Origin of the sequence: Rathayibacter sp. AY1C5 (genome assembly GCF_002931705.1) — a bacterium.
In the GTDB taxonomy this organism is placed as follows: domain Bacteria; phylum Actinomycetota; class Actinomycetes; order Actinomycetales; family Microbacteriaceae; genus Rathayibacter.
The window spans coordinates 1-56,422 of the sequence record NZ_PSWD01000004.1 but is presented as its reverse complement, the minus strand read 5'-3'; the positions used below and the strand labels follow the sequence as shown (position 1 = coordinate 56,422).

The window sequence follows — 56,422 nt, the reverse complement described above, 5'->3', positions numbered from 1 at the left end:
GCCTCGCCTCGGGCGAGCTGCTGCAGCTGCCCGGCGCGTTCACTCCGCTCTCCGCGCGCCTCATCGAGGCGAAGGGCTTCGACGGGATCTACGTCTCGGGCGCCGTGCTCTCGGCCGAGCTGGGGCTGCCGGACATCGGGCTCACCACGCTCAGCGAGGTGGCCGGCCGCTCGCAGCAGATCGCGCGCCTGACCGACCTGCCGGTCCTCGTCGACGCGGACACCGGCTTCGGCGAGCCGCTGAACGTCGCGCGCACGGTGCAGATGCTCGAGGACGCCGGAGTCGCGGGGCTGCACATCGAGGACCAGGTGAACCCCAAGCGCTGCGGGCACCTCGACGGCAAGGCGGTCGTCGACGAGGCGACCTCGGTGCGGAGGATCGCGGCGGCCGTCGACGCGCGCCGCGACTCCGATCTGGTGATCATGGCCCGCACCGACATCCGCGCCCTCGACGGCCTGCCGGCCGCGATCAACCGCGCCAAGCGCCTCGTCGACGCCGGAGCCGACGCGGTGTTCCCCGAGGCGATGCGCGACCTGTCCGAGTTCGAGGCCGTGCGCGCCGCGATCGACGTGCCGATCCTCGCCAACATGACCGAGTTCGGCAAGAGCGAGCTGTTCACCGCGCAGCAGCTCGCCGACGTCGGCGTGAACGTCGTGATCCACCCGGTCTCGCTGCTCCGGATCGCGATGGGCGCCGCGATGCGGGCTCTCGACGCGCTCAAGGCGGAGGGCTCGCTCCGCTCGGAGGTCCCGGGCATGCAGACGCGCGCCGAGCTCTACGAGCTCCTCGACTACGCCTCGTACAGCCGCTTCGACGAGGGCGTCTTCGACTTCTCGCTCGCCGACCACTACGGCGCCTGAGCGCGCCGACCCGCATGAACCGGCGGCGCTCCCCGGCGCCGCCGCCCGCCTCTCGCGAAGGAGCGAAGGATGAGCACGACCGATCAGGACATCCGCAAGGGACTCGTGGGGGTCGTCGTCGACACGACGGCCGTCTCGAAGGTCGACCCGGCGTCGAACTCGCTGCTCTACCGCGGCTACCCCGTGCAGGAGCTCGCGGCGGGGACCTCGTTCGAGGACGTGGCCTGGCTGCTCTGGCACGGCGAGCTCCCCACTGCGGAGGAGACGGCCGGGCTGGCCGCCGTGGAGCGGGCCCACCGCGCCCTGGCCCCCGAGGTGCGCACCGTGATCGACCTGCTGCCGCTGTCGGCGCACCCGATGGACGTCGTGCGGACGGCGGTGAGCGTCCTGGGCGCGCTCGAGGAGGATCCGGACGCCGACGCTCCCGAGGCCGTGCTGGAGCGCTCCGTGCGGCTCTGGGCGGCACTGCCGGCGATCGTCGCCTACGCTCAGCGCCGCCTGCGCGGCCTCGAGCCGATCGAGCCGCGCGACGACCTCGACTACTCCGAGAACTTCCTCTGGACGACCTTCGGCGAGGTGCCGGAGCCGGTCGTCGTCGACGCGTTCCGCGTCTCGCTGGTGCTCTACGCCGAGCACTCCTTCAACGCCTCGACCTTCACGGCCCGCGTCGTGACGTCGACGCTGTCGGACGTCCACTCCGCCGTGACCGCCGCCGTGGGAGCGCTCAAGGGACCGCTCCACGGCGGGGCGAACGAGGCCGTGCTGCACGTGCTCGACGAGGTCGGCACCGGACCGGAGGCGGACCGGCGGTCCCGCGAGTGGCTCGCCGAGGCTCTCGGACAGCGCCGGAAGGTCATGGGGTTCGGCCACCGGGTCTACAAGTCGGGCGACTCGCGGGTGCCGACCATGGACGCCGCTCTCCGGCGGCTCGCCGAGCACGAGGGGGCCGGCGAGATGATGGAGCTGTACGACGCCCTGGCCGCGGCGATGGCCGAGCGGACGGGCATCCTGCCGAACCTCGACTACCCGTCCGGCCCCGCCTACCGGCTGATGGGCTTCGACACCGGGATCTTCACTCCGCTGTTCGTCGCCGCGCGGGTGGTGGGCTGGACGGCCCACGTGATCGAGCAGCGGGGCTCGAACGCGCTCATCCGGCCGCTGTCCGCCTATGACGGGCCGGAGCGCCGCTCGGTCCCGCAGCGCTAGGCGCCGGGAACGGGGAGAGCCGCCCGGTCCCGCAGCGCCGAGCGCCGGGGGACCGGGCGGCTCACTGTCAGCCCCGGGTGTCGCGCTCCTGGGCGCGGAGCGCACGCTCCACGCCGGCCAGGTTCTCGATCACGAGTCGGCGCAGCGCCGGGACCTCCGGGTTCGCGTCGAGCCAGGCGCGGGTGGCGTCGACGATCTCCTGCGAGGGCGTGGCGGCCGGGTAGAAGCCGACGACCAGATACTCGGCGATCTTGTAGCTCTTCGACTCCCAGAGGGTGCGGAGGGCGTCGAAGTAGACCGGGACCATCGCGTCGAGCAGGCGCGGGTCGGCGGCGCGCTGGAAGCCCAGGCCCGTCGAGCGGACGATCGTGTTCGGTGCCGAGTCGTCGGCCGTGACGGAGTCCCACGCCGCGCGCTTCGCCTCCGCGGTCGGCAGTGCGGCACGAGCGTGCGCGGCCGACTGCTGGCCGGTCGCCGTGTTGTCCGAGGCGAGCGCCGCGTCGATGTCGTCCGCACCGGCCCGCCCGCCGGCGACGAGAGCGATCAGCAGCTCCCAGCCGAGGTCGGTGTCGATGTCGAGGCCGCCGAGGGCGGTGGAGCCGTCGAGCAGCGCCTGCACGGCCTCGAGGTGCGCCGGGGTGGACGCGATCGCGGCGAAGAACTTCACGAACTGGAACTGCGCGTCGCTGCCCGGCTCGGCGCTCTGCGCGAGCGTCCACAGCTGATCGCCCGCCTCCTCGACGACCTCGGCCCGGTACTCCGGAGCGACGTACTGGGTGGCGGTGGCGACGAGCTGGTTGAGCACCGTCCGCAGGGTCGTGGACTCGGTCTCGGTCGCGACGTTGCCCAGGACGAGGCGGACGAAGTCGCGCGGCGCCGACTCGGCGTCGCGGGTCGAGTCCCAGACCGAGCCCCAGACCAGCGAGCGGGCCAGGGGGCTGTCGATGCTCGCGAGGTGCTCGACGGCCACGGCGAGCGAAGCGTCGTCGAGGCGGACCTTCGCGTAGGCGAGGTCGTCGTCGTTGAGCAGCACGAGCGCCGGACGGGTGCGGCCGATCAGCTCGGGCACCTCGGTGCGCTCCCCGTCGACGTCCAGCTCGAGGCGCTCGACGCGGACGAGGCGCTCGCCCTCGAAGTCGTACAGGCCGATCGCCAGGCGGTGCGGGCGGATCGTCGGGTACTCCTCGACCGCGGTCTGCAGGATCGCGAAGGACGCGATCGCTCCGCTCTCGTCGACCGCGATCTCGGGGCGGAGCGTGTTCACGCCGGCCGTCTCGAGCCACTGCGCCGACCACTCGGTGAGGTCGCGCCCGCTGGTGGCCTCCAGCTCGACCAGCAGGTCGCGCAGTTCCGTGTTCGAGAAGGCGTGCTTGACGAAGTACTCGTGGACGCCGGCCAGGAACTCCTTCTCGCCGACCCACGCGACGAGCTGCTTGAGCACCGAGGCGCCCTTGGCGTAGGTGATGCCGTCGAAGTTGACCTGGACGTCCTCGAGGTCGTTGATGGTCGCGACGATCGGGTGAGTCGAGGGCAGCTGGTCCTGGCGGTAGGCCCAGCTCTTCTCCATCGCGGCGAAGGTGGTCCACGCCTCGGTCCACTCCGTCGCCTCCGCGGTGGCGAGGGTGGAGGCGTACTCGGCGAACGACTCGTTGAGCCAGAGGTCGTTCCACCACTTCATCGTGACCAGGTCGCCGAACCACATGTGGGCGAGCTCGTGAAGGATCGTGACGACCCGGCGCTCCTTGATCGCGTCCGTCACCTTGGAGCGGAACACGTAGGTCTCGGTGAAGGTCACCGCTCCCGCGTTCTCCATCGCGCCCGCGTTGAACTCGGGGACGAACAGCTGGTCGTACTTCGCGAACGGGTACGGGACGCCGAACTTCTCCTCGTAGAAGGCGAAGCCCTGCTTCGTCTTCTCGAACACGTAGTCGGCGTCGAGGAAGGGCGCGAGCGAGGCCCGGGCGAAGACCCCCAGCGGGATGGTGCGGCCGTCGGAGGAGACGAGCGAGTCGGTCTCGACCACGTAGGGTCCGGCGACGAGGGCCGTGATGTAGGAGGAGATGCGCGGGGTGGGCTCGAAGCTCCAGGTCGCGATCCCCTCGCCCGCCGGGACCGGCTCGGGAGTGGGCTGGTTCGACACGACCTGCCACTGCGCGGGCGCGGTGACGGTGAAGCGGAACTCGGCCTTGAGGTCCGGCTGCTCGAACACCGCGAAGACGCGGCGGGAGTCGGGCACCTCGAACTGCGAGTACAGGTACACCTCGCCGTCGACGGGGTCGACGAAGCGGTGCAGGCCCTCGCCCGTGTTGGTGTAGAGCGCGTCGGCGACGACCGTGAGCTCGTTGTTCGCGGCCAGGACGTCGAGGCGGATCCGGACGCCGTCGGCGACGTCGGCGGGGTCGAGCTCCGCGCCGTTGAGGGTGACGGAGTGGACCGTGCCCGTGACGGCGTCGATGAAGCTCGAGGCGCCCTCGGTGGCGGAGAAGCGCACCGTGGTCGTGCTGAGGAAGGTCTCGGCTCCCCGGGTCAGGTCGAGGGCGATGTCGTAGTCGTGGACCTGGATCAGCGAGGCGCGCTCCTGCGCCTCGCTCCGGGTGAGGTTGTCTCCTGGCACGGGGGTGCTCCATCCGTTCGTCTCGGGCGCTGCCGCGGGCGCCGGGGTGCGGGCGCCGCCGATCCACCCTAGAGCTGCCGGGACCCGCCGTGGAGCCCCGTGGCGCCGATCCTGCGGAGCCGCCGGGGAGCGCGGACGCGGCCCCGGCGAGCGGCGTAGCGTGTCCCCATGACCTCTGTGGACTTCTGGTTCGACCCCTCCTGCCCGTGGGCCTGGATGACCTCGCGATTCGTGGACGAGGTGACCCCCGCGCGCGACCTCGACGTGCAGTGGCACATCATGAGCCTCGCCGTCCTCAACGAGGACAAGGACGTGGACGACTCGTACCGCGCCTTCCTCCCGCGCGCGCTGCGATACACCCGCCTGGTCGCCGCCGTCGCCGAGCGCGAGGGCCGCGAGCACGTCAAGCCGCTCTACGACGCGCTCGGCACCCGGATCCACCCGGGGGGGCGCACCGACGTCGACGCGGTGATCGCCGAGTCGCTCGCCGAGCTCGGCCTGCCTGCGGAGCTCGCCGCCCACGCCGACTCGGACGAGCACGACGAGCCGATGCGCGCCTCCCACTTCGACGGGATCGAGCGGGTCGGCCAGGACGTCGGCACCCCGGTCATCGCGATCGGCGACGTCGCCTTCTTCGGCCCCGTCATCTCGCCGATCCCGAGGGGCGAGCAGGCGCTGACCCTCTGGGACGGCATCGTCGCCGCCGCCTCCTTCGACGGCTTCTTCGAGCTCAAGCGCTCGCGGACCCGCGACCCGCAGTTCGACTGAGCCGACCCGCGGTACTCTGGCTCCCGGCCCGGGCACCGCGGGTCCCAGACGGCTCTTCCGGAGGAGTTCTCTCGTGCGCATCCACATCGCCACGGACCACGCAGGGCTGGACTTCAGCCGTCACCTGATCGAGCACCTCGGCGCCGCCGGTCACGACGTGATCGACCACGGCCCCACGTCCTACGACCCGCTGGACGACTACCCGTCCTTCTGCATCAACGCTGCCGCCGCGGTCGTCCGCGATCAGGAGGCGGGGGTCGAGGCTCTCGGCGTCGTCTTCGGCGGCTCGGGCAACGGCGAGCAGATCGCGGCGAACAAGGTCGCGGGCGTGCGCGCGGCCCTCGTGTGGAACCTGAGCACCGCCGTGCTGGCCCGCCAGCACAACGACGCGAACGTCATCTCGATCGGGGCCCGCCAGCACTCCGTCGAGGAGGCCACCGGCTTCATCGACGCGTTCGTCGCCGAGCCCTTCACCTTCGAGGAGCGGCACGTGCGCCGCATCGCGCAGCTCGCCGAGTACGAGGCCACCGGCGACATCGCCGGCCGGGTCGTCGACTCCGCCGCGAAGGAGCGCTGAGTGCCCGAGGGGCACTCCGTCCACCGGATCGCACTGCAGTTCGAGCGCGACGTCGTCGGGCACCGCGTCGCGACCAGCAGCCCCCAGGGCCGCTTCACCGAGGGAGCCGCGCTCCTCGACGGGCGCGAGGTCCTCGAGTCCACGGCCGTCGGCAAGCACCTGCTGCTGCGCTTCGAGGGCGACCTGACGCTGCACGTCCACCTCGGCCTCTACGGTGCGTGGGACTTCCTCGGGCACGTCTCGCCGCTGTTCCCGGACGGCAAGGCCGGCAGCAGCATCGGCGCTCCCCGGCGCCGCCGCGCCGTGCGCCTCTCCGAGACGGAGCACGAGACCGACTCCGATCTCGACGAGTTCCCGCCGCCGCCCGTGGGCGCGGTGCGCGTACGCATCATGACGGAGGAGACGGTCGCCGACCTGCGCGGCCCCACCGCCTGCGAGGTGATGGACCCCGCCCAGGTGGAGGCCCTCCTCGCCCGCCTCGGTCCGGATCCGGCCGACGACGACTCCGACGAGGCGCGCGACCGCTTCGTGAACCGGCTCCGCAGGACGGCGACGCCGGTCGGGCTGGTGCTGATGGACCAGTCCGTGGTCAGTGGCATCGGCAACATCTACCGCGCGGAGCTGCTCTACCGCGCCGGCCTCGACCCGCACACTCCCGGCAAGCAGGTGCCGCTGGAGCTCGCACAGGAGCTGTGGCGGGACTGGGCGGACCTGCTCGAGGACGGCATCCGGACCGGGATGATGATCACGCGCCGCGGCCTGACGAAGACCGAGCGCTCGAAAGCCGTCCGCAGCCGCGCCGAGCGCAACTACGTCTACAAGCGCGAGGGCCTGCCCTGCCGCGTCTGCGGCACGAACGTGCTGCTCGAGGAGATCGGCGCGCGCAAGCTCTACTGGTGCCCGGTGTGCCAGTCGTGAGCGCGGGTGGAGAGCGGTCGGCCCGGTCGCGCACCCGCCGAGCCGTCCGCCCCGCGCTCCGCGAGGCCGCCCGATGACCGGCGGTCTCCTGCTCCGGGGCGCCCGCCTCCTCGGCTCGTCCCGACCCGGTGCCGTGCTCCTGCGCGACGGCCGCGTGGAAGCGGTAGGACCGGACGCCGCCGCCGCCCCGGGCGACGAGGTGCGCGACCTCGACGGGCGCTGGGTGCTCCCCGGCCTCTGGGACGAGCACGTCCACTTCTCCCAGTGGGCGATGACGGCCCCGCGCCTGGACGTCTCGTCAGCCGACTCGGCCCGCGGAACGGCGGACGCGGTCCGACGTCGCCTGGCGGAGGAGCCCGGTACCGGCACGCTGATCGGCTTCGGCTTCCGCGACGGCCTCTGGCCGGAGCCGCCGACGACCGCGCTCCTGGACGAGGTCTCTCCGGAACGGCCCGTCGTGCTGATCAGCGGCGACCTGCACTGCGCCTGGCTGAACTCCGCCGCGTACCGGCGCTACGCCGTCGCTCCCGAGCCCGAGCTGCTGCGCGAGGACGCCTGCTTCGAGCTCGTCACCGCACTCGGCGCCCTCGGCGACGACGAGCTCGACGCACTCGCCGACGCTGCGGCGCGGCGGGCTGCGGCTCGCGGGGTGGTCGGCGTCGTCGACCTCGAGATGCGCTGGAATGTGGGGGACTGGCCCCGTCGCGTCGCTGGCGGAGCACGCTCCCTCCGCGTCGACACCGGCGTCTACCGCGACCACCTCGACCGCGCCCTCGCGGAGGGACTGCGCACTGGCGACGAACTCGACGGCGGTGACGGCCTGCTGCGGATGGGCCCGCTCAAGGTCCTGATCGACGGCTCCCTCAACACGAGGACCGCCTACTGCGCCCACCCCTACGCCGACCACGACGGCAACGGCGTCCTCACCGTGGAGCCCGCCGAGCTGGACGAGCTGCTCGCCCGCGCGGCCGCCGGGGGCATCCGCTCCACCGTGCACGCGATCGGAGACGCCGCGGCGACGCTGGCTCTGGACGCGCTCGGCCGGGTCGGCGGGGGCCGGATCGAGCACGCTCAGCTGCTCGCGGAGACCGACCTTCCGCGGTTCGCCGCGCTCGGCGTGGAGGCCGGAGTGCAGCCCGCGCACGCGCTCGACGACCGCGAGGTGGCGGAGCGGTACTGGCCGGGACGCACCGGCCGGGCGTTCCCGCTGCGCTCGCTGCTCGACTCCGGGGCCCGCGTGGTGCTCGGCTCGGACGCTCCGGTCGCTCCGCTCGACCCGTGGGTCGCGATCTCGGCCGCGGTCGCGCGGGCGCTGCCGGGCGACGAGCCCTGGCATCCGGAGCAGCGGGTGAGCGTCGAGGAGGCGATCGTCGCCTCGACCCGGGTGCGCCGGCTCACGCCCGCGGCCGGCGATCCCGCCGATCTGGTGGTGGTCGACCGCGATCCGCTCGCCGCCGATGCAGGAGCCCTCCGATCCATGCCGGTCGCCGCGACCCTCCTGGCGGGCCGCTTCACGCACGGCGGCTGACCCGCGCCCGTCGCGACTCCGGCTGCTCCGGATCGCGCGGACGGGCCGGGGAACGACGACGGCCCGCGGGATCCGAGGATCCGCGGGCCGGTCGAGGCGTGGTGCTCAGCTCTCGCTGACGTGGGCGAAGAGGAACCAGCGGTCCTTCTCGAGGCCGCGGCCGATCTCGATCGCGACGTCCTGGCTGCTCGCGTCGATCTCGGCGAGCTCGGCGATCGCCGTGTTGACGGTCGCGATGGCGACGTCCATCTGGCGGATGATCTCGACGATCGCGTTCTCGGAGCGCTGGAAGCCGGGGGTGAGGGGTTCGGACTGCGTCGCCGAGGCGACGGTCTGGATGCGGGCGTCGACCGGGAGGCCGAGGGCGACGACGCGCTCCGCGGCGAGGTCGGCCCACTCGATGGCGCGGCCGACGATCGCGTCGAGCAGCTCGTGGACGCCGATGAAGTTGGCGCCGCGGACGTGCCAGTGCGCCTGCTTGCCGTTGACGGCGAGCGCGGTCATCTCGACGACGACGGGGCTGAGGAACTGGGCGACTCCGGATGCGACATCCGGGTTCGACGAGGTGAGCGACGTGACGGACGTGGTGGACATCGTCTGGTCCTTTCGAGAGGGGGTGACTGATCGTCAACAGTACGCAGATCCCTCGGCGCCGCAAGGAAGCGCAGGCTCGGCTCAGTCCGGTGAAGGACAGGCTCACCTCGGTCGCGGAGGGGCGTCACGGGGGCTTTCCCCCGGGTGCCCGGAGCCGTGCCGCCGGTACGCTCGACCGGGTCGCGGCGGCGGCGGGAGCGGACAGGAGGCGCGGATGAGCGGAGCATCGACGGCCCTCGGCGAGGCCTCGCGCGCCTACCTCCGGCTCTGGCGCGGACTGCCCCGGGAGGTGCTCGCGCTGGTGGCCGCGATCCCGGTCGCCCTCCTCGGTGCCTTCTGCGCCGGCGTCGCGCTGGCCGTCGCGCTCGGGCTCGTCGGAGTCCTGATCGGCCTGGTGTTCCTGCCCGCCGCCCTCTACACGGCGCGCTTCTTCTCGCGGGCCGCCGTCGGCCTCGACGTGCTGGCCGGACGGCCCGCCGTCCCCCGGCCGCAGTGGCGGCGACCGCCCTCCGCCGTCACTCCCTCGACCTTCGCCCTCTACGGTCCGGTGATCGACGGGCACTACTGGCTCGCTCTCCTGCACACGCTCGTCGTGGCTCCGGTGCTCGCGCTGCTGTCCGGACTGCTCCTCGCGCTGTGGACCTGGGCGGGCCCGGGCACGGTGGCCGCCGCGCTCACGGGGGCCCCCGGTCCGGCCCGCCTGCTGGCCGAGAGCGGGGCCGCTCTGCTGGGCGCCCCGCAGCCTCCGGCGGGACTGGTCGCCGCGGCGACGGTCGCCACGACCGTCCTCTTCGTCTCGACCCTGCCGTTCGCCACCCGCGGCCTCTCCCTCCTGCACTGGCTGGTCGACTGTCTCCTGCTCGGCCCGTGGGAGTCGGAGGCGCTCCAGCGCGAGGTCGCCGAGCTGAGCGCCTCCCGCGGCGCAGCCGTCGCCGCCGAGGACCGCGCGCTGCGCCGGCTCGAGCGCGACATCCACGACGGCCCGCAGCAGCGCCTGATCCGGGTCCAGATGGACCTGGCCTCGGCCCGCAACCGACTCGCCGCCGACCCGGAGTCCGCCGCCCGCCTGGTCGACGAGGCTCGCGAGCACGTGCGCGCCGCGCTCGACGAGCTGCGCGCCCTCTCCCGCGGAGTGGCGCCGCCGATCCTGCAGGACCGGGGCTTCGAGGCGGCGGTGCACTCGCTCGCCGAGCTCAGCCCGGTGCCGGTCGAGGTCCTCACCGAGCACCCCGTGGCGGACGTCCCGCCCGAGGTCGAGCGCAGCGTCTACTTCGTCGTCGCCGAGCTGCTCGCCAACGCCTCCAAGCACTCCCGTGCCCGATCGGTGCGGGTGCACCTCGACACCCGCGACTCCGGCACTCCGGGGGAGCGATGGCTCGACGCCTGGGTGGTGGACGACGGAGTCGGCGGGGCGTCGCCGGTCGCCGGTCACGGTCTCGAGGGGGTCGGCGGGCGCGTCCGGGGCCTGCGCGGGATCCTGAGCGTGGAGTCGCCGGTCGGCGGGCCGACCACGGTCGGGGTGCACGTCCCCTACCGCCCGGCCGCCCTATCCTGAGGGCGTGCCCGTGATCCGCGTCGCCATCGCCGAGGACTCGGTCCTCCTGCGCGAGGGCCTGGTCCGCCTCTTCGAGGACGCGGGGTTCGCCTCCGTCGGCGCCTTCGGGGACGCGGACGCCCTGCTCGCCGATCTGGCGCGGGACGCGGCCGGGGTCGACGTCGCCGTGCTCGACGTCCGGATGCCGCCGACCTTCCGCGACGAGGGCGTCCGCGCGGCGCTGGAGATCCGCCGGCGCTACCCGCAGGTGTCGGTTCTGCTGCTCAGCCAGTACGTCGAGGTCACCTACGCGCAGGAGCTGCTCGGCTCCGGCGACGGCGGACTCGGCTACCTCTTGAAGGACCGGGTCGCCTCCGTGGAGGAGCTGCGCGACGCCGTCGAGCGCGTCGCAGCGGGCGGAACAGTCCTCGACCCGCAGGTCGTCGCCTCGCTCCTGCAGCGCAACCGCGACCCGCTCGCCTCGCTGACCCCGCGGGAGCGGGAGGTGCTGGAGCAGATGGCCCAGGGGCGCACGAACGCGGGCATCGCCTCCGCTCTCTTCGTCGGCGTGGGCGCCGTGGAGAAGAACGTGACCGCGATCTTCCAGAAGCTCGGGCTCGAGGACTCGGGCTCCGACCACCGGAGAAGAGGAGAACCCGATGCCGTCGAGTCCTGCGGAGGGCGCCCGCGTCCTCGCCCTGACCGGGGGACGCGCCCCGGAGATCGCCGACACCGCGTGGGTCGCTCCGGGCGCCACCGTGATCGGCTCCGTGCGCCTGGGGGAGCGGGCGAGCGTCTGGTACGGCGCCGTCCTGCGCGCGGAGCACGCGCGGATCGAGCTCGGCGCCGGCAGCAACCTCCAGGACGGCGTCGTCGTCCACGTCGACGCCGACTACGACGCGGTCATCGGCGCCGGAGTCTCGGTCGGGCACAACGCCGTGCTGCACGGCTGCACCCTCGAGGACGACGTGCTGGTCGGCATGAGCGCGACCGTCCTGAACGGGGCCGTCATCGGCACCGGCTCGCTGATCGCCGCGGGCGCCGTCGTCCTCGAGGGGACGGTCGTCCCGCCGGGCTCGCTCGTGGCGGGCGTCCCCGGGAGGGTCCGGCGGGTGCTGACGGAGGAGGAGCGCGAGGGCATCCGCCGGAACGCCGCCTCGTACCTCGCCCTGACGGAGGAGCACCGCGGCGCGGTCGGCTGAGCACGCCCGGAACGCCTCGGAACGACGAAGAGCCCCGGACATCCGGGGCTCTTCGAGAGGAGAGGGGCTGACGAGAATCGAACTCGCATCATCTGTTTGGAAGACAGAGGCTTTACCACTAAGCTACAGCCCCGGATCGGCGGCCTGACGACCGCGAACCGGTGCGACCGGGTCTCTCGACCGGGCACCAGGACAGCGTAGTACATCGCGCGAGCACCGTGGACACCCCGGTCGTCCTCCGCCGCGCGGTTCCGGTCGCCGCTGCCGCGGTGCAGTACACTTGCGAAGGCCATTTCGGCGTGTCGCGCAAGCGCACGTGCGGGGACGGCTCGACGAGAGTCTCACGCACGGTGCCCAGGCCCGCGCATCCGGGGCGTAGCTCAGCTTGGCTAGAGCGCCCGCTTTGGGAGCGGGAGGTCGCAGGTTCGAATCCTGTCGCCCCGACCACGAGTACTCATCGTGACGACATCGACCCGTGACGACCGTCATCCGGCGCCGACACCAACCAGCACAGGAGATCCCCTCACGTGAAGACCACGGTAGAACAGCTGAGCCCGACCCGCGTGAAGCTCGCGATTTCGGTCACCCCGGACGAGCTCGGCCCCAGCATCACGCACGCCTACGGCCACATCGCCGAGCAGATCAACGTCCCCGGCTTCCGCAAGGGCAAGGTCCCGCCCGCCATCGTCGACCAGCGCGTCGGCAAGGCCGCGGTGCTCGAGCACGCGGTCAACGAGGGCCTCGACGGCTTCTACCGCGAGGCCGTCCGCGAGACCGAGGTCCGCCCCCTGGGCCGCCCGCAGGCCGACATCGTCGCCTGGCCGAGCGACAAGGACTTCACCGGCGACCTCGAGCTCGCCATCGAGGTCGACGTGCGCCCCGAGATCACCGTCCCGGACTACGACGGCATCGAGCTCACCGTCGAGGCGGCCGAGGTCACCGACGCCGACGTCGACGCCGAGCTGGACAAGCTCCGCAGCCGCTTCGGCACCCTGGTCACCGTGGACCGCCCTGCGAAGACCGGCGACTTCGCGCAGATCGATCTGGTCGCCTCCATCGACGGCGTCGAGGTCGACACCGCCAACGCCATCTCGTACGAGCTGGGCTCGGGCGAGCTGATCGAGGGCATCGACGAGGCGCTCGACTCGCTCACCGCGGGCGAGAGCACCACGTTCACCGCTCCGCTGCTCGGCGGCGACCACGCCGGCGAGCAGGCCGAGATCGCCGTCGCGCTCACCGCCGTCAAGGAGCGCGAGCTCCCCGAGGCCGACGACGACTTCGCGCAGATCGCCAGCGAGTTCGACACCATCGCGGAGCTGCGCGAGTCGCTCAAGGAGCAGGCCGCTCAGCAGAAGACCTTCGGCCAGGGCGGCGAGGCCCGCGAGAAGCTCGTCGAGGCGCTGCTCGCCCTCGTCGAGGTCCCCGTGCCCGCCGGTCTCGTCGAGGACGAGGTGCACCGCCACCTCGAGGGCGAGAACCGCCTCGAGGACGACGAGCACCGCGCCGAGGTCAAGGAGGCCAGCGAGAAGACCTTCAAGACGCAGATCCTCCTCGACCACGTCGTCGAGCAGGAGAAGGTCCAGGTCAGCCAGGACGAGCTCACGCAGTACCTCATCCAGGGTGCGGCGCAGTACGGCATGGAGCCGAACGAGTTCATCAAGATCCTGTCCGAGAACAACCAGATCGGCCAGATGGTCGGCGAGGTCGCCCGCAACAAGGCGCTCGCGATCGTCCTCGGCAAGGCGAAGGTCACCGACACCGAGGGCAACGCCGTCGACCTGACCGCGTTCACCGCGGTCCCCGGTGACGACGAGGCCGTCGAGGCCTCCGACGAGGCCGTCGCCTCGGACGAGACCGAGGTCGCGGAGGAGGCTCAGGCCGCCGCCGACGCCGAGGTCCCCGCCGAGCCCGTCGCTGAGGAGCCCGTCGCCGAGGAGGAGCCCGCCCCGGCCCCCAAGAAGAAGCGCGCGCCGGCCAAGAAGAAGGCCGCCGCTCCCGCCGAGGAGACCCCGGCCGCGGAGTAGTCCCCGCGAGCACGTCAGGAGCCGCCCCCCGATCCGTCGGAGGGCGGCTCCTCTCGTTGCGGGGCTCCGGTCCGCCCCGGGCGAACACGGGCGACTCCCGCTCCGCCCCGGGCGAACACGGCCGGATCGGCCTGGCGGCGTCCGATAGATTCGCCTCCGAAGCGACAACTGAAACGGAGCAATACATGGCCGACATGGTTATGCCCAACAGTGTTTTCGACCGCCTGCTCAAGGACCGGATCATCTGGCTCGGTTCCGAGGTGCGCGACGAGAACGCGAACGAGATCGCCGCGAAGCTCCTGCTCCTGGCAGCCGAGGACTCCGAGCGGGACATCTACCTCTACATCAACTCGCCCGGCGGCTCCATCACCGCGGGCATGGCGATCTACGACACGATGCAGTTCGTCCCGAACGACATCGTGACCGTGGGCATCGGGATGGCGGCCTCCATGGGCCAGCTGCTCCTCACCGCCGGAACCCAGGGCAAGCGCTACATCACCCCGAACGCGCGGGTGCTCCTCCACCAGCCGCACGGCGGCTTCGGCGGCACGGCCTCCGACATCCAGACCCAGGCGCAGCTCATCCTCGACATGAAGAAGCGCCTCGCCGAGATCACCGCCAAGGCGACCGGCAAGACCGTCGAGCAGGTCAACGAGGACGGCGACCGCGACCGCTGGTTCAGCGCCGAGGAGGCCCTCGCCTACGGCTTCGTCGACCACATCCGCTCGTCGGCGACCGACGTGGCCGGCGGTGGCGGAACCGCCATCGACGAGTAGTCCAGCGAACGCGCCGAGAGATCAGGAACAGACAATGACCACACCCACCTTCGGCGGAACGGCGTTCGGCTCCGGAGCCGCACCGTCCTCGCGCTACATCCTCCCCACGTTCGAGGAGCGCACGGCCTACGGCTACAAGCGCCAGGACCCGTACGCCAAGCTCTTCGAGGACCGCATCATCTTCCTCGGCGTCCAGGTCGACGACGCCTCCGCGGACGACATCATGGCCCAGCTCCTCGTGCTCGAGAGCCAGGACCCGGACCGCGACATCGTCATGTACATCAACTCGCCCGGTGGATCCTTCACCGCGATGACGGCGATCTACGACACGATGCAGTACATCCGCCCGCACATCCAGACGGTCGTGCTCGGCCAGGCCGCCTCGGCCGCCGCCGTGCTCACCGCCGCGGGAACGCCCGGCAAGCGCCTCGCGCTGCCGAACGCGCGCATCCTCATCCACCAGCCCGCCGTGCAGCAGGGCGGGGGCCAGGCCTCGGACATCGAGATCCAGGCCGCCGAGATCATGCGCATGCGCGAGTGGCTCGAGGAGACGCTGTCGCACCACTCGAACCGCTCGATCGAGCAGGTCAAGAAGGACATCGACCGCGACAAGATCCTCGGCGCGAGCGACGCGCTCGAGTACGGGCTGATCGACCAGGTGCTCACCAGCCGCAAGAGCCTCCCGGCTCTCACGGCGTAGGGCGTCCAGGAGGGGCCGGGTGGCGGAGCGATCCGCCGCCCGGCCCCTCTGTGCGTCCTCCGTCGCCGTAGCAAAGCGCCACACGAGGCGCAAGGCACGGCGAATCCGGCCCGCCTGCCGAGCCCTCGCGGCTCAGCGGCTAGGCTCGGAGCAGTGTCAGGGGGCTCGTCCCGCTCGCACCGGCCGGAGCTCCGGGCTCCGTTGCACGACCGACCGACGCACGACAGACGCACGACAAGGAAGTGGGGCATCCCCGTGGCACGTATTGGCGAAAGCGCCGACCTGCTGAAGTGCTCCTTCTGCGGCAAGAGCCAGAAGCAGGTCCAGCAGCTCATCGCGGGACCGGGCGTCTACATCTGCGACGAGTGCGTCGAGCTCTGCAACGAGATCATCGAGGAGCGCCTCTCCGAGTCGAGCGAGGAGACGAGCCACGAGTTCGACCTCCCGAAGCCGAAGGAGATCTTCGGCTTCCTCGAGGAGTACGTGATCGGGCAGGAGCAGGCCAAGAAGGCCCTCGCCGTCGCCGTGTACAACCACTACAAGCGCGTGCGGGCCCGCAACACCATCACCGCCGCCGACGCGATCCACGACGAGGTCGAGATCGCCAAGAGCAACATCCTGCTCATCGGCCCCACGGGCTGCGGGAAGACCTACCTCGCCCAGACCCTCGCGAAGCGCCTCAACGTGCCCTTCGCCGTCGCGGACGCCACGGCCCTCACCGAGGCGGGCTACGTCGGCGAGGACGTCGAGAACATCCTCCTCAAGCTCATCCAGGCCGCCGACTACGACGTCAAGCGTGCCGAGACCGGCATCATCTACATCGACGAGGTCGACAAGATCGCGCGGAAGGCCGAGAACCCCTCGATCACGCGCGACGTCTCGGGCGAGGGAGTGCAGCAGGCGCTGCTCAAGATCCTCGAGGGCACCGTCGCCTCCGTGCCCCCGCAGGGCGGGCGGAAGCACCCGCACCAGGAGTTCATCCAGATCGACACGACGAACGTCCTCTTCATCGTCGCCGGCGCCTTCGCCGGACTCGAGGACATCATCTCGTCGCGGGCGGGCAAGCGCGGCATCGGCTTCGGCGCCCCGCTGCACAACAAGGAAGACGAGATCAACATCTTCAGCGAGGTCCTCCCGGAGGACCTGCACAAGTTCGGGCTGATCCCCGAGTTCATCGGGCGCCTCCCCGTCGTCACGACGGTCACGCAGCTCGACCAGGACGCGCTCATGCAGATCCTCACCGAGCCGCGCAACGCGCTCGTGAAGCAGTACCAGCGGATGTTCGAGATCGACGGCGTCGAGCTCGAGTTCGACCGGGGCGCTCTCGAGGCCATCGCGGACCTGGCGGTCCTCCGCCAGACCGGCGCCCGCGGACTGCGCGCCATCCTCGAGGAGGTGCTCGGCCCGATCATGTTCGAGGTGCCTTCCTCGGACGAGGTGGCGCGCGTCGTCGTCACCCGCGCCGCGGTGCTCGACAACGCGGCCCCGACGATCGTGCCCCACGCTCCCCGTCGCCAGGAGAAGAGCGCCTAGTCGCTCCCCGCCCCGCTCTGCCAGTTCACCGCGATTGGCCCGGCGGATCGTCGGGCGAGGCGCTCCCGCTTCCCTAACCTGGCGGAGCGCGCCGACGGCGCGTCCGGTCGCCTCGGTGCCGGTCGATCCTCCGGGAGGCTCCGCCATCGTCCAGCCGCTGCTCGCCGGGATCGTCGCCGCCCTGACCGGCTTCTCGAGCTCGTTCGCGATCGTGCTCGCCGGGGTGGTCGCGGTGGGCGCCACCGACGTGCAGGCCGCGTCGGGCCTCCTCGCCGTCTGCGTGCTGCAGGGGGTCCTCTGCATCGTGCTGAGCATCCGCTACCGCGTGCCGATGACCTTCGCCTGGAGCACGCCGGGCGCCGCCCTGCTGGCCGCGACCGCGACGCTCCCCGGCGGCTTCGACCGCGCGGTCGGGGCGTTCCTGATCGCCTCCGCTCTGCTGGTGGTCACCGGGCTGTGGCCGGCGCTCGGGAGGCTCGTCGCGCGCATCCCGCGGCCGCTCGCGAACGCCATGCTCGCGGGCATCCTGTTCCCGCTCGTCCTGGCGCCGGTGCGCGCGGCGGTCGAGATCCCCGCGCTCGCGCTGCCGGTGATCCTGCTCTGGCTGCTGCTCCTGCGGCTCCTGCCCCGCTGGGCGGTGCCGGCCGCGATCGCCCTGGCGATCGTGCTGCTGATCGTGACGGACGGCGCGGCACTCGCCGGTGCGCCGCTGCTCCCCGTGCCGCAGTTCGTCGCTCCGGTGTTCGAGATCGGAGCGATGGTCGGGATCGGCCTGCCGCTCTACGTGGTCACCATGGCCGGGCAGAACATCCCGGGCATCGCGGTGCTGACGAGCTTCGGCTTCGCGGCCCACTCGCGTCCCGGGATCGTCTCGACCGGTGCTCTCTCCGGGGTCTCGGCGATCTTCGGCGGCGTGCCGATCAACTACGCCGCGCTCAGCGCCGCGCTGACCGCGGGTCCCGAGGCCTCGCCGCGGCCGGAGGAGCGCTGGGTCGCCTCGGTCTCGGCGGGCGCCTCCTACCTCGTGCTGGGCGTGTTCGCCGGAGCGGCCGCCGCGCTGGTGTCCTCCGCGAGCCCGCTGCTGATCGAGGCGGTCGCCGGTCTGGCGCCGCTGGGGGTGTTCGTGTCGGCGGTGCAGGCCGCTGTGGAGGACGCGCGGCTGCGGCTGCCGGCGGCGGCGACGCTCCTGGTCACCGCCTCCGGCACGACCATCGCGGGGATCGGCTCGGCCTTCTGGGGCCTGGTCGTGGGACTCGTCCTCCTCGCCTGGCTCGTCCCCCGGCGCCGCTAGAGGAGGCCGCGGCGCGCGAGCAGCGGCTCGGTCCGCGCATCCCGCCCGCGGAACGCGCGGTACGCGTCGAGCGGATCGCGGGAGCCGCCGAGCTCGAGTACCCCGCGGCGGAAGCGCTCGCCCGCCGAGCGGTCGAGGCCGCCGTTCTCCTCGAACCACTCGACCGTGTCCGCGTCGAGGATCTCGCTCCAGATGTAGGAGTAGTAGCCCGCGGAGTAGCCGCCGGAGAAGACGTGCGCGAAGTACGTGCTGCGGTAGCGGGGCGGCACGGCGGGAAGGAGGAGGCCCGCGCCGTCGAGCACGTCGCGCTCGAAGGCGGCCGCGTCGCGCGGCTCGACCGGGGCCGGCAGGGAGTGCCAGGCGAGGTCGAGCAGGGCGGACGCCAGGTACTCGCTCGTCGCGAAGCCCTCGCCCCACAGCGCGGACGCCTCGAGGCGCTCGACGGTCCCCGCGGGCAGGGCCTCGCCGGTCTCGACGTGGCGGGCGTACTCGGCGAGGAGCCCGGGGCGGCGCACCCACGTCTCGTTCACCTGGCTCGGGAACTCGACGAAGTCCCGGAACACCGCGGTACCGGCGAAGCGCGGGTACCGCGTGCTCGCGAACAGGCCGTGCAGGGCGTGCCCGAACTCGTGGAAGAGCGTCTCCACCTCGTCGAGGCTGAGAAGGGCGGGCTCACCCGGGCCCGGAGCCGACAGGTTCAGGTTGTTCACGACGACGGCGGAGTCGCCGAGCAGCGAGGTGCGGCTGGACAGGGAGTTCATCCACGCCCCGCCGCGCTTCGAGTCGCGGGTGAAGGGATCGAGCAGGAACAGGCCCAGCGGGGTCCCGTCCTCCTCGTGCACCTCGAACACGCGGACGTGCTCGCTGTAGCCGGCCAGGTCGCTCCGCTCCGAGAAGCGGACGCCGTAGAGACCGGTGGCGGCGGCGAACACGCCGTGCCGGAGCACCCGCTCCAGCTCGAAGAAGGGACGCAGTGCGCTGGAGTCGACGGAGTAGCTCTCCGACCGCACGCGCTCCTCGTAGTAGGCGCGGTCCCACGCCTCGATCGTGAAGCGCGGCGCTCCGGCGGCGTCCTGCTCGGCGTCGGCGGAGGCCTGCATCCGCTCGAGCTCGATCCTCGCGTTCCGGGCGGCGGGAGCGGCGAGCTCGTGCAGCAGCGACAGGACGCGCTCCGGCGAGCCCGCGGTCTGGCCCGAGATCACGAACTCGGCGTGCGAGGCCGCGCCCAGCAGAGCTGCGCGCTCGGCCCGCAGCGCGACGATCTGCTGCAGGGTCGCGGTGGTGTCGTGCGGCCCGCCTTCCGCACCGCGGCCGACAGAGGCGCGCAGGACGCGCTCGCGGACGCCGCGGTCGCGCAGACGCGCGAGCCAGGGGTGGCCGGAGTAGAGGGGAAGGGTGATCAGCCAGCCGCCGACGCCGCGGTCGGCGGCGGCGCGCGCGGCGGCCGAGACGTCGGACTCGTCGAGCCCGTCGAGGCCGGCGACGTCGTCGAGGAGGACGGCCCGGTCGTTCGACTCGGCGAGCAGATCCTTCTCGAAGCGCGTGGTCAGGGTCGACAGCTGCTCGTTCAGCTCGCCGAGCCGTGCCTTCCCCGCGTCGTCGAGGAGCGCACCGGAGCGCTCGAACCCGGTGATCCTCCGCTCGAGGAGGTAGGCCGTCTCGGCGTCGAGGTCGAGCTCCGTCGACTGCTCGGCGAGAGCGCGGAGCCGGGCGAACAGGCGCGGGTCGAGGCTGATCGCATCGCTGTGGGCCGAGAGCAGCGGAGCGAGCTCGGCCTCCAGAGCGTCGGTGAGCGGAGTGCGGTCGGAGGCGGCGACAGTGAAGAAGACGGCGCTCACCCGGCGCAGCTCGCGGCCCGCCCGCTCGAGGGCGACGAGGGTGTTCTCGACGGTCGGCGGCTCGGAGGCGCCGGCGATCGCGTCGATCTCGGCGCGGTGCCGGCGGAGGGCCTCGAGGAACGCCGGGCGGTAGGCCTCGGGGTCGACGGCGGCGAAGTCGGGGAGCCCGTGGGGGAGTCCGCTCGGCTCGAGCAGGACGGCGACGGGATCGGGAGCGCTCATCCTGCGAGCCTAGAGCGCGAGCGGGGGAGAGGGCTCCGGCTCAGGATCGCAGGACGCGCGCGCTCACCGGGCTCGGCGACCGCGCCGCGAAGGGGCGTCAGCCCCAGTCTTCGTCGTCCTCGCCCTCCACGCGGCCCTGCGGCTGCGTGATGTAGGCAGCGTCCTCGGCGGGACGGTAGGTGATCGTCGTGCCGTCGTCGAGTTCGAGGACGGGCCTGCCCTCGAGCCAGGTGAGCGTCCAGCGCCAGTCGGCGGTCGCCGTGCCGGCCGCGGCGAGCTCGCCCTCGACGTCGCCGATGGCGGTGACGACGATCTCGGGGAGGGTCTGCGGCGGCACCTGGCCGACCGACCAGCGGGTTCCGAGCTGCATGGGAGGGGTCCTCTCGACGGTGGGGAGGGAGGCGGGACGGTTCCCGCCCCCCGGGAGCGGCGCTACGCCTCGGTCTCGAGCTCGATGCCGACCGCGAGGGCGTCGCCCTCGGCGAAGTCGAGCGTCGCGATCCTGCCGACGGCCGCGAGGTCTCCCGCGGCGAGTCGGAGAGACGCGACGAGCTCGGCGGGCGCCGTCACCAGGGCGGAGCGGGCCGGCGTCTTCTGCGAGGCCTTCGCATCGGTCTTCGCGCGTCGGATGGCCGTGAGGACGGAGCTCGCGGCGGCCAGGACGGCGGGGTCGCCGCCCAGGCCCTCGACGGCCGGCCAGGGGCGCAGGTGCACCGAGTCGTCGTGCGACCACGACCAGGTCTCCTCCGTCGCGAACGGCAGGAACGGCGCGAACAGGCGCTGGAGGACGTCGAGCGCCCGGTGCAGGGCGGCCGCGGCGGACGCGCCGTCCTCGCTGTACGCGCGCTCCTTCACCAGCTCCAGGTAGTCGTCGCAGAACGTCCAGAAGAACGCCTCCGTCGTCTCGAGGGCGCGGGCGTGGTCGTAGTTCTCGAGCGCCGTCGTCGCGTCGGCGACCACGGTGTCGAGGGTGGCCAGCATGCTGAGGTCCAGCGGGTCGGTGACCTCGGCGCCCTCGGCGAGAGGGAAGCCGTGGATGAACTTCGCCGCGTTGAGGATCTTGATCGCCAGTCGGCGGCCGATCTTGATCTGCGTCGGGTTCTGCGGGTCGAAGGCCGCGTCGGTGCCCAGGCGCGAGGAGGCGGCCCAGTAGCGGACCGCGTCCGAGCCGTGCTGCTCGAGCATCGCGGCGGGAGTGACCACGTTGCCCTTCGACTTCGACATCTTCTTGCGGTCGGGGTCGACGATGAAGCCGGACACGGTCGCCGTGCTCCACGGGGCGCGGCCGTCCTCGAGCTGCGAGCGCAGGAGGGTCGAGAAGAGCCAGGTGCGGATGATGTCCTGGCCCTGCGGGCGCAGGTCGTAGGGAGCGACCAGCTGCCAGAGCTCGTCGTCGCGCTCCCAGCCGCCCGCGAGCTGCGGGGTCAGCGAGGAGGTCGCCCAGGTGTCCATCACGTCGAGCTCGCCCTGGAAGCCGCCCGCCGCTCCGCGCTGGTCCTCCGAGTAGCCGGGGGCCGGGTCGCTGGAGGGATCCACCGGCAGCGCCGCCTCGTCCGGCACGATCGGGGAGTCGAAGACGGGGTTGCCGTCGCCGTCGAGCGGGTACCACACCGGGATCGGCACGCCGAAGAAGCGCTGGCGCGAGATCAGCCAGTCGCCGGAGAGGCCGTTCACCCAGTTCTCGTAGCGGACGCGCATGAACTCCGGCACGAAGCGCACGTCGCGGCCGAGCTCCAGCAGGCGCTCCTTGAGCACCGCGTCGCGAGCGCCGTTGCCGATGTACCACTGGCGGGTCGACACGATCTCGAGCGGCTTGTCGCCCTTCTCGAAGAACTTGACCTGGTGCGTGATGGGGCGCGGGTCGCCGACCATTTCGCCGGACTCCTTCAGTAGCGCCACGACGGCCTGCTTCGCGGAGAAGACGGTCTTGCCGGCGAGCTGCTCGTAGGCGGCGCGGCCCCCGTCGCCCGTGATCGCGGCGGGCGCCTCCGAGATCAGGCGGCCGTCGAAGCCGATGATCGCGCGGTTGGGCAGGTCGAGCTCGCGCCACCAGACCACGTCCGTGATGTCGCCGAAGGTGCAGATCATCGCGATGCCCGAGCCCTTGTCCTTCTGCGCGAGGTGGTGCGCGAGCACCGGGACCTCGACGTCGAAGAGCGGCGTGCGGACGGTGGTGCCGAACAGCGCCTGGTAGCGCTCGTCGTCGGGGTGCGCGACGAGGGCGACGCAGGCGGGCAGCAGCTCGGGACGGGTCGTCTCGATGAAGACGTCCTCGCCGCCCTCGCGGTGGAAGCCGAGGCGGTGGTAGGCGCCGGGCTGGTCCTTGTCCTCGAGCTCCGCCTGGGCGACGGCGGTCCGGAAGGTGATGTCCCAGAGCGTCGGGGCCTGCGCCTGGTAGGCCTCGCCTCGGGCGAGGTTGCGGAGGAAGGCGCGCTGCGAGGCGGCCTGCGACTCGTCGCCGATGGTCCGGTAGCTCTGCGACCAGTCGACGGACAGGCCGAGGGCCCGCCAGACGTCCTCGAACTGCTTCTCGTCCTCGACGGTGAGGCGCTCGCACAGCTCGACGAAGTTGCGGCGCGAGATCGGCTTCTGGTCGGCGGCCTTGCTGCTCTTGTTGTCGCCGCCCTCGAACGGAGGCGTGAAGCCGGGCTCGTAGGGGAGCGTCGGGTCGCAGCGCACACCGTAGTAGTTCTGCACGCGGCGCTCGGTGGGCAGGCCGTTGTCGTCCCAGCCCATCGGGTAGAAGACGCTCTTGCCGCGCATCCGCTGGAACCGCGCGACGACGTCGGTGTGCGTGTAGGAGAAGACGTGCCCGATGTGCAGCGACCCGGACGCGGTGGGCGGCGGGGTGTCGATCGAGTAGACGTCGGCGCGGGTGAGGCCGGTGCGGTCGAACCGGTAGGTCCCGTCGGTCTGCCAGCGGAGGCCCCACGTGCCCTCCAGGCCCTCGAGGGCGGGCTTCGCGGGGAGGCGGTCGGCGAGGGTCATGATGCTCCGGTTCGCTATGGGCGGCACCGTGTCGGTGGTGATGGTGCCTGGATGGGGGCTCCGGGGCGAGTCGCCCGCCGGCCGCGACGATTCTACCGGAGCGGCGGGAGCCGGGTCAGTCGACGACGGGGGCGAAGCCGGCGCGGACGGGCGCGAGCGCCTCGTCGAGATAGGGCACGAGCTCGCCGCGGGTGGGGCCCCCCGCGGCCCAGGCCTGCACGGCCGCCACCGCGGCTCCGACGCTCGCGTAGGCGATGGCACGCGAGAGGTGCGAGGGCAGCGGGCGCGCGCTCCGCTCCTCCACGAAGCGGGCGATCACGGCCGCCTGCCGGGCGAGGCGGCCGAGGGCCGACGCCTGCAGCTCGTGGACGCTGCCGATCATGTCGGACTGGGTGAGCACCCACGGCACCGTCGCGGGTCCGAAGCCGGAGCCGATCGCGAGCAGCGCGTCGCCGAGCGCGTCCATCACCGGCGCCTCTGCCGCCGTCTCGGCCAGCGCCTCCGGGAGCTCTGCCAGCCGGTCGTCGACCAGCACCCAGAAGACGTCGCTCTTGGACTCGAAGTAGTTGAAGAAGGTGTTGCGCGAGACCCCCGCCCGCTGGGCGATCTGCTCGATCGTCGTGCCCGCGTAGCTCTGCTCGACGAAGAGGTCCAGTGCGGCGTCCTCGAGCATGGAGCGCGACGACGCGCGGGGCCGTCCGCGCTGCACTCCTCGCACCATGAACCGCTCCTGCTCCGCTTCCCCCGACGCGCTAGGATAGCGCCGGACGACTTCGACCCGGCCATCACCGGTGAGTCTCCGGAAGAACGGCGCCGGCTCCGGCCTGCGCCCAGTAGACCCGGACGGGTGCGGCCCGTGACAGCCGATCGAGTGGGAACGCGTCAGCGGGCACTCCTCCGGGAGCGACCGGCCGACCGGTCCAAGCGAGGTGGTACCGCGACCCGGCCCGGGGTCTGAGATCCGGGCGGGCCGTCCTCGTGCAGACCAGCAGCACTGCCAGGAGACCGCACGTGACCTACCCCCTGACCCCGCCCACCCCGCACGGAGCCGAGCCCGCCGAGGGCTCCGCGTTCGGCCGGGGCGTGTCCCCGTCGCCGCGCTTCCCCGAGATCGAGGAGCGCGTGCTCGCGTACTGGAAGGCGGACGACACCTTCCAGGAGTCGATCCGGCAGCGCGAGGGAGCGCCGGAGTGGGTCTTCTACGACGGCCCGCCGTTCGCCAACGGCCTGCCGCACTACGGGCACCTCCTCACCGGCTACGCCAAGGACGTCTTCCCCCGCTTCGAGACCATGCGCGGACGGCAGGTGCACCGCCGCTTCGGCTGGGACACCCACGGCCTGCCCGCCGAGCTCGAGGCGGAGCGGCAGCTCGGCATCACCGACAAGTCCCAGATCGAGGAGATGGGCGTCGCGGCCTTCAACGCCGCCGCGAAGGAGTCGGTGCTGCGCTACACCGGGGAGTGGCAGGACTACGTCACCCGCCAGGCGCGCTGGGTCGACTTCGACGACGACTACAAGACGCTCGACCCCACCTTCATGGAGTCGGTGATCTGGGCGTTCAAGCAGCTCTACGACAAGGGCCTCGCCTACGAGGGCCACCGCGTGCTGCCGTACTGCTGGCGCGACCAGACGCCGCTCTCGAACCACGAGCTGCGGATGGACGACGACGTCTACAAGATGCGCCAGGACCAGACGGTCACCGTCACCTTCCCGCTGGTCGGCGAGACGGCGGAGGCGCTCCAGCTGACGGCGGTCCGCGCTCTCGCGTGGACGACGACGCCGTGGACGCTGCCGACGAACCTCGCGCTCGCCGTCGGGCCCGACATCGAGTACGCGGTCGTCCCCGCCGGCCCGAACGGCGCGGCCGACGGCAGGGGCGAGCCCGAGGAGCGCGAGCTCTCGGCCGAGTACCTGCTCGCCATCGACCAGGTCGGCGCCTACGCGAAGGACCTCGGCTATCCGGACGCGGAGTCGGCCCTGGCCGCCGTCTCGCGCACGCACCGCGGCTCCGAGCTCGAGGGGATCAGCTACGACCGCCTCTGGGACCACTACGCGGACACCGAGGCCTGGGGCACGCAGAACGCGTGGCGCATCCTCGTCGCCGACTACGTGACGACCAGCGAGGGCACCGGCATCGTGCACCAGGCGCCCGCCTACGGCGAGGACGACCAGAAGGTCTGCGAGGCGGCGGGCATCCCCGTCATCATCTCGGTCGACGACGGCGGCCGCTTCCTGCCGCAGATCAGCGAGGTCGCCGGCCTCCAGGTCTTCGACGCGAACAAGCCCCTCACGCAGCTCCTGCGCGCGGGCCACCGGCTGCTCCGCCAGGCGAGCTACGAGCACTCGTACCCGCACTGCTGGCGCTGCCGCAACCCGCTGATCTACAAGGCGGTCTCGAGCTGGTTCGTCCGCGTCACCGCGATCCGCGACCGCATGGAGGAGCTCAACCAGGAGATCACCTGGGTCCCCGAGAACGTCAAGGACGGCCAGTTCGGCAAGTGGCTCTCGGGCGCGCGCGACTGGTCCATCAGCCGCAACCGCTACTTCGGCTCGCCGATCCCGGTGTGGAAGAGCGACGACCCGGAGTACCCGCGGATCGACGTCTACGGCTCGCTGGACGAGCTGGAGCGCGACTTCGGCGTGCGCCCGGACGACCTGCACCGGCCGTTCATCGACGAGCTGACCCGCCCGAACCCCGACGACCCGACCGGGCGCTCGACGATGCGCCGGATCAGCGACGTCCTCGACGTCTGGTTCGACTCCGGATCGATGCCCTTCGCCCAGGTGCACTACCCGTTCGAGAACGCGGACTGGTTCGACACCCACAACCCGGCGGACTTCATCGTCGAGTACATCGGGCAGACGCGCGGCTGGTTCTACACGCTGCACGTGCTCTCCACCGCGCTCTTCGACCGCCCGGCGTTCCGCAACGTGGTCAGCCACGGCATCGTGCTGGGCAACGACGGGCAGAAGATGTCCAAGTCGCTGCGCAACTACCCGGACGTGGCCGAGGTCTTCGACCGCGACGGCTCCGACGCCATGCGCTGGTTCCTGATGTCGAGCCCGGTCCTCCGGGGCGGCAACCTCGTCGTGACGGAGGATGGCATCCGCGAGGGCGTCCGCCAGGTGCTGCTGCCGCTGTGGAGCACCTGGTACTTCTTCTCCCTCTACGCCAACGCCTCGGCGGGCGGCGGCTACGAGGCGACCAGGCGCACCGGCTCCGAGGACGTCCTCGACCGCTACCTGCTGGCCAAGACCCGCGATCTGGTCGAGACCGTGACCGGCCGGCTCGAGGCGCTGGACTCCACGCTCGCGGCCGCCGCGCTCCGCGACTTCAGCGACGTGCTCACGAACTGGTACGTGCGCCGCTCCCGCGACCGCTTCTGGCAGGGCGTCGACGAGGACGGCCGCGGATCGGAGGCGTTCGACACGCTCTACACGGTCCTCGAGACCGTGTGCCGCGTCGCCGCCCCGCTCCTGCCTCTCGTCACGGAGCAGATCTGGCAGGGCCTGACCGGCGGCCGCAGCGTCCACCTCACCGACTGGCCGGAGGCGGACGAGTTCCCCGCCGACCCGGCGCTCGTGCACGCGATGGACGCGGTCCGCGGCATCTCGTCCACCGCGCTCTCCCTCCGCAAGCAGGCCGGGCTCCGCGTCCGCCTGCCGCTCGCGCGCCTGACCGTGGTGGTCGCCGACGCCGCCGAGCTCGCGCCGTTCGAGGCGATCCTCCGCGACGAGCTGAACGTGAAGGAGGTGTCGCTGGTGCCGCTGGTCGACTCCAGCGCCGCCGACTACGGCGTCACCTCCCGTCTCGCGGTCAACGCGCGCGCCGCCGGGCCCCGGCTCGGCAAGGGCGTGCAGACCGTGATCAGGGCCGCCAAGGCCGGCGACTGGAGCGAGACGGACGGCGTCGTCACCGCCGGCGGCGTCGAGCTGGTCGAGGGCGAGTACGAGCTCACGCTCGAGGTCGGCGGCTCGGCCGGCGACGACCGCGCCATCGCCCTGCTCCCGCGCGGGGGCTTCGTGCTCCTCGACACGGCGACCACCCCCGAGCTCGAAGCGGAGGGGCTCGCCCGCGACCTCATCCGCGCGGTGCAGGACGCCCGCAAGGCGGCCGGGTTCGAGGTCAGCGACCGGATCGTCCTGGAGGTCGTGCTCGACGAGCCGAGCCTGCAGGCGCTCGAGCCGCACGCGCTCTGGATCGCGGAGGAGACCCTCGCGACCGGATGCGCGTTCACTCCGCTCACCACGGCTCTCGAGGGCGGCGAGGGCGCGATCGCCGTCGGCCCCGCGGGCACCGCCATCATCCGCGTCGAGAAGGTCGAGGCCGCCGATGTCTGATCCGTTCGAGCCGGACGACGCCGACCGCGCGGCCGCCGACGCCGTCTACGCCGCGCTGCTGGAGCGCCTGGGCGAGGCGAGCGTCCGCCCGCGCCTCGCTCCGACCCGGCGCGCCGTCGAGATCCTCGGCGACCCGCAGCGCGGCTACCCGGTGATCCAGATCGCCGGAACCAACGGCAAGACCTCGACCAGCCGGATGATCGAGAGCCTGCTGCGCGCCCACGGGCTGCGGGTGGGCCTGTTCACCAGTCCGCACCTCGAGCGCTTCAACGAGCGCATCGTCATCGACGGAGACCCGATCTCGGACCGGAGCCTCGCCGACAACTGGCAGGACGTCGAGCCGTACCTGCGGATGACCGACGCCGAGCTGGCCGAGCAGGGCGAGGCGCCGCTGTCCTTCTTCGAGGCGATCACCGTCCTGGCCTACGCGGCCTTCGCCGACGCGCCGGTCGATGTGGCCGTCGTCGAGGTGGGGATGGGCGGCGAGTGGGACTCGACGAACGTCGCCGACGCGCAGGTCGCCGTCTTCACGCCGATCGCCCTCGACCACACCGACCGCCTCGGCTCGACGATCGAGGAGATCGCGCGCACCAAGTCGGGCATCGTCAAGCCGCTCGCCTCGGTGGTCTCCGCGAGGCAGGTCCCGGAGGCGGAGGCGGTGCTGCGGCACGCGGCCGAGGCCACCGAGTCGACGATCGTCGTCGAGGGGGCGGAGTTCGACGTCGAGTCGACGACCGTCGCCGTCGGCGGCCAGGTCGTCACCGTCCGGGGACTCGTCACCACGTACGAGCAGCTGCTGCTGCCGTTCTTCGGCGACCACCAGGCCGAGAACGCCGCCGTGGCCGTCGCCGCTGTCGAGACGTTCCTGGGAGGCGGGACGCAGGAGCTCACCGGCGACGTCCTCGACGAGGGCTTCGCCGCCGCGACCTCCCCGGGCCGCCTGCAGCTCGTCGGACTCGCTCCGCGCACCGTCGTCGACGCGGCGCACAACCCGCACGGTGCCGCGTCCCTCGCCGCCGCTCTCGGCCGCTACTTCGACTTCGACCGCGTGACGGCCGTCCTCGGCGTGCTGGCCGAGAAGGACGCCGAGGGGATCCTCCGGGAGCTCCGCCCCGTGGTGGACGAGCTGATCGTGACCACGGCGCCGAGCGATCGGGCGATGCCCGCCGAGGAGCTCGCCGCGCTCGCCCGCACCGTGTTCCCGGAGGAGGCGGTCCGCGTCGCCGACGACCCGCTGGGTGCTCTCACGGCCGGTCGCGTCCTCGCGGCGCGCACCGACAAGGGCGCCCTGCTGGTCACGGGCTCGATCACCCTCGTCGGCCGCACGATCACCGCGGCCCGCGACGAGAACTGGCTGGGCGCGTGAGGGCCGGACGCCCGCGGCGCTCGCGGACCGTCCGGGAGAGCCTCGGCTCGATCGTGCTCGGCTTCGAGGCGGTCATCGTCTTCCTCGCCACCCTGGTGGCCTTCGGGCTGAAGGCGGCCGACCCCGTGGTCGTGCTGGTCGGGGGAGCGGTGGTCTGCCTCGCGCTCGTCGCCACTCTGGGCCTGCTGAACCGGCCGGTCGGCTTCCGCATCGGGTGGGTGCTCCAGTTCGTTATCGTGGCCTCGGGCCTGCTGGTCCCGATCATGTACGTGATAGGCGCCGCCTTCGTGGCGCTGTGGACATACTGCATGGTGACCGGCACCCGCCTCGACGCTCAGACGCGCCGGGCGGCGGAGCCCACCGACCCCACCGAAGGAGACCGCTGAACCATGGCCACCCAGGAGACCCTCGTCCTCGTCAAGCCCGACGGCGTCGCCCGCAACCTCACCGGCGAGATCCTCCGCCGCATCGAGGCGAAGGGCTACTCCCTCGTCGACGTGAAGCTCGTCGAGGCCGACCGCGAGCTGCTCGCCGCCCACTACGCCGAGCACGAGGGCAAGCCCTTCTACGAGCCGCTCGTCGAATTCATGGAGAGCGGCCCGATCGTCGCCCTGCGCATCGCGGGCGACCGCGTGATCGAGGGCTTCCGCGCCCTCGCCGGCACCACCGACCCGACCACGGCCGCTCCCGGCACCATCCGCGGCGACCTCGGCCGCGACTGGGGCCTCAAGGTCCAGCAGAATCTCGTGCACGGGTCCGACTCCGAGGAGTCGGCCGCGCGCGAGCTCGGCCTCTGGTTCGCCTGAGCCGCTCGGCCGCCTGCCTCTGACGACGTCCGTCAGAGGTAGGCGAGCACGTTCAGCCTCACCTGCGCGATCACCGCGATCAGCAGGTAGCAGAGCAGCGTGATGAACGGGACCCAGCCGTAGGCGGCACCGGCGAAGCGGCGCACCCCGGCGGGGACGGAAAACACGCCCTCACGGAGGTTGCGGAGCGTCACCAGCCAGAAGCCCGGGATGACGACGGCCCAGGTGAGCATGCACCAGGGGCAGAGCGTTCCGAGCGCGAAGACGCTCGTCGCGATGAGCCAGCCCACGAACACCAGGGCCAGCAGGAAGCCGACGTTGAAGGCCGCCCAGAACCACCGGTCGAACCGGGCGCCTGCGAGCAGGCCCAGCCCCACCACGATCGGCGCGATCCAGGCCGCCAGGCCGATGAGGGGGTTCGGGAAGCCGAAGACCGCGCCCTGCGCCGAGTTCAGGTTCGCACTGCACTGCACGAGCAGGCTGAAGTCGCAGCCGAGGCCCGCATCCGGGTTCTCGAGAGCGGCGAACTTGTCGTTCGTGAGGGCGAAGGCGGCGGTCCAGCCGATCACGCCGAGGACGATCAGCAGGACGGCGAAGAGGACGGGGCGCTGCTGGGTGGGGGCGTCGCGCACCCCGGGATCGCTGGACACCGGGGGATTATGGCACGCGCCGGATCGGCGCCTCTGGGAATGCGTGCGATAATCGGAGCCGTCGGTCCGGGGGACCCCGCATCGACGCGAAGAAGGTTTACCGGGCGAGCACCGGGCCACAGGAGATCGACAGCGTTCCGCGAATGGACGCGCCGGATCTCCGCTCCGCCGGGAGTCGACCGCAGGTCGCACCGCGGGGGAGCGCGTGTCGGATAGTCAGTTCCGAGTGTGCAGCTGCAACCGGAGTCCCGCGCCACGAGCGCGACGGGACCGGGGGAGCGGAAGGATTCGCGGCGGGCCGAGGCCCCTCGCACGAGAGAAGCATCCGGGAAGACGACGCGGCGGACGACCCGGCCGAGGAGTGCACCAGGAATGGTGGAAGACAACAGTACGAGCGGATCCGATCCGGACCGCGACGAGCCCCGCAGCGGGGCCAGGAAGATCAGCCGCCTCTTCGGTGGCCGCCGGGCGAGCCGGCGGACCGAGTCGAGCGCGCCAGCGACAGGGGAGACGATCATCGACAGCAACGAGACCGACCAGACCGGAGCCGAGGGCACCGAGCTGCCCGAGACCGGGAGCGCCGCGGAGGCGGCCGAGCCGTCGACGTCGACGGGCGCGGTGTTCTTCAACGCCCTGCCGCAGACCCCGGGCGCCGACCAGGAGGAGCCGCGACGGCCCGCACTGCCGAGCCCGTCGCTGCTGTTCCAGGCGCCGGTCCTGCCCGACTACGTCGAGCTGGCTCCGCTGCCTCCCCGCGGTGCGCCGCTGGGCGTCCAGGAGGAGCGCGAGAGCCCGGCCGAGGAGCAGGGCTCCGTCCGCCGCCGCTCGCGCCGCCGCAGCGGCGAGAGCGAGAGGTCCGGCTCCGACGACCCCGAGAACACCGTCGTCCGGGTCCGCCAGCCGCGCGAGCAGCGCGAGGCCCGCGAGCCCGAGCTCATCACCGAGCCGCAGCGCATCAAGGGCTCGACCCGCCTCGAGGCCAAGAAGCAGCGCCGCCGCGACGGCCGCGACGCCGGCCGACGCCGCACGGTCGTCACCGAGTCCGAGTTCCTCGCCCGCCGGGAGGCCGTCGACCGCGTCATGGTCGTCCGCTCGAAGGAGGACAGCATCCGCATCGGCGTGCTCGAGGACGGCGTCCTCGCCGAGCACTACGTCGCCCGCTCGCAGGAGGCGTCGCTCATCGGCAACGTCTACCTCGGCCGCGTGCAGAACGTCCTCCCGAGCATGGAGGCCGCCTTCGTCGACATCGGACGCGGGCGCAACGCCGTGCTCTACTCCGGCGAGGTCGACTGGGACGCCGCGAACAACGCCGGCGGCCCCCGCCGGATCGAGCTCGCGCTCAAGCCCGGCGACCGGGTCCTCGTCCAGGTCACGAAGGACCCCGTCGGCCACAAGGGCGCCCGTCTCACGAGCCAGATCTCGCTCCCCGGCCGCTACCTCGTCTACGTGCCCAACGGTTCGATGAACGGCATCTCGCGGAAGCTCCCGGACACCGAGCGCGCCCGCCTGAAGAAGATCCTCAAGGAGGTGCTGCCCGAGAACGTGGGCGTCATCGTCCGGACCGCGGCCGAGGGCGCCACGGAGGAGCAGCTGACCGTCGACGTCGAGCGCCTGACCGCGCAGTGGACGGCTCTCAGCGCGAAGGCCGCGACCGGGCAGGCTCCCGCTCTCCTGCACAGCGAGCCGGACCTGCTGATCAAGATCGTCCGCGACGTCTTCAACGAGGACTTCGAGAAGATGGTCATCGCCGGCGACGACGCCCGCGAGACCATCGAGCTCTACCTCAGCCAGGTCGCCCCCGATCTGCTCGAGCGCGTCGAGGTCTACACGGGTGAGAAGGACGCGTTCGACGAGTTCCGCATCACGGAGCAGATCGAGAAGGCGCTGGAGCGCAAGGTGTGGCTGCCCAGCGGCGGCTCGCTCGTGATCGACCGCACCGAGGCGATGACCGTGGTCGACGTCAACACCGGCAAGTTCGTCGGCTCGGGGGGGAACCTCGAGGAGACGGTCACGAAGAACAACCTGGAGGCGGCCGAGGAGATCGTCCGCCAGCTGCGCCTGCGCGACATCGGCGGCATCATCGTCGTCGACTTCATCGACATGGTGCTCGAGTCCAACCGCGACCTCGTGCTCCGCCGCCTGGTCGAGTGCCTGAGCCGCGACCGGACGAAGCACCAGGTCGCCGAGGTCACCTCGCTCGGCCTCGTGCAGATGACCCGCAAGAAGCTGGGCCTGGGCCTGCTCGAGACCTTCAGCGAGAACTGCGAGATCTGCGCCGGACGCGGCGTCATCGTCCACCACGACCCCGTGCTCAAGCACCGGTCGACCGCCGCTCCGCAGCAGGAGCAGCGCCGCCGGGGCAAGGGCGGCGAGCAGCAGCCCGCCGCCTCCGGGCGCTCGAACGGCGGGCAGAACGGGCAGGGCGCGCCGGCGACCAAGCCGGTCAGCACCCACGCCATCACGGACGACGCGAAGAACGCGCTCGCGCAGATCGCCGCCAGCACCATCCACCCCCAGGCCGTGCGCCAGGCGGCGGAGGAGGCGGCCGCGCTGGTCGAGGACGCCGCCGAGACCGTCGAGGCCATGGCGCCGGAGGAGTCCGCCACGGCACCCGAGGAGCAGCCGTCCGAGCCGAGCCGTCGCGGCGAGCGTCCCGCCCGGGGCGAGCGCCGTCGTCGCAGCCGCGACCGCGAGCCGCGCCAGGAGGCCGCCGAGACGGCGACCGTCGAGTCGGCTCCCGTCGAGACCCCGGTCGAGAAGGAGATCGAGCCGGCCGCTGCCGCGCCGATCCTCGACATCCCGATCGCGCCGGTCACGCCTCCGCGCCGCGTCCGCAGCGAGGTCGCCGAGCACCTGCTCGACTCCGTGCTCGACGCTCTGCCGGCTCCGAAGCAGCCCGGCCAGGGCCGTGCGAAGAGCCGGCGCGTCACGACGGCCGCGCTCACCGGAGTCGCGGTCATCCCCGAGCAGACCCCGCGCCGCGCCGACCAGTAGCGCGACCCGGTGTCAGGAGGGCCCGGTGCCCGGCGAGAGCCGGCGCCGGGCCCTCTCGGCATCCCGGTCGCGCCCGCGGACGCGGAGCCCGCTCCGCCTCAGCCGCTCGACCAGCTCCCGCGCGCCGACGGGGACCGCGCCCGCGGCGACGAGCTCGTCGATCCGCTCCTCGGGCACGTCGTAGTGGTCCAGGTCGAAGCCGCGCTCGGGCACGCCGAGACGGCGCGCGAAGTCGTGGAGCTCCTCGAGCGAGACGTCGCTCACGAGGTGCGCCCACAGCCGGCCGTGCGCCGGCCAGCGCGCGCCGTCGACGAGGATGACCATTCCCCGATCGTAGGCGGCGCGCCGTCCGTCCACGCGCCTCCTCCTCGACTATCGTGACGGGGTCGCCGGTCGGGTGGACACGGCTTCGCAGTCGTGTGCGTTTGACCGTGGAGCGCGGATCCCGTACTCTTGACCGTTGGTGTGGCGCGATCCATGTGCTCACGCAGATTTCCGTTGTCGCTCCGCCCCTCACGGGGCGCGGGCCGCGGTGCCGGTTCCCTCGTGTCGTGAGGAGACGGGTACGAACCGGAAGACCGGGGCTCAGCCCCGTCCCTACAAGCCCCGGACGAGGCCTCCGCTCCGTCCAGACGAGAAACAGGTACGAGAAGTGGTTTACGCAGTTGTGCGCGCCGGCGGTCGGCAGGAGAAGGTCGAGGTCGGCACCATCGTGACGATGGACCGCGTCAAGGCCGACGAGAACGGCACCGTGCAGCTTCCTGCCGTGCTGCTCGTCGACGGTGAGTCGATCACCTCGGACGCGGCGACCCTCGCGGGCGTCACCGTCACCGCCGAGGTGCTCGAGGACCTCCGTGGTCCGAAGATCATCATCCAGAAGTTCAAGAACAAGACCGGTTACAAGAAGCGCCAGGGGCACCGTCAGGACCTCACGCGCGTCAAGGTCACTGGCATCAAGTAGTCCTGCAAAGGAATTGAGCTGACCTGCGGAGCGAGCCATCGCCCTGCAGGGCAACAGCACGGGGCTGCGGCCCCCCGGTCTCGAGGAGATGAGAAATGGCACACAAGAAGGGCGCGAGCTCCACTCGCAACGGTCGCGACTCGAACGCGCAGCGTCTCGGCGTCAAGCGCTTCGGCGGCCAGGTCGTGAACGCGGGCGAGATCATCGTCCGCCAGCGCGGCACGCACTTCCACCCCGGCGCGAACGTCGGACGCGGTGGCGACGACACCCTGTTCGCCCTCTCGGCGGGCGCTGTCGAGTTCGGCAGCAAGGGCGGCCGCAAGGTCGTCAACATCGTGGCGGCCGCCCAGTAGGGTCGACCTCCTCGGCCGCACAGGCACAGGACGCAAGGGGCGGGCTTCGGCTCGCCCCTTGCGCGTTTACCGGGGCACAGCCCCCCGGCGCCGGCATCCCGGCGCCGCACGCACTCACGGACGGATTCACACCATGGTCACCTTCGTCGACAACGTCACGCTGCATCTGCGTGCCGGCCACGGCGGCAACGGCTGCGTCTCCGTCCGTCGCGAGAAGTTCAAGCCGCTCGCCGGCCCCGACGGCGGCAACGGCGGGCACGGGGGCGACATCGTCCTCGTCGCCGACCCGCAGACGACGACGCTGCTCGCCTACCACCGCCACCCGCACCGCAGCTCCGAGAACGGCGGTCCCGGCATGGGCGACCACCGCGCGGGCGGGAACGGCGAGCTCATGGAGCTCCCCGTCCCGGTCGGCACGGTCGTCAAGTCGCCGGACGGCGACCAGCTGATCGACATGGACGAGCCCGGCCTCCGGTTCGTCATCGCTCCGGGCGGGCAGGGCGGGCTCGGGAACGCCTCTCTCGCCACCACGAAGCGCAAGGCGCCCGGCTTCGCGCTGCTCGGCACGCCGGGCTGGGAGGGCGACGTCGTCCTCGAGCTGAAGACCGTCGCGGACGTCGCGCTCGTCGGATTCCCCTCGGCGGGCAAGTCGAGCCTCGTCGCGGCGATCTCGGCGGCCAAGCCGAAGATCGCGGACTACCCGTTCACGACCCTCGCGCCCAACCTCGGCGTCGTGCAGGCGGGGGAGTCGCGGTTCACCGTCGCCGACGTGCCCGGTCTCATCGAGGGCGCGAGCGAGGGCAAGGGCCTGGGCCTGGAGTTCCTCCGCCATGTCGAGCGCTGCACCGCGCTCGTCCACGTGCTCGACTGCGCCACGCTCGAGCCCGGCCGCGACCCGCTGACCGACCTCGACATCATCCTCGGCGAGCTGGCGGCGTACCCCGTCGGCGACGGACAGGTGCCGCTGATCGAGCGCCCGCAGCTGATCGCGCTCAACAAGGTCGACGTGCCCGAGGCCCAGGAACTGGCCGACTTCGTCCGGGCCGACCTCGAGGGCCGCGGCTACCGCGTGTTCGAGATCTCGACGGTCAGCCACTCGGGACTCCGCCAGCTGACGTTCGCCCTCGCCGAGATCGTCGAGAAGCACCGCCTCGAGCTCGCCGCCGTGCCGCGGGTGGAGCGCATCACCATCCGCCCCCGCGCCGTGGACGAGAAAGACTTCGAGATCCGGGTCGAGGGCGGCTCGTACGGCAACGTGTACCGGGTCCTGGGCACCAAGCCCGTGCGCTGGGTCGCGCAGACCGACTTCACGAACGACGAGGCCGTCGGCTTCCTCGCCGACCGCCTGGCCAAGCTCGGAGTCGAGAACGGCCTGTTCTCGGCTGGAGCGGTCGCCGGCTCCACCGTCGTCATCGGCCCCGGCGACGGCGTCGTCTTCGACTGGGAGCCGACCCTCACCTCGACGGCCGAGCTCATCACCGCGCCCCGCGGAACGGACCTCCGCCTCGAGGACAACCGGCGCAAGACCCGCAACGAGCGTCGCGAGGACTACTTCGAGCGGATGGACGCCAAGGCCGAGGCCCGCGCGGAACTCGAGCGCGAGCGCCAGGGCGGCGTCTGGCGCGTCGCCGACGAGGGCGACGGCACGGAGGCCGGCGAGGAGAGCTGACTCCCGCCGCCGGGGTCGTCTGCCTCTACACTGGCCGGATGCCGCAGACGACCCCCGACAGCAGTGCGCTGACCGAGCGGTTCGCCGCTTCCCGCGTCGCGTCGCGCTCCCTCCGCAGTGCGACCACCGACCTCAAGAACCGGGCTCTGCTCGCCATCGCCGACGCGGTGCGCTCGAGCGCCGAGCGCGTCGTCCCGGCGAACGAGCTCGACCTCCAGCGGGGTCGCGAGAGCGGCATGAGCCCGGGCCTGCAGGACCGCCTCCGCCTCGATGCGGTGCGCCTGGGGTCCCTCGCCGACGCCGTCGTCGCGGTCGTCGGGCTCACCGATCCGGTCGGGCAGACGGTGCGGGGATCGAACCTGCCCAACGGCGCCTCCCTCACCCAGGTGCGGGTCCCGTTCGGCGTGGTCGGAGCGATCTACGAGGCGCGCCCGAACGTCACCATCGACATCGCGGCGCTCGCCCTCAAGAGCGGGAACGCCGTGATCCTGCGCGGAGGCACGGCCGCGGAGAACACGAACCGCGTCCTGGTGGAGCTGCTGCAGGAGGCCGTCGCCTCCGTGGGCCTGCCCGCCGAGCTGGTGCAGACGGTCGACGACCACGGCCGCGAGGGCGCGAAGGCCCTCATGCGAGCGCGCGGCTACGTCGACGTCCTGGTGCCGCGGGGGAGCGCGGGCCTCATCGAGTCGGTCGTGACGGAGTCGACGGTCCCCGTGATCGAGACGGGCGCCGGAGTCGTCCACGTCTTCCTCGACGCCAGTGCCGACGAGCGTTGGGCCGTGGACATCGTCCACAACGCCAAGGTGCAGCGTCCGAGCACCTGCAACGCCCTCGAGACCCTCCTCGTCCACCGCGACGCCGCCGAGCGCCTCCTCCCGCCCGTCCTCGGCCGGCTCGCGGAAGCGGGAGTGACCGTGCACGGCGACGAGCGCGTCGCGGCGCTCTGGCCCGACGCGGTGCCCGCCACCGATGAGGACTGGTCCGCGGAGTACTACTCGCTCGACGTCGCCGTCGCGATCGTCGACGACCTCGACGCCGCGATGGCCCACATCGACCGGTACTCCACCCACCACACCGAGTCGATCGTGACGAACGACCTCCGAAGCGCCGAGCGCTTCCTCGCCGAGGTCGACTCCGCGGTCGTGATGGTCAACGCCTCCACCCGCTTCACCGACGGCGGGGAGTTCGGGTTCGGCGCCGAGGTCGGCATCTCGACGCAGAAGCTGCACGCTCGGGGCCCCATGGGTCTTCCCGAGCTGACCAGCACGAAGTGGCTGCTGCGCGGCGCGGGACAGGTCCGCGCCTAGCGCCCGGACCGGCGATCCGGCGTCGAGCGGCGTCCGGGTAGACTCGTCGGAGCCCCGCCGGGGCGACCACGACCTCCAAGGAGCACTGCATGTCCCTCGCGATGACCGTCCTCGCCGAAGCAGCGGCCCACACGGAGCTGCCGTTCCCCCCGATCGTCTTCGGCCTGATCGCCGCCGTCGCCTTCACGGCCCTCGGCTTCGTCACCTGGAGCTACCGCGACGTGGCGAACCGCCACTCGCACAAGACCGGCGCCGGCTCCCACGACCAGCACGGTCACGGACACTAGGCGGGGAGCCCAGCGATCGTGACGTCCGCCGCGAGCGGAGGCCCGCGGCGTCCGCGCATCGGCGTGATGGGCGGCACCTTCGACCCGATCCACCACGGTCACCTGGTCGCCGCCTCCGAGGTGGCCCAGTCGTTCGACCTGGACGAGGTCGTCTTCGTGCCCACCGGCCAGCCGTGGCACAAGAAGACGGTGACCTCCGCCGAGCACCGGTACCTGATGACGGTGATCGCGACGGCGTCGAACCCGCGCTTCACCGTCAGCCGCGTCGACGTGGACCGGATCGGCACGACCTACACGATCGACACCCTGCGCGACATCCACGCCGCGCACCCCGACGCCGAGCTGTTCTTCATCACCGGCGCGGACGCGGTCGCTCAGATCCTGAGCTGGAAGGACTACGACGAGCTGTGGGAGCTGGCCCACTTCGTCGCCGTCAGCCGGCCGGGGCACGTCCTCAACGTTTCGGGATTGCCGGCCCAGGACGTATCCTTGTTGGAGATTCCGGCACTGGCGATCTCCTCGACCGACTGTCGGAGCCGCGTCAACCGGGGTCATCCGGTCTGGTACCTGGTTCCCGACGGTGTCGTCCAGTACATCTCGAAGCACCACCTGTATCGGAGCACGTCATGACAGTTCAGCCCGAGGAGAAGCCGCTCACCCGGCGCGAGATCCGCGAGCGCGAGAGGCGCGAGGCCGGTGCGGCCACGACCGCCGCCGTTCCGACGACGTCCCGCCGAGCTGCCACCGCGACCGCCACCACCGCCGGCGACATGCCGGTGCTGACCCCCACCCAGGCCCTGCGGATCACCCCCGTCGAGCCGAGCCCCGCGAGCGAGCCCGACCTGCGCACCTCCTCGATGGAGATCGTCGCCACCGAGAACGCCACGGGCCGCCAGCTGACCCGTCGGGAGCTGCGCGCACTGCTGGCGCAGCAGCAGGCGGAGAAGGTCGCCGCCGCACCGGAGGCGGAGCCGCCCGCCGACGAGGAGCGGTCCGACGACGAGCGCTCCGACGACGTCGAGGGCGCCCTGGAGCGCGCCTCGGCGCTCCCGCCGACCGGGGCGGTCCCCGTGATCGAGGCGGCCGACGAGTCCCGCGACGCGGAGCCGGTGCCCGAGGGTGCAGCGGAGCAGGAGCCGGAGGGCGACGAGGACGTCGTCACCGAGGACGCCCCCGAGGCGTCCGAGGAGGAGACGGACGAGTCCGCGGGCGATGCGACCGCGGACGCCGACGAGGCCGAGGTGCACGAGGCCGAGATCGAGAGCTCCTCCTCCGACGACGAGACGCCGTCCTCGGACGCCTCCGACGAGCGGGACGCGGACGACGAGCGGCCGACGGCCGGCGAGCAGCCCGAGCAGCCGCACCTGAACACCGCGCTCTTCGCGTCGGTGGGCGGATCCCTCGACATCGCCGACGAGAAGGCCACCGAGATCACCGGGAGCTTCGAGCCGCCGATCGAGCACCTCGCCATCACCGAGGAGCTCGACAGCAAGTCGAAGGAGGAGGTGGACGCCTCGTTCGACTCCCTCATCGCGAGCGGAGTCGCCGCCACCGGTGCCGTCACCACCACCAACGCGCTGATCCTGCCGACCACGGGCCCCGGCGCGACCGTCGGCACGGACACGGGGGAGATCCTCGTCACCGGCTCGTTCGACCTCCCGCGCAGCCTCGGCTCCACGGGCCAGCACCCGAACCTCTACGACTCGCCCGATGTGGACCGCTACGTCGACCGCATCGACCGCGAGCAGCCCGCCGGCGAGTCCGAGCCGGTCCGGGCGTCCAGCGCCGTCTCCACGCACGCCGCCGGCACCTCGATGATCGCGCCGCAGAAGCGCGCCGGCGTGAGCGTCCCGGTGGTCCTCGCGATCACCGCGGCCGTCCTGCTGGTCGGCGCGATCGCGCTGTTCATCGGCGGCTTCGTGCTCAACATCTTCTGATCTCCACCACCGACACTGAAGGCTTCATGACTGCGACCGATTCCGCCCGCGCCCTGCTCCAGCTCGCGGCCACCGCCGCCGACTCCAAGGGCGGTGAGGACCTCGTCGCCCTCGACGTCTCGGGGCCGCTGCCGCTGGTCGACATCTTCCTCCTCGCCACCGGCCGCTCCGAGCGCAACGTGGTCGCGATCGCGAACGAGGTGGAGGACCGCCTGAACGATTCCGGCGCCAAGCTGCTGCGCCGCGAGGGCCGCGCGGAGGGCCGCTGGATCCTCCTCGACTTCGGCGACCTCGTCGTGCACGTCTTCCACGAGGAGGACCGCATGTACTACTCGCTCGAGCGCCTCTGGAAGGACTGCCCGACGGTGCCGTTCACCCTCGAGCAGCCTGTCGCCGTCGAATCGTCGACGTCCTCGAACTGACGAACACGCCCGGCGACAGCGCTCGATTTCACTTCACGCGAATCGTGTTGTAGTTTATTCGAGTTGCTTCCGCCGGGCGGAGACAGCGAAAGACAGCACGAAGCAAGACAGAACACAACATGGGTCCGTGGCGCAGCTGGTAGCGCACCTGCATGGCATGCAGGGGGTCAGGGGTTCGAATCCCCTCGGATCCACCGAACAGGTCCGCACTCCTCCGGGAGTGCGGACCTTCGTCGTTCCCTGCGTTAGAGGGTCCGGCGCCGTCCTGTCCGGCGCCGTCCTGTCCGGCTCAGGCCGGCGCGGCCAGCCATGACCGTGCCCGTCCGGCCACCGGGTCCCCCTGCTGGTCACGCGCGGGTCGGCCCGACCGGCTCCACATGGCCGCCGCATCCGGCGAGGAATCCGGAGAGCTCGCCCCAGGCGTCCTCCCCGATCGTGGTGCCCGGGCGCCGTGCGAGATCGGCCAGAGCGTCCGTCAGCTCGTCGACTCCCGTCAGGATCCTCGTCCGTGCCGCTCCCGTGCCCTGCCATCCGGGCGCGTACGTCCTGACGTCGGGGTGGCTGTAGAGCACGGCCGTCTCGAACCACGGCGTGGGCAGACCGTTCAGGGCCAGGTGCTCCTTGAACCTCGCGGCCTGGATCCGGACCTGCCGGGCGGGGACGTGCTGCTCGACATGCGTGCGCACCGTCCACCGCGACACCGTCCCCGGTGCGATCTGAACCGCGAAGGCCTCGGGCAGGGCGTCCTCGTCGAGGAGGACGCCGTAGGAGGGGTGGACGGTACCGGGTCGCACGCCGTCGAAGACGACCCCCTGCCAGTACTTGGCCTCGATGATGAGCGCGCCGTGCCGGGTGAGCAGCAGATGGTCGATCTGCGCGAGGAAGCGGCGCGTCGTGCGCGCGTCGACCGGTACGAAGACGACGTTCGTGGCGAGGACGCCGGACAGCCCCGCCGAGGCGCACGCCTCCCGGATCAGGGTGTGCGAGACGGCCTCGCTGCTCCAGGTCCTGGCGAGCGCGTCACGGGTCTGCTCGACCTCCTCCTGCGCCGTCTCGAGCTCGTTCCGACTGAGGTCGCGCTCGGCGTCGCGCGCGCGCGTCAGTGCCTTGAGCGCCGCCTCGTGGCTCCGGTCGCGCTCGGCGATCGTGCGCTGGTGCTCCTCCGAGGCCTCCTCCGCGGCCTGCTCCGCCGCCGCTCTCGCCGCAGTGCGCCGTCGGCGGCCGGCGACGACCGTGATGAGAAGGGCCAGGAGCAGGGCGGCCGCGACGGCCCAGGGCAGGTACTCGTTCATGGTCCCCAGGCAAGCACGGACCACCGACCGTGCGCCGCCACGGCTCCTGATCGCGCCGTTCGGCGGACCGGCCGCGGTGCGCTCGCTCGTGCCCTGTCCGGACGTCTTCGTCGGCGTCCGCCTGCGCGCGCGGACGGAGACGCCGACCCTGCGCCGGCCGATCGCGCGGGCGGAGCCCTACCGCCGCCTGGCGGACGCGATGCACGACCAGCACGAGGTCCGGCTGACCGGCGTCGAGGGCACGCTGCTGGGCATCGTCGGCCCGCAGCCGTTCCAGGGGATCAGCGTCGCCGGCCTGCACACGCACGTCGTCGACACCACCGACGGGATCGGCGGCCACGTGCTCGCCGCCTCCGGAGTCGCGGGCCTGCTCGAGATCGAGCAGTACGGCGGCATCACCGTCCGCCTGCCGGAGTCGGACGACCACCTGCGAGCCGACCTCGACGCGGCGGCCGACGCAGACGCCGCGATCCGCGCCGTGGAAACCGACCACCCGCGCTGAGCGGCCCTACCCTGGACGCATGCCCTCACTGCGCGACGTCCACGCCGTCATCGACCGTCTCTGGCCGGAGGCGGCCGCCGAGAGCTGGGACGCGCCCGGCCTGGTCACCGGCGACCCCGACGCCGCGGTGGAGCGGATCCTGCTCACGGTCGACGTGGTCTCCGACACCGTCGCGGAGGCCGTCGACGGCGGTTACCAGCTCCTGGTCGCGCACCACCCGCTGCTGCTGCGCGGCGTCACCTCGATCGCCGAGGACGGCTACAAGGGCCGCCTGCTCGCGGACCTCGTCCGGGGCGGCTGCGCACTGATCTCGGCCCACACGAACGCCGACATCGTCGCGGACGGCGTCTCGGACGTGATCGCGACCCGCCTCGGCCTGACCGGCACGACTCCGCTCGTCCCGGGCGCCGACCCGTCGGTCGGGCTCGGCCGGGTGGGCGACCTGCCCGAGGAGGTGACGCTCGGACGCCTGGCCGGAGCCGTGGCCGAGCTCCTGCCGGCCACCGCAGGGGGAGTGCGGGCCGCGGGCGCCTACGAGACGCCCGTGCGCCGCGTGTCGCTCTGCGGGGGAGCGGGGGACTCGCTCCTGGACGCTCCCGCCGTCCGCACGAGCGACGTCTTCATCACCGCCGACCTCCGGCACCACCCGGCCTCCGAGGCGCGCGAGAAGGCCCTGCACGGCACCGGGCCCGCCCTCATCGACGTCTCGCACTGGGCGAGCGAGTGGCTGTGGCTCGACGTCGCCGCGACCGCGCTGCGGGAGGCCCTGCCCACGGTCACCGTCGAGGTGAGCGAGACCCGCACCGACCCGTGGGATTTCGCGATCGTGCACTGACCCGCCGCGGGCACGGGAGAATGGACGCGGCGCGCCCGTACTGCGCGCCGGGAACGAGGACCGCCACGTGAAAGCCAGCCCCGCACACCAGCGCGAACTCCTGACTCTGGCGAGTCTGGACACGAGGGGCGCGCAGCTGCGCCACGCCCTCGCGACGCTCCCGCAGATCGCGCGGATCCAGGCGATGCAGGCCCGCGACAACGAGACCCGCCGCTCCCTCGCCGAGCGCACAGGGCGCCTCGAGGACGTGCGCACCGAGCTCGGGCGCATCGAGTCCGACGTCAGCGTGGTCGAGAAGCGGCTCACCCGCGATCGCGACCGCCTGCAGACCGCATCCGCGGCCAAGGACATCGCCGCGCTCGAGAGCGAGATCACCTCCCTCGTGAAGCGACGGGGAGACCTCGAGGACATCGAGCTGACGCTGATGGAGCGGATCGAGGGCATCGAGTCCGAGGTCGCCGCGGCTCAGGCCGAGCGCGACGAGGTCGTCGCCTCGCTCGGGACCCTCGCCGAGGAGCGCGACGCGCAGGCCGAGAAGCTCCGCGACAAGCAGGAGGCGCTCGCCCGGGACCGGGCGGACCTGGTGACGACCCTTCCGGAGGACCTGGTCGAGCTGTACGAGAAGCAGCGCGCCCGCTACGGAGTCGGCGCGGCCCTCCTCCGCGGGAAGGTGTCGGAGGGGAGCGGCGTGGCCCTCACCGAGTCGGACCTCTCCTGGATCCGCGCCTCCGCTCCCGACGAGGTCGTCCTCTGCCCCGACAGCGGCTGCATCCTGGTGCGCGGCGAGGAGTCCACCCTCGCCTGAGCCGTACACTGGACGGGCGAACGGGCCGGCAAGACGGTCGCGTCATCGCGGCGAGAGCCGTGGTGCCGAGGAACGTCCGGGCTCCGCAGAGCAGGGCGGTGGGCAACACCCACCCGGGGCGACCCGCGAGACAGTGCCACAGAGAACAGACCGCCGTCGGCTCCGGCCGGCGGTAAGGGTGAAACGGTGGTGTAAGAGACCACCAGGGGCCGGAGTGATCCGGTCCGCTCGGTAAACCTCGCCCGGAGCAAGGTCAGACAGAGGACGATGCGGCTGCTCGTCGGGTCCTCGGGTAGACCGCTGGAGGGTCACGGCGACGTGGCTCCGAGAGAGATGGCCGTCCAGCGCCCGCCGAGAGGCGCGGCGTGAACAGAACCCGGCGTATCAGCCGACCCCTTCGCCACGAGATGCCCCGCCCCGGCGGGGCATCTCGCGTCTCCGCCGGTTTCTTCGCGCTCCCGCCCGCAGTCAGCGCGACGGCCTGCGGGGGCGGTTCCCGGGTCTCGATACACCCTTGCGCGGCTACTCGTTGAGACTGGCGCAGTCCATCTCTCCCGCTGCCTCCTGCGGACGAAGCGGTGCATCACGACGTCCGGCAGGCGACGGTCCCGGAGGACGGTCCCGAGACGCCGCTGCGGATCGACCGCCGAGGACCAGGTGCCCCGCCCCGTCGTGGCTCACCGCGACGACTGGACCTCGAAGGTCCGATCACGCCCGTGCGCCACGGCGCCACGCACGAGGCGAACCGGCGGAACGCGTGCCGGCGTTGCGCCGTAGCCGTCCGCACCCCGCTCCCCGGAACGCGTCACCTCCCGAGGCCGACCGCGCCTCGGCGGGCGGGGACCGCCGAGAAAAAAGACTCAGCCCCGTCCTGCGAGCGCGGCCGCGCCGAGGATGCCGGCGTTGTTGCGGAGCGCCGCCGGGATGATCGGGGTGCGCAGGTCGAGCAGCGGGAGGAACTCGTCGTGGTGCTTGGAGATGCCGCCGCCGACGATGAAGAGATCGGGCCAGAGCAGCGCCTCGAGGTGGGAGTAGTAGCGCTGCAGGCGCTTCGCCCAGTGCTTGTAGTCGAGGTCGTCACGCTCCTTGGCGGCGAACGAGGCCTTCTTCTCGTAGTCGCCGCCGTGGATCTCGAGGTGGCCGAGCTCGGCGTTGGGGATGAGGATCCCGTCGTGGATCTGCGCCGTCCCGATTCCGGTGCCGAGGGTGGTCATGATGACCAGGCCCTCCTTGTCCTTCGCCGCTCCGAAGCGCGACTCGGCGTAGCCCGCCGCATCGGCGTCGTTGACGAAGAAGATGTTCCGGCCGATCGCGTCCTCGAACAGCTTCTCGGCCTCGAGGCCGATCCACTCGTCCGACACGTTCGCCGCCGACATCGTCCGTCCGTGGACGACGACGGCGGGGAAGCAGATGCCGACCGGGGTGTCCGAGGGCAGGTCCGGGATCTTCTCGAGGATCTGCTGGACGGTGGCGACGATGTCCTTCGGCGTGCCTCCCGGGGGAGTGGCGAGCTTCATCCGGTCGCTGAGCAGGGTGCCCGCGGCCAGGTCCACCGAGGCCCCCTTGATGCCCGTTCCCCCGATGTCGATCCCGATGGCGGTCGCCGCAGCAGTCATAGCGGCCATGCTAGCGAAGGGCGGGGGTGCGGACCGACGCGGGCTGCGGCGTAGGATCGCGGCATGGCTGACGGCGACGCGAACTCCTGGTGGTACAACCTCAAGGCCGGCACGGTGGAGCAGGGATTCGTGTCCCCCTCCGTCGACCGGGTGGGACCCTTCTCCTCTCGCGAGGAGGCGGAGCACGCCCTCGAGCGGCTGCACGAGAACAGCCGCAAGTGGGCCGAGGAGGACGCCGCCGAGGACCGCTGACCGCGGCTACTCGTAGCTGTGCTCGGCGCCGGGGTAGGCGCCGGACTCCACGTCGTCCCGGTACGCGGTGACCGCTCCGGTGAGCACGCCGCGCAGATCCGCGTACTGCTTCACGAAGCGGGGGATGCGGCCGGTGGTGAATCCGGCGAAGTCCGTCCACACGAGCAGCTGTCCGTCGACGTGCGGTCCCGCTCCGACTCCGATCGTCGGGATGCGCAGCTCCTCCGTCACCTGATGTGCCGCGTCCGCGGGCACCATCTCGAGGACGACGGCGAACGCCCCGGCCTCCTGGACGGCGCGCGCGTCGGCGAGCAGCTGCTCGATGCCCTCGCCGCGCCCCTGGACCATGTGACCGCCGAGCCCGTGCTCGCTCTGCGGCGTGAAGCCGATGTGCGCCATCACGGGGATGCCCGCCTCGACGATGCGCCGGATCTGCTCGGCGGAGCGGACTCCGCCCTCGAGCTTCACCGCGTGCGCGTGCGTCTCCTTCATGAAGCGGAACGCCGTGTGCAGCGCGTCGTCGGCACCCGACTCGTAGGAGCCGAAGGGCATGTCGGCGACGACGAAGGCGCGCTCGACGGCCCCGGCGACGGCGCGCGCCAGCGGGATGAGCTCGTCGACGGTGACGGGCAGAGTGGTGTCGTAGCCGAGCACCGTGTTGCCGGCGGAGTCGCCCACGAGGAGGAAGTCGATCCCGGCGTCGTCAAAGATCTTCGCCGTGAGCTGGTCGTAGCTGGTCAGCCCGGTGATGCGGACACCGGAGTCCTTCGCGTTCTGGAAGTGGCGGGTTCGAACGCGTTTCACGGGCTGCGCTGACATGGGCGCCAGTCTACGGCGCGCCTCGGGCGCCCCGCGGGCCCCGGTCGGAGGCAGTAGCCTGAGGGTCGAAACAGGAGGGGTCTGGATGGACAAGCAACGGGACTTCGTTCTTCGTACCATTGAAGAGCGAGGGATCAAATTCGTTCGCCTCTGGTTCACCGACGTCGTCGGCACGCTGAAGTCGGTCGCGATCGCGCCGGCCGAGGTGGAGGGCGCGTTCGCGGAGGGGCTCGGCTTCGACGGCTCCGCCATCGAGGGCCTCACCCGCTCCTTCGAGGCCGACGTCCTCGCGCATCCGGACCCGTCGACCTTCCAGATCCTCCCGTGGCGCGGAGAGATCGACCCGACGGCGCGGATGTTCTGCGACATCACGACGCCCGACGGCCAGCCCGCCGTCGCCGACCCGCGCAACGTGCTCAAGCGCACGCTGGCGAAGGCGGCCGAGCGCGGGTTCACCTTCTACACGCACCCCGAGATCGAGTTCTACCTCCTCAAGTCGTCGTCCTTCGGCGCCGAGGGTCCGGAGCCGGTCGACTCCGCCGGGTACTTCGACAACGTCCCCGGAGGCACGGCGCACGACTTCCGCCGCCGCTCCGTGCGCATGCTGGAGGATCTGGGCATCTCGGTCGAGTTCAGCCACCACGAGGCGGGCCCCGGCCAGAACGAGATCGACCTCCGCTACGCGGACGCGCTCACCACGGCCGACAACATCATGACCTTCCGCACCGTGATCAAGGAGGTGGCGATCGAGCAGGGCGTCTACGCGACGTTCATGCCGAAGCCGCTCTCCGGGCACCCCGGCTCGGGCATGCACACGCATCTCTCGCTCTTCGAGGGCGACGTGAACGTGTTCTACGAGCAGGGCGCCCAGTACCAGCTCTCGAAGCTCGGCCGTCAGTTCATCGCGGGCCTGCTCAAGCACGCCCCCGAGATCACCGCCGTGACGAACCAGTTCGTCAACTCCTACAAGCGGCTCTGGGGCGGCGACGAGGCGCCCAGCTACGTCTCGTGGGGCCACAACAACCGGTCCGCCCTCGTGCGCGTTCCGCTCTACAAGCCCAACAAGGGGCAGTCGTCGCGCATCGAGTACCGGGCGCTGGACTCCGCGGCGAACCCCTACCTGGCGTACTCGCTGCTCCTGGCGGCCGGGCTCAAGGGCATCGAGGAGGGCTACGAGCTCCCGGCCGAGGCCGAGGACAACGTGTGGGCCCTCTCGGACGCGGAGCGCCGGGCGCTCGGCTACGGCGCTCTGCCCGCCAGCCTCGACCGCGCCATCTCGCTGATGGAGGAGTCCGAGCTCGTGGCCGAGACGCTGGGCGAGCAGGTGTTCAACTTCGTGCTGCTCAACAAGCGGAAGGATTGGGCCGAGTACCGCGCCCAGGTCACGCCGTACGAGCTGCGCAGCAATCTCGAGATGCTCTGACGCCTCGGCCATGCCCCGTGAACGCTCCCTCCGCGATGTCGCACGCCTCGGCTTCGCCGCGCTCGGCGAGACCGGGGCGCGGCTGGCCGAGGCGGAGGAGCTCGCCGGGCGGCAGCTCGAGTCGGTGCTGCCCTCCTTCGCCCGGGTGGCGGACCCGGACGAGGCGCTGCTCGCTCTGATCGACCTGCTGCGGCGGCACCGCGACCGGATGGACGCGGTCCTCGCCGACGACGAGGCCCTGACCCGGCTGCTTCTGGTGGTGGGGGCCTCCTCCGGCCTCGCCGACTTCCTCCAGCGCCGGCCCGACGAGCTGGCCAGCGTGCTCGAGCCGGTGCGCACGCTCCCCGGGCGCGCCGAGATGAAGGCCGAGCTGCTCGAGTCGGTCGGCGCCGTCGACGGCTTCTCGTCGCTCCGGGAGGAGGCGGGCTGGACGGCGCTGCGCGTGCGGTACCGCCGCCTCCTCACCAGGATCGTCGTCCACGACCTGAGCCAGGCCGACCCCGTCGCGGCGATCGACCGGGTGACGAGGGCGCTGGCCGACCTCGCCGGAGCCGCGCTGGAGGCGTCCCTCGCCGTGGCGCGGACCGAGCTGGTCGAGGGCACGGGCCCGGGTCGTTTCGGCCGCGACGAGGTCGCCGCCACCCGCTTCGCCGTCATCGGCATGGGCAAGGCGGGAGCGTCCGAGCTCAACTACGTCAGCGACGTCGACGTGATCTTCGTCGCCGAGGGCGACCCGGAGAAGGAGCTGACGAACGCCCGTGCGATCGACGTGGCCACCCGGCTCGCCGTGCTCCTCATGCGCGGGACCTCCGCGCTGGCGATGGAGCCGGAGCTCTGGGAGGTCGACCCGAACCTGCGCCCGGAGGGCAAGCAGGGCGCGCTCGTGCGCACCCTCGAGTCGCACATCACCTACTACGACCGGTGGGCGAAGAGCTGGGAGTTCCAGGCGCTGCTCAAGGCGCGCCCGCTCGCCGGCGACCAGGAGCTGGGGCGGGCGTACGTCGACGCGGTCGCGCCCAAGGTCTGGTCGAGCGCCTCCCGCGAGAACTTCGTCGAGTCGGTGCAGCGGATGCGGGAGCGGGTCACCGAGAACATCCCGCAGAACGACGTCCACTACCAGATCAAGCTCGGGCCCGGCGGACTGCGCGACATCGAGTTCACGGTGCAGCTGCTCCAGCTCGTCCACGGGCAGACCGACGACGAGATCCGCATGCCCGGGACTCTGCTCGCCCTGGGCGCCCTCGCCGACCGCGGGTACATCGGCCGCTCCGCCGCGGAGGAGTTCGCGCAGGACTACCGAGCACTCCGGCTGCTCGAGCACCGCCTCCAGCTGCGGCGCCTGCGACGCACGCACCTGATGCCGCGGGACGAGCACGAGCTGCGGACCCTCGCCCGCTCCAGCGGGCTCGCCCGCACGGCGGAGGAGCTGCTGAGCGTCTGGAACGGGATCAAGCACCGCGTCCGGGGCCTGCACGAGCGCCTGTTCTACCGTCCGCTGCTCTCCGCGGTCGCCGCGCTCTCCGACGGCGGCGCCGAGCTGTCCACCGGCCAGGCGGAGGCGCGCCTCGCCGCCATCGGCTTCGCGGACGCCCGCGGGGCGCTCGGCCACATCGCCGCGATGACCTCGGGCGTCTCGCGCCGCGCGAGCATCCAGCGCCACCTCGTGCCGGTGATGCTGCAGTGGTTCGCCGACGGACCGGACCCCGACTACGGCCTGCTCGCGTTCCGGCGCCTCAGCGACGCACTGGGCGGGACGCCCTGGTTCCTCCGGATGCTGCGCGACTCGTCCGGAGCCGCCAAACGGCTCACCACGGTGCTCTCCGGATCGCGCTTCGTCGGCGAGCTGCTCGACCGCATCCCGGAGTCGGCGGCCTGGCTCGAGGACGACGACGCCCTCCGCCCCCGCAGCGCCACCCAGCTCGCCGAGGAGGTGCGCGCCGTGCTCGCCCGGCACGAGACGCCCGACGCAGTCGCCTCGGTCCTCCGCTCGATGCGCCGGCGCGAGGTGCTGCGGACCGCCATGGGGGGCGTGCTCGGTCTCAGCTCGATCGAGGAGATCGCGACCAGCCTCACCGACATCATCAGCGCACTGCTGGGCGGCGTGCTCGCCGCCATCCGGCGCGGCAGTGCGACCCGGCCCGGCGCCGACGCGGAGTTCGCGATCATCGGCATGGGCCGGTACGGAGGGGCGGAGCTGGGCTTCGGCTCCGACGCCGACGTGATGTACGTCCAGCGACCCGGCACCGCCGAGCCGCACCAGGCCCAGCTCTACTCGCAGTTCGTCGTCGCCGAGCTGGTCCGGCTCACGGAGGACTCCCGCCTGCCGCTCGACCTCGACGCCGACCTGCGGCCCGAGGGCAAGAACGGGCCCCTCATGCGCTCCCTCGACTCCTACCGCGCCTACTACGCCCGCTGGTCGCTGACCTGGGAGGCGCAGGCGCTGCTCCGGGCGCGGGGAGTGGCGGGGGACCAGGCGCTCATCGAGGACTTCGAGGAGCTGGCTGACGGGGTCCGCTACCCGGGAGCGGTCTCCGACCGCGACATCCGCGAGGTGAAGCGGATCAAGGCACGGGTCGAGAGCGAGCGTCTGCCGCAGGGCGCCGACCCCCGCCGTCACCTCAAGCTCGGCCGTGGATCGCTGAGCGACGTCGAGTGGCTGGTGCAGCTCCTCCAGCTGCAGCACGCGCGGCGGACCCCGGCGCTCCGGACGACCTCGACCCTCACCGCCCTCGCGGTCGCGGAGGAGGAGGGCATGATCGGCCCGCAGGACGCGGATCGGCTGCGCGCCGCGTGGATCCTCGCGTCCCGTGTCCGCTCGGGCACCACGCTCTGGGGCAACCGCACCAGCGACGTCCTCCCGACCGACCGCCGGCAGCTCGAGGGCGTCGCGCGCCTGCTCGAGTATCCGGCCGGGTCCGCGACGGCACTCGAGGACGACTACCTCGGCGTGACCCGCCGCTCACGCGCGGTCTTCGAGCGCCTGTTCTACGGGCCGGCCGCGGGAGACGCTCCCTCCTACCGCTGACGCCCGCGCGCCGGGACGGCGAAGGGCCGCCCCTCCGAGGAGGAACGGCCCTTCGGCAGTGCTGCGGGATCAGACCCCGTAGTACAGCTCGAACTCGAACGGGTGAGGACGCTGCGCGAGGGGCTTGATCTCCTTCTCGCGCTTGTACTCGATCCAGGTGTCGATGAGCTCCTGAGTGAACACGCCGCCCTGGAGGAGGAAGTCGTGGTCGGCCTCGAGGGCGTCGAGAGCCTCGCCCAGGGTCGCGGGGACCTGCGGGATGAGCTTCGCCTCCTCGGGGGGCAGCTCGTAGAGGTCCTTGTCGACCGGCTCGTGCGGCTCGATGCGGTTCTTGATGCCGTCGAGACCCGCCATCAGCTGCGCGGCGAACGCGAGGTACGGGTTGCCGGAGGCGTCGGGCGCACGGAATTCGATGCGCTTGGCCTTCGGGTTCGTGCCGGTGATCGGGATGCGGATGGACGCGGAGCGGTTGCCGGCCGAGTAGACCAGGTTGACCGGCGCCTCGAAGCCCGGGATCAGGCGGTGGTACGAGTTGACCGTCGGGTTCGTGAACGCGAGGACGGCGGGGGCGTGCTTGAGCAGGCCGCCGATGTACCAGCGCGCGAGGTCCGAGAGACCGCCGTAGCCGTTCTCGTCGTAGAAGAGCGGCGTGCCGTCGTTCCACAGCGACTGGTGGGTGTGCATGCCCGAGCCGTTGTCGCCGAAGAGCGGCTTCGGCATGAACGTGGCGGTCTTGCCCCACTGCTCGGCCGTGTTCTTGACGATGTACTTGAACTTCAGGATGTCGTCCGCCGCGTGGACCATCGTGTCGAAGCGGTAGTTGATCTCGGCCTGGCCGCCGGTGCCCACCTCGTGGTGCGAGCGCTCGAGGATGAGGCCGGCGTCGATCAGCTTGAGGCAGATGTCGTCGCGGAGGTCGGCCTGCTTGTCGACGGGGCTCACCGGGAAGTAGCCGCCCTTGTAGGGCGTCTTGTTGCCGAGGTTGCCGCCCTCCTCGATGCGTCCCGAGTTCCAGGCGCCCTCGACCGAGTCGACGGAGTGGAACGCGGAGTTCTGCGTGATCTCGTAGCGGACGTCGTCGAAGATGTAGAACTCCGCCTCGGGGGCGAAGAACGCGGTGTCGGCGATGCCGGTCGACGCGAGGTACTTCTCGGCCTTCTTCGCGACCTGACGCGGGTCCTTCGAGTAGATCTCGCCGTTGCGCGGGTTGTAGATGTCGAAGACGAGGATCAGCGTGCGCTCGACGCGGAACGGGTCCACGTAGGCGGTGGTCACGTCAGGGATCAGCTGCATGTCCGATTCGTGGATGTTCGCGAATCCGCGGATCGAGGACCCGTCGAAGAGCTGACCGACGGAGAAGAACTCCTCATCGACAGTCGAGGCGGGGATGTTGAAGTGCTGCTGGACACCGGGGAGATCGGTGAACCGGATGTCGAGGAACTTGACGTCCGTGTCCTTGATGAACGAGAGCACCTCGGAAGAATCTTTAAACATGCAAAGGTCTCCAATGGCGTAACGGGGTGCTGCAGAGCGCAGCCGTTCCAGGGTAGTGACGGGGGGTTTCCCCACCGTGTCCCTGTTGTTTCCGACATGTTACGGGGCCGGTCCGGGGTCGGGCTCCACGTCGTCTGCCGGACCACCCGCTCCTCGGTCCGCTCCGAGACGCCGCGGATAGGATCGGAGGATGCCAGCCGCCGACCGCAGGACCTTCGCCGACGCCGCCCCGAGCTCGTACCCGGGGGAGCGTCTCGGCCTCCCCCGAGAGGGCCGCCTCTCGGTCGGACGGTCCGGCCGCCGCATCGCCGCCCTGGCCGTCGACTTCGCCGTCGCCGCTCTGCTGTCGCTCGCGTTCTTCGACTACGACCGCTGGGCGAGCCTGCTGCTGTTCGTCCTGCTGCAGGTCGTCTTCATCCCCACCATCGGCGGCAGCATCGGGCACCGCCTGCTCGGGATGCGCGTCATCCGTCTCGGCGGGGGCTGGGTCGGCGTGTGGCGCCCGATCGTGCGCTCTGTGCTGCTGGCCGTGCTGGTGCCGGCGCTCGTCTGGGACTCGGACCAGCGCGGCTTCCACGACAAGGTGGCCGGGACGGTTCTCGTCCGCTACTGACTCGCGCCGCAGACGCGACAGGCCGGCCGGGAGAGATCCCGACCGGCCTGTCGCGTCGTGCGTCAGCGCGATCGCTGAGGGCGCACCTTGAAGGGGTCGACGCCCTTCGGGATGGGCAGCGACGTGTTGAGCGAGGAGAGCCGGTTCTTCACCGCGAGGACCTCGGCCTTGGTGAGGACCTTCTTCGTCTTCGAGAGGCGGCTCGGCACCTTGTGCAGCGGAGTCGCATCGGCGTCGGAGCCGACGTGCACGAAGGTGACGGGGACGTTCGGCAGGATCCGCGACACCTTGCGCCGCTCGTCCTCGAGCATGCGCTTGGTCCGGGAGGCGGGGCCCTCCGCGATCAGCACGACGCCTCCGCGGCCGACGGCGCGGTAGACGGCGTCCTGGGTCTTACCGTTGACGGCGACGGGCATCTCCCCGCCAGTCCAGGTGCCGCGCAGTCCGCTGCGCAGGACGGCGCCGACCGCGCCGGGCTGCCCGGCGATCTGCCCGTAGGCGGCGCGCTCGGCGCGACGCGAGAGCACGGCGAGTCCGGCGACCAGGCCGGCCATCACGCCCACGATGATCCACAGCGCGATCACGAAGCCGTTGCCGTTGCCGAGCAGGATGCCGAGGAGCACGCCGAGCAGGATCGGGAGCAGGAGCGCGAGGAGGATGATCCAGACGGCGCTGCTGTCGTAGCGGCGGGTCATCTGGAACACCTGCCACATCTGCTTGAGACGTCCGGGTTCCTTGACCGCCTTCGTCGACGGTTCCGTGCTGCGTGCCATGACGTCAAGGATACCGAGCGGGAGCGCGGCGGCGGACCCCGGACGCGGATCCGACTCCTCCACAGAGGGCACGTGCGCCGATCCGTCCACCGATCGGGATCGACGGGCGTCCTCCGCCCCGACCTGCGGTCAGGCTCGCCTCATGACGAGCAGCGGGACGGTCCAGGGCCGGAGGATCGGCGGAGTGCGGACGGGGAGGCGGCGGACGCCTGCGCCGAATGCCGCACCGCCGGCCGAGCGGACGATGCGGCCGCGGGAGGCCGAGGCGCTACAGGTGTCGGCGGTGGCTCGGCTCGCCGAGCACCGCCACCGCGAGCGCATCGTCCGGGTGGAGTCGTCTCCGAGGAGGCGCATCGTCTCGACCGCCCCTCCCGTCGTCGCCACACTCGAGAGGTTCCTGCGGGTCGAGCGGGGGATCGCACTCGGCGCCGCGGTCACCCTCCTCGCCCCCGTGGTGGGCGCGGTCCGGTCGGCCGCGCTCGAGGGAGCATGGCTGGCTCCGACGACGGACGACATCGGCCTGACGGAGGAGGGTCGGCCGCTGCTGCTGCTGACGACGCCCGCCGTCGACACCCCGCGTGCGGCGCGCGACGCGCTGCAGCGGGTCCTGGAGCGCCTCGGAATGCTCTGCCCGGAGCTGCCGGTCGCCGCCCTCGCGCGGCACCGCGACCTGCTGGCGCTGGAGGGCAACCTCTACGGACTCGCTGATCCGCAGGGGATAGGCGAGGCGGTGCGGGCGCTGCCGACGTCCGGCGCGGATGCACGGGGTCGGGAGGCGGTGCCCGCTCCGGCTGCCCGGCACAGGCGGGTCCATCCGCTCGACGGCTGGCAGGACCGCCTCCGGGCGTTCGTCGTCCGGCGTCGGGGACCGCTCTCCGTCGGGACGGCGATCGTGCTGGGAGCGGTGCTCGCCGGTTCGCTCGCGGGCGGGCCCGATCGGCAGGTGCAGGATGCGGAGGCGTCGACCGCAGCCGCGCCCGTTCCGGCTCGGTCGGCTCCGCCGGCGGTGGCGACCGCGGCACCGCCGGCTCCGGTCGCGGCGACCTCACTCGACGCCGAGCAGGCGGCGGAGGTGCTGATCGACGCGGTGCGCGCGTGCGGGGACCGGGAGTGCGCCCGCGGTCTGGTCACGGCGGACTCGCCGCTCGGCGACGCAGCGGACGGCCCCGCCTCCGCTGTCCCGGCGACGGGGGAGGCGTCGGCCGTCCTCGTCGACGTGAACGGGGCATCGGCGGTCGTGCACCTCCGGACGGCCCCGGGGACGACAGCGGCCTCCGTCCTGATCATCAGGACGGAGGCCGGCTGGCTCATCCGCGACGTCTACACCGGAGCGGCCTCGTGAGAGGCGCGCTCAGGGGGAGCGTGTCAGATGCCGAGGTCGTTCTCGAACGAGCCCTCCTCGAGGCGCTCCTTGATCGCGACCAGGAAGCGCGCCGCGTCGGCTCCGTCGACCGTGCGGTGGTCGTACGAGAGCGCGAGGAAGACGGTCGAGCGGATCGCGATGGCGTCAGCACCGTCCACCTGCACGACGGCCGGCTTCTTGGTGACGATGCCGGTGCCGAGGATCGCGGTCTGCGGCAGGAACACGACGGGAGTGTCGAACAGGGCCCCGCGTGAACCGGTGTTGGTCAGCGTGAAGGTGCCGCCGGCGAGCTCGTCGGGCTTCAGCTTGTTGTTGCGGGTGCGCTCGGCCAGGTCTCCGATGGTGGAGGCGATCTGCGCGAGGTTCAGCTCGGACGCGTTCTTGAGGACCGGGGTCAGCAGGCCGCGCTCGGTGTCGACGGCGATGCTGATGTTCTCGTGGTCCGGGTAGACGATCGACTCGCCGTCGAGGGTCGAGTTGATCACCGGGTAGGCCTTGAGCGCCTCGGCCGCCGCGAGGGCGAAGAACGGGAGGAAGGACAGCTTGGCGCCGGTCTTCTCCTGGAAGCTCTTCTTGACCGAGTCGCGGAAGCGGGCGACCGCCGTGACGTCGACCTCGATGACCGAGGTGAGCTGGGCGCTCGTCTGCATCGACTCGACGGCGCGCTGCGCGAGGACCTTCCGCAGGCGCGACATCGGCTGCGTGGTGCCGCGGAGGGGCGACGTCTCGAGCGGGGTGCGCGCGGCCTTGGCGGCCGCGGCGGCGGGCGCCGAGACCGGGGCGGCCGGAGCCGACTTGGCGGCCTCGACCGCGTCGAGGACGTCCTGCTTGCGGATGCGGCCGCCGACTCCGGTTCCCGTGAGGGTGGAGAGGTCGATGCCGTTCTCGCCAGCGAGCTTGCGCACGAGCGGGGTGACGTAGCCGGGGTTGGAGTCGGTGGGCTCCGGGGAGGCGGTGCCGGCGCGGGAGGCAATGAACGTTGCCCGTGGGCTCGCCCCCGATCATTCCTTGGGGCAGCTGCTCGAACGCGCATACAACGCGGGAATCAACCCGGCGCTGTGGGAGCAGATTCGGCCCGCTGCGCTCGATGCAGAATCCGAGCGATCCCGTAACGAATGACTTGAATGCGATTGATCCGAAACCGGTTTCGCTGAATACACCATGCATCGGCGAGCCGGTTTCGGTTCGACCGCCCTCGAAAAATTCTCGATTGCAAATTGCAAATTGAGCGCGATCGAATAACAGATGCAACCGCGAAGGCGCGCAGCGCTTCGACCGAGTCCGCGAGTTCTTCGGAACGGCTTGCCGTTTCGCCTGCAGCGGCGGGCGCGCAGCGCCCAGCCC

At 71.8% G+C, this 56,422-nt stretch carries 48 protein-coding genes, 3 tRNA genes, 1 other RNA gene and 2 pseudogenes (1 of these 54 cut by a window edge); 38 read left to right on the top strand and 16 right to left on the bottom strand.

Annotated elements, in window-relative coordinates; genetic code table 11:
• Positions 1 to 860: the 3' portion of a methylisocitrate lyase gene (gene prpB / locus C5C57_RS05125; protein WP_104273182.1), read on the top strand. The gene continues 52 nt to the left of window position 1, outside the view; only the last 860 of its 912 coding nucleotides appear in the window; its start codon lies off the left edge, out of view; its stop codon occupies positions 858 to 860.
• 69 nt (positions 861 to 929) lie between these two features.
• Positions 930 to 2,066 carry a bifunctional 2-methylcitrate synthase/citrate synthase gene (locus tag C5C57_RS05120; RefSeq protein WP_104267232.1) on the top strand — a complete coding sequence of 379 codons (1,137 nt, stop codon included), beginning with the start codon at positions 930 to 932 and terminating at the stop codon, positions 2,064 to 2,066.
• Between the two features lie 67 nt (positions 2,067 to 2,133).
• Here the strand turns inward: C5C57_RS05120 and pepN are convergent, their stop codons facing one another.
• Positions 2,134 to 4,680 (bottom strand): aminopeptidase N, encoded by a 2,547-nt coding sequence (gene pepN, locus C5C57_RS05115; RefSeq protein WP_104273181.1) that lies wholly within the window; start codon positions 4,678 to 4,680, stop codon positions 2,134 to 2,136.
• A 168-nt stretch (positions 4,681 to 4,848) separates the two neighbouring features.
• Between pepN and C5C57_RS05110 the strand changes: the two genes are divergently transcribed.
• From C5C57_RS05110 to C5C57_RS05095, 4 genes are all read left to right on the top strand, one after another.
• Positions 4,849 to 5,448, top strand: coding sequence for a DsbA family protein (locus tag C5C57_RS05110; RefSeq protein ID WP_104232533.1), 600 nt, complete (start codon positions 4,849 to 4,851; stop codon positions 5,446 to 5,448).
• Between the two features lie 73 nt (positions 5,449 to 5,521).
• On the top strand, positions 5,522 to 6,025 hold the full coding sequence (locus tag C5C57_RS05105; protein WP_104223700.1) for a ribose-5-phosphate isomerase: 504 nt from the start codon (positions 5,522 to 5,524) through the stop codon (positions 6,023 to 6,025).
• On the top strand, positions 6,026 to 6,943 hold the full coding sequence (locus C5C57_RS05100; protein ID WP_104262810.1) for an Fpg/Nei family DNA glycosylase: 918 nt from the start codon (positions 6,026 to 6,028) through the stop codon (positions 6,941 to 6,943).
• Positions 6,944 to 7,016: 73 nt separating this feature from the next.
• Entirely contained in the window at positions 7,017 to 8,471 is a 1,455-nt protein-coding gene (locus tag C5C57_RS05095) for an amidohydrolase (protein WP_104226732.1), read from the top strand.
• 105 nt (positions 8,472 to 8,576) lie between these two features.
• Here C5C57_RS05095 and C5C57_RS05090 read toward each other — a convergent pair whose 3' ends face one another.
• Complete coding sequence (locus C5C57_RS05090; protein WP_104226731.1) at positions 8,577 to 9,065, bottom strand: Dps family protein; 489 nt, start codon at positions 9,063 to 9,065, stop codon at positions 8,577 to 8,579.
• Between the two features lie 214 nt (positions 9,066 to 9,279).
• Between C5C57_RS05090 and C5C57_RS05085 the strand changes: the two genes are divergently transcribed.
• From C5C57_RS05085 to C5C57_RS05075, 3 genes and pseudogenes are all read left to right on the top strand, one after another.
• Positions 9,280 to 10,620, top strand: a complete 1,341-nt coding sequence (locus C5C57_RS05085) for a histidine kinase (protein ID WP_104297370.1) — start codon at positions 9,280 to 9,282, stop codon at positions 10,618 to 10,620.
• Positions 10,621 to 10,624: 4 nt separating this feature from the next.
• Positions 10,625 to 11,245 (top strand): annotated as a pseudogene (locus C5C57_RS05080) (response regulator transcription factor); the annotation flags it as partial.
• A 13-nt stretch (positions 11,246 to 11,258) separates the two neighbouring features.
• On the top strand, positions 11,259 to 11,801 hold the full coding sequence (locus C5C57_RS05075; RefSeq protein ID WP_104297369.1) for a gamma carbonic anhydrase family protein: 543 nt from the start codon (positions 11,259 to 11,261) through the stop codon (positions 11,799 to 11,801).
• 62 nt (positions 11,802 to 11,863) lie between these two features.
• Here C5C57_RS05075 and C5C57_RS05070 read toward each other — a convergent pair.
• Positions 11,864 to 11,934, bottom strand: a tRNA-Gly gene (locus C5C57_RS05070).
• A 236-nt stretch (positions 11,935 to 12,170) separates the two neighbouring features.
• Here C5C57_RS05070 and C5C57_RS05065 point away from each other — a divergent pair.
• The 6 genes from C5C57_RS05065 (at position 12,171) to C5C57_RS05040 (ending at position 18,125) form a co-directional block, all read left to right on the top strand.
• Positions 12,171 to 12,248: transfer RNA gene (locus tag C5C57_RS05065), tRNA-Pro, on the top strand.
• Positions 12,249 to 12,328: 80 nt separating this feature from the next.
• Positions 12,329 to 13,825, top strand: coding sequence for a trigger factor (gene tig / locus C5C57_RS05060; protein ID WP_104297368.1), 1,497 nt, complete (start codon positions 12,329 to 12,331; stop codon positions 13,823 to 13,825).
• Positions 13,826 to 14,010: 185 nt separating this feature from the next.
• Positions 14,011 to 14,601, top strand: a complete 591-nt coding sequence (locus C5C57_RS05055; protein WP_097165884.1) for an ATP-dependent Clp protease proteolytic subunit — start codon at positions 14,011 to 14,013, stop codon at positions 14,599 to 14,601.
• Positions 14,602 to 14,635: 34 nt separating this feature from the next.
• Positions 14,636 to 15,301: an ATP-dependent Clp protease proteolytic subunit gene (locus C5C57_RS05050; RefSeq protein ID WP_068253282.1), complete on the top strand. Its 666-nt coding sequence runs from the start codon at positions 14,636 to 14,638 to the stop codon at positions 15,299 to 15,301.
• 255 nt (positions 15,302 to 15,556) lie between these two features.
• Positions 15,557 to 16,834: an ATP-dependent Clp protease ATP-binding subunit ClpX gene (clpX, locus tag C5C57_RS05045; RefSeq protein WP_104247278.1), complete on the top strand. Its 1,278-nt coding sequence runs from the start codon at positions 15,557 to 15,559 to the stop codon at positions 16,832 to 16,834.
• 115 nt (positions 16,835 to 16,949) lie between these two features.
• The gene (locus tag C5C57_RS05040; protein ID WP_104297367.1) at positions 16,950 to 18,125 is read left to right on the top strand and encodes a benzoate/H(+) symporter BenE family transporter; all 1,176 of its coding nucleotides are present in this window, start codon (positions 16,950 to 16,952) and stop codon (positions 18,123 to 18,125) included.
• Here C5C57_RS05040 and C5C57_RS05035 read toward each other — a convergent pair.
• The 4 genes from C5C57_RS05035 to C5C57_RS05020 form a co-directional block, all read right to left on the bottom strand.
• On the bottom strand, positions 18,122 to 20,185 hold the full coding sequence (locus C5C57_RS05035) for a M3 family metallopeptidase (protein ID WP_104247276.1): 2,064 nt from the start codon (positions 20,183 to 20,185) through the stop codon (positions 18,122 to 18,124). The two genes, C5C57_RS05040 and C5C57_RS05035, sit on opposite strands and share 4 nt — an antisense overlap.
• Before the next feature lie 97 nt (positions 20,186 to 20,282).
• Complete coding sequence (locus C5C57_RS05030) at positions 20,283 to 20,555, bottom strand: hypothetical protein (RefSeq protein WP_104247275.1); 273 nt, start codon at positions 20,553 to 20,555, stop codon at positions 20,283 to 20,285.
• A 62-nt stretch (positions 20,556 to 20,617) separates the two neighbouring features.
• Positions 20,618 to 23,173, bottom strand: a complete 2,556-nt coding sequence (gene valS / locus C5C57_RS05025) for a valine--tRNA ligase (RefSeq protein WP_104247274.1) — start codon at positions 23,171 to 23,173, stop codon at positions 20,618 to 20,620.
• A gap of 115 nt (positions 23,174 to 23,288) precedes the next feature.
• Entirely contained in the window at positions 23,289 to 23,894 is a 606-nt protein-coding gene (locus tag C5C57_RS05020) for a TetR/AcrR family transcriptional regulator (RefSeq protein WP_104247273.1), read from the bottom strand.
• A 290-nt stretch (positions 23,895 to 24,184) separates the two neighbouring features.
• Here C5C57_RS05020 and ileS point away from each other — a divergent pair, with 290 nt between their 5' ends.
• From ileS to ndk, 4 genes are read left to right on the top strand one after another with little or no spacing between them, the layout of a single operon-like run.
• Entirely contained in the window at positions 24,185 to 27,514 is a 3,330-nt protein-coding gene (ileS, locus tag C5C57_RS05015; protein ID WP_374953596.1) for an isoleucine--tRNA ligase, read from the top strand.
• On the top strand, positions 27,507 to 28,880 hold the full coding sequence (locus tag C5C57_RS05010) for a folylpolyglutamate synthase/dihydrofolate synthase family protein (protein ID WP_104247272.1): 1,374 nt from the start codon (positions 27,507 to 27,509) through the stop codon (positions 28,878 to 28,880). Before ileS ends, C5C57_RS05010 begins: the two co-directional genes overlap by 8 nt.
• On the top strand, positions 28,877 to 29,266 hold the full coding sequence (locus C5C57_RS05005; RefSeq protein WP_104262805.1) for a DUF4233 domain-containing protein: 390 nt from the start codon (positions 28,877 to 28,879) through the stop codon (positions 29,264 to 29,266). The genes C5C57_RS05010 and C5C57_RS05005 overlap by 4 nt, the downstream gene beginning before the upstream one ends.
• A gap of 3 nt (positions 29,267 to 29,269) precedes the next feature.
• A complete protein-coding gene (ndk, locus tag C5C57_RS05000) occupies positions 29,270 to 29,686 on the top strand; it encodes a nucleoside-diphosphate kinase (RefSeq protein ID WP_104223686.1) in 417 nt (138 codons plus the stop codon).
• A 32-nt stretch (positions 29,687 to 29,718) separates the two neighbouring features.
• Here ndk and C5C57_RS04995 read toward each other — a convergent pair whose 3' ends face one another.
• The gene (locus tag C5C57_RS04995; protein WP_258072378.1) at positions 29,719 to 30,336 is read right to left on the bottom strand and encodes a vitamin K epoxide reductase family protein; all 618 of its coding nucleotides are present in this window, start codon (positions 30,334 to 30,336) and stop codon (positions 29,719 to 29,721) included.
• Between the two features lie 372 nt (positions 30,337 to 30,708).
• Between C5C57_RS04995 and C5C57_RS04990 the strand changes: the two genes are divergently transcribed.
• A complete protein-coding gene (locus C5C57_RS04990) occupies positions 30,709 to 33,330 on the top strand; it encodes an Rne/Rng family ribonuclease (protein WP_104247270.1) in 2,622 nt (873 codons plus the stop codon).
• Positions 33,331 to 33,342: 12 nt separating this feature from the next.
• On the opposite strand, the gene C5C57_RS04985 is transcribed toward C5C57_RS04990, so the two are convergent.
• Positions 33,343 to 33,654, bottom strand: a complete 312-nt coding sequence (locus tag C5C57_RS04985; protein ID WP_104247269.1) for a DUF4031 domain-containing protein — start codon at positions 33,652 to 33,654, stop codon at positions 33,343 to 33,345.
• 328 nt (positions 33,655 to 33,982) lie between these two features.
• Here C5C57_RS04985 and rplU point away from each other — a divergent pair, with 328 nt between their 5' ends.
• From rplU to C5C57_RS04940, 9 genes are all read left to right on the top strand, one after another.
• Positions 33,983 to 34,291 (top strand): 50S ribosomal protein L21, encoded by a 309-nt coding sequence (rplU, locus tag C5C57_RS04980; protein WP_104223682.1) that lies wholly within the window; start codon positions 33,983 to 33,985, stop codon positions 34,289 to 34,291.
• 95 nt (positions 34,292 to 34,386) lie between these two features.
• Complete coding sequence (gene rpmA, locus C5C57_RS04975; protein WP_068209107.1) at positions 34,387 to 34,644, top strand: 50S ribosomal protein L27; 258 nt, start codon at positions 34,387 to 34,389, stop codon at positions 34,642 to 34,644.
• A 133-nt stretch (positions 34,645 to 34,777) separates the two neighbouring features.
• Positions 34,778 to 36,313, top strand: coding sequence for a GTPase ObgE (gene obgE, locus C5C57_RS04970; protein WP_104223681.1), 1,536 nt, complete (start codon positions 34,778 to 34,780; stop codon positions 36,311 to 36,313).
• Between the two features lie 38 nt (positions 36,314 to 36,351).
• A complete protein-coding gene (locus tag C5C57_RS04965) occupies positions 36,352 to 37,620 on the top strand; it encodes a glutamate-5-semialdehyde dehydrogenase (RefSeq protein ID WP_104247268.1) in 1,269 nt (422 codons plus the stop codon).
• Between the two features lie 89 nt (positions 37,621 to 37,709).
• Positions 37,710 to 37,907, top strand: a complete 198-nt coding sequence (locus C5C57_RS04960; RefSeq protein ID WP_104247267.1) for a hypothetical protein — start codon at positions 37,710 to 37,712, stop codon at positions 37,905 to 37,907.
• Between the two features lie 18 nt (positions 37,908 to 37,925).
• Positions 37,926 to 38,537 (top strand): nicotinate-nucleotide adenylyltransferase, encoded by a 612-nt coding sequence (nadD, locus tag C5C57_RS04955; RefSeq protein WP_104223678.1) that lies wholly within the window; start codon positions 37,926 to 37,928, stop codon positions 38,535 to 38,537.
• A complete protein-coding gene (locus C5C57_RS04950; protein ID WP_104247266.1) occupies positions 38,534 to 39,844 on the top strand; it encodes a hypothetical protein in 1,311 nt (436 codons plus the stop codon). The genes nadD and C5C57_RS04950 overlap by 4 nt, the downstream gene beginning before the upstream one ends.
• 26 nt (positions 39,845 to 39,870) lie before the next feature.
• Positions 39,871 to 40,266 (top strand): ribosome silencing factor, encoded by a 396-nt coding sequence (gene rsfS / locus C5C57_RS04945; RefSeq protein ID WP_104247265.1) that lies wholly within the window; start codon positions 39,871 to 39,873, stop codon positions 40,264 to 40,266.
• 121 nt (positions 40,267 to 40,387) lie between these two features.
• Positions 40,388 to 40,460, top strand: a tRNA-Ala gene (locus C5C57_RS04940).
• A gap of 153 nt (positions 40,461 to 40,613) precedes the next feature.
• Here C5C57_RS04940 and C5C57_RS04935 read toward each other — a convergent pair.
• Positions 40,614 to 41,558: a nuclease-related domain-containing protein gene (locus C5C57_RS04935; protein WP_104247264.1), complete on the bottom strand. Its 945-nt coding sequence runs from the start codon at positions 41,556 to 41,558 to the stop codon at positions 40,614 to 40,616.
• On the opposite strand from C5C57_RS04935, the gene C5C57_RS18020 reads away from it, so the two are divergent.
• From C5C57_RS18020 to rnpB, 4 genes are all read left to right on the top strand, one after another.
• Complete coding sequence (locus C5C57_RS18020) at positions 41,557 to 42,060, top strand: acetolactate decarboxylase (protein ID WP_181027152.1); 504 nt, start codon at positions 41,557 to 41,559, stop codon at positions 42,058 to 42,060. The genes C5C57_RS04935 and C5C57_RS18020 overlap by 2 nt on opposite strands.
• Before the next feature lie 19 nt (positions 42,061 to 42,079).
• Positions 42,080 to 42,895: a Nif3-like dinuclear metal center hexameric protein gene (locus C5C57_RS04925; RefSeq protein WP_104247263.1), complete on the top strand. Its 816-nt coding sequence runs from the start codon at positions 42,080 to 42,082 to the stop codon at positions 42,893 to 42,895.
• 67 nt (positions 42,896 to 42,962) lie between these two features.
• Complete coding sequence (locus tag C5C57_RS04920; RefSeq protein WP_104226713.1) at positions 42,963 to 43,700, top strand: zinc ribbon domain-containing protein; 738 nt, start codon at positions 42,963 to 42,965, stop codon at positions 43,698 to 43,700.
• Between the two features lie 21 nt (positions 43,701 to 43,721).
• Positions 43,722 to 44,100, top strand: an RNA gene (rnpB, locus tag C5C57_RS04915) — RNase P RNA component class A.
• Positions 44,101 to 44,560: 460 nt separating this feature from the next.
• Here rnpB and ppgK read toward each other — a convergent pair.
• The gene (gene ppgK / locus C5C57_RS04910; protein WP_104239180.1) at positions 44,561 to 45,316 is read right to left on the bottom strand and encodes a polyphosphate--glucose phosphotransferase; all 756 of its coding nucleotides are present in this window, start codon (positions 45,314 to 45,316) and stop codon (positions 44,561 to 44,563) included.
• A 63-nt stretch (positions 45,317 to 45,379) separates the two neighbouring features.
• Between ppgK and C5C57_RS04905 the strand changes: the two genes are divergently transcribed.
• The gene (locus tag C5C57_RS04905) at positions 45,380 to 45,568 is read left to right on the top strand and encodes an SPOR domain-containing protein (protein WP_104223671.1); all 189 of its coding nucleotides are present in this window, start codon (positions 45,380 to 45,382) and stop codon (positions 45,566 to 45,568) included.
• A gap of 6 nt (positions 45,569 to 45,574) precedes the next feature.
• On the opposite strand, the gene panB is transcribed toward C5C57_RS04905, so the two are convergent.
• Positions 45,575 to 46,387, bottom strand: coding sequence for a 3-methyl-2-oxobutanoate hydroxymethyltransferase (gene panB / locus C5C57_RS04900; protein ID WP_104247262.1), 813 nt, complete (start codon positions 46,385 to 46,387; stop codon positions 45,575 to 45,577).
• A gap of 85 nt (positions 46,388 to 46,472) precedes the next feature.
• On the opposite strand from panB, the gene C5C57_RS04895 reads away from it, so the two are divergent.
• Together C5C57_RS04895 and C5C57_RS04890 are read left to right on the top strand one after the other, a co-directional pair.
• Positions 46,473 to 47,810, top strand: a complete 1,338-nt coding sequence (locus tag C5C57_RS04895) for a glutamine synthetase family protein (protein ID WP_068253236.1) — start codon at positions 46,473 to 46,475, stop codon at positions 47,808 to 47,810.
• 10 nt (positions 47,811 to 47,820) lie between these two features.
• Positions 47,821 to 50,835 (top strand): bifunctional [glutamine synthetase] adenylyltransferase/[glutamine synthetase]-adenylyl-L-tyrosine phosphorylase, encoded by a 3,015-nt coding sequence (locus C5C57_RS04890; protein ID WP_104297366.1) that lies wholly within the window; start codon positions 47,821 to 47,823, stop codon positions 50,833 to 50,835.
• 69 nt (positions 50,836 to 50,904) lie between these two features.
• On the opposite strand, the gene glnA is transcribed toward C5C57_RS04890, so the two are convergent.
• Positions 50,905 to 52,329 (bottom strand): type I glutamate--ammonia ligase, encoded by a 1,425-nt coding sequence (gene glnA / locus C5C57_RS04885; protein ID WP_104297365.1) that lies wholly within the window; start codon positions 52,327 to 52,329, stop codon positions 50,905 to 50,907.
• A 190-nt stretch (positions 52,330 to 52,519) separates the two neighbouring features.
• Between glnA and C5C57_RS04880 the strand changes: the two genes are divergently transcribed.
• On the top strand, positions 52,520 to 52,942 hold the full coding sequence (locus tag C5C57_RS04880; RefSeq protein WP_104223667.1) for an RDD family protein: 423 nt from the start codon (positions 52,520 to 52,522) through the stop codon (positions 52,940 to 52,942).
• 62 nt (positions 52,943 to 53,004) lie between these two features.
• Here C5C57_RS04880 and C5C57_RS04875 read toward each other — a convergent pair whose 3' ends face one another.
• Positions 53,005 to 53,715: a DUF4191 domain-containing protein gene (locus C5C57_RS04875; protein ID WP_104223728.1), complete on the bottom strand. Its 711-nt coding sequence runs from the start codon at positions 53,713 to 53,715 to the stop codon at positions 53,005 to 53,007.
• A gap of 274 nt (positions 53,716 to 53,989) precedes the next feature.
• On the opposite strand from C5C57_RS04875, the gene C5C57_RS04870 reads away from it, so the two are divergent.
• A complete protein-coding gene (locus C5C57_RS04870) occupies positions 53,990 to 55,057 on the top strand; it encodes a hypothetical protein (RefSeq protein ID WP_104273169.1) in 1,068 nt (355 codons plus the stop codon).
• 23 nt (positions 55,058 to 55,080) lie between these two features.
• Here C5C57_RS04870 and sucB read toward each other — a convergent pair.
• Together sucB and C5C57_RS18320 are read right to left on the bottom strand one after the other, a co-directional pair.
• A pseudogene (gene sucB, locus C5C57_RS04865) lies at positions 55,081 to 56,034 on the bottom strand (2-oxoglutarate dehydrogenase, E2 component, dihydrolipoamide succinyltransferase); the annotation flags it as partial.
• 89 nt (positions 56,035 to 56,123) lie between these two features.
• Positions 56,124 to 56,422, bottom strand: a 299-nt coding sequence (locus tag C5C57_RS18320; RefSeq protein WP_219827745.1) for a hypothetical protein, incomplete at its 5' end; no start/stop codon positions are given.

What these genes read in the sequence shown, in the direction of transcription:
- C5C57_RS05120 (WP_104267232.1), top strand. Translation starts at nt 930, where the DNA reads ATGAGCACGACCGATCAGGACATCCGCAAGGGACTCGTGGGGGTCGTC.
- C5C57_RS05110 (WP_104232533.1), top strand. Translation starts at nt 4,849, where the DNA reads ATGACCTCTGTGGACTTCTGGTTCGACCCCTCCTGCCCGTGGGCCTGG.
- C5C57_RS05095 (WP_104226732.1), top strand. Translation starts at nt 7,017, where the DNA reads ATGACCGGCGGTCTCCTGCTCCGGGGCGCCCGCCTCCTCGGCTCGTCC.
- C5C57_RS05090 (WP_104226731.1), bottom strand. Translation starts at nt 9,065, where the DNA reads ATGTCCACCACGTCCGTCACGTCGCTCACCTCGTCGAACCCGGATGTC.
- C5C57_RS05085 (WP_104297370.1), top strand. Translation starts at nt 9,280, where the DNA reads ATGAGCGGAGCATCGACGGCCCTCGGCGAGGCCTCGCGCGCCTACCTC.
- C5C57_RS05075 (WP_104297369.1), top strand. Translation starts at nt 11,259, where the DNA reads ATGCCGTCGAGTCCTGCGGAGGGCGCCCGCGTCCTCGCCCTGACCGGG.
- C5C57_RS05055 (WP_097165884.1), top strand. Translation starts at nt 14,011, where the DNA reads ATGGCCGACATGGTTATGCCCAACAGTGTTTTCGACCGCCTGCTCAAG.
- C5C57_RS05050 (WP_068253282.1), top strand. Translation starts at nt 14,636, where the DNA reads ATGACCACACCCACCTTCGGCGGAACGGCGTTCGGCTCCGGAGCCGCA.
- C5C57_RS05035 (WP_104247276.1), bottom strand. Translation starts at nt 20,185, where the DNA reads ATGAGCGCTCCCGATCCCGTCGCCGTCCTGCTCGAGCCGAGCGGACTC.
- C5C57_RS05030 (WP_104247275.1), bottom strand. Translation starts at nt 20,555, where the DNA reads ATGCAGCTCGGAACCCGCTGGTCGGTCGGCCAGGTGCCGCCGCAGACC.
- valS (WP_104247274.1), bottom strand. Translation starts at nt 23,173, where the DNA reads ATGACCCTCGCCGACCGCCTCCCCGCGAAGCCCGCCCTCGAGGGCCTG.
- C5C57_RS05020 (WP_104247273.1), bottom strand. Translation starts at nt 23,894, where the DNA reads ATGGTGCGAGGAGTGCAGCGCGGACGGCCCCGCGCGTCGTCGCGCTCC.
- C5C57_RS05010 (WP_104247272.1), top strand. Translation starts at nt 27,507, where the DNA reads ATGTCTGATCCGTTCGAGCCGGACGACGCCGACCGCGCGGCCGCCGAC.
- ndk (WP_104223686.1), top strand. Translation starts at nt 29,270, where the DNA reads ATGGCCACCCAGGAGACCCTCGTCCTCGTCAAGCCCGACGGCGTCGCC.
- C5C57_RS04990 (WP_104247270.1), top strand. Translation starts at nt 30,709, where the DNA reads ATGGTGGAAGACAACAGTACGAGCGGATCCGATCCGGACCGCGACGAG.
- C5C57_RS04985 (WP_104247269.1), bottom strand. Translation starts at nt 33,654, where the DNA reads ATGGTCATCCTCGTCGACGGCGCGCGCTGGCCGGCGCACGGCCGGCTG.
- rpmA (WP_068209107.1), top strand. Translation starts at nt 34,387, where the DNA reads ATGGCACACAAGAAGGGCGCGAGCTCCACTCGCAACGGTCGCGACTCG.
- obgE (WP_104223681.1), top strand. Translation starts at nt 34,778, where the DNA reads ATGGTCACCTTCGTCGACAACGTCACGCTGCATCTGCGTGCCGGCCAC.
- C5C57_RS04965 (WP_104247268.1), top strand. Translation starts at nt 36,352, where the DNA reads ATGCCGCAGACGACCCCCGACAGCAGTGCGCTGACCGAGCGGTTCGCC.
- C5C57_RS04960 (WP_104247267.1), top strand. Translation starts at nt 37,710, where the DNA reads ATGTCCCTCGCGATGACCGTCCTCGCCGAAGCAGCGGCCCACACGGAG.
- C5C57_RS04950 (WP_104247266.1), top strand. Translation starts at nt 38,534, where the DNA reads ATGACAGTTCAGCCCGAGGAGAAGCCGCTCACCCGGCGCGAGATCCGC.
- rsfS (WP_104247265.1), top strand. Translation starts at nt 39,871, where the DNA reads ATGACTGCGACCGATTCCGCCCGCGCCCTGCTCCAGCTCGCGGCCACC.
- C5C57_RS18020 (WP_181027152.1), top strand. Translation starts at nt 41,557, where the DNA reads ATGGTCCCCAGGCAAGCACGGACCACCGACCGTGCGCCGCCACGGCTC.
- C5C57_RS04935 (WP_104247264.1), bottom strand. Translation starts at nt 41,558, where the DNA reads ATGAACGAGTACCTGCCCTGGGCCGTCGCGGCCGCCCTGCTCCTGGCC.
- C5C57_RS04925 (WP_104247263.1), top strand. Translation starts at nt 42,080, where the DNA reads ATGCCCTCACTGCGCGACGTCCACGCCGTCATCGACCGTCTCTGGCCG.
- ppgK (WP_104239180.1), bottom strand. Translation starts at nt 45,316, where the DNA reads ATGACTGCTGCGGCGACCGCCATCGGGATCGACATCGGGGGAACGGGC.
- C5C57_RS04905 (WP_104223671.1), top strand. Translation starts at nt 45,380, where the DNA reads ATGGCTGACGGCGACGCGAACTCCTGGTGGTACAACCTCAAGGCCGGC.
- panB (WP_104247262.1), bottom strand. Translation starts at nt 46,387, where the DNA reads ATGTCAGCGCAGCCCGTGAAACGCGTTCGAACCCGCCACTTCCAGAAC.
- C5C57_RS04895 (WP_068253236.1), top strand. Translation starts at nt 46,473, where the DNA reads ATGGACAAGCAACGGGACTTCGTTCTTCGTACCATTGAAGAGCGAGGG.
- C5C57_RS04890 (WP_104297366.1), top strand. Translation starts at nt 47,821, where the DNA reads ATGCCCCGTGAACGCTCCCTCCGCGATGTCGCACGCCTCGGCTTCGCC.
- glnA (WP_104297365.1), bottom strand. Translation starts at nt 52,329, where the DNA reads ATGTTTAAAGATTCTTCCGAGGTGCTCTCGTTCATCAAGGACACGGAC.
- C5C57_RS04880 (WP_104223667.1), top strand. Translation starts at nt 52,520, where the DNA reads ATGCCAGCCGCCGACCGCAGGACCTTCGCCGACGCCGCCCCGAGCTCG.
- C5C57_RS04875 (WP_104223728.1), bottom strand. Translation starts at nt 53,715, where the DNA reads ATGGCACGCAGCACGGAACCGTCGACGAAGGCGGTCAAGGAACCCGGA.